Source organism: Caballeronia sp. LZ032 (assembly GCF_031451315.1).
Lineage (GTDB): Bacteria > Pseudomonadota > Gammaproteobacteria > Burkholderiales > Burkholderiaceae > Caballeronia.
The window spans coordinates 1,665,143-1,722,813 of sequence record NZ_JARUXP010000001.1 but is presented as its reverse complement, the minus strand read 5'-3'; the positions used below and the strand labels follow the sequence as shown (position 1 = coordinate 1,722,813).

The 57,671-nt window shown below is 65.1% G+C and carries 50 protein-coding genes, 1 other RNA gene and 1 pseudogene (1 of these 52 cut by a window edge); 42 read left to right on the top strand and 10 right to left on the bottom strand.

The features are described 5' to 3' along the window. The 6 genes from QCE69_RS08035 to trxA form a co-directional block, all read right to left on the bottom strand. Positions 1-1,314 carry the 5' portion of an MATE family efflux transporter gene (locus QCE69_RS08035; RefSeq protein ID WP_309919733.1) on the bottom strand. Its footprint begins 48 nt before the window's first position, so only the first 1,314 of its 1,362 coding nucleotides appear in the window; its start codon is at positions 1,312-1,314; the stop codon falls past the left edge of the window. Positions 1,315-1,354: 40 nt separating this feature from the next. Further along, positions 1,355-3,118, bottom strand: coding sequence for a glycosyltransferase family 39 protein (locus QCE69_RS08030; protein ID WP_309916625.1), 1,764 nt, complete (start codon positions 3,116-3,118; stop codon positions 1,355-1,357). Between the two features lie 262 nt (positions 3,119-3,380). Then, entirely contained in the window at positions 3,381-3,635 is a 255-nt protein-coding gene (locus QCE69_RS08025) for a type B 50S ribosomal protein L31 (protein ID WP_050452857.1), read from the bottom strand. Between the two features lie 148 nt (positions 3,636-3,783). Continuing rightward, complete coding sequence (locus QCE69_RS08020; protein ID WP_309930244.1) at positions 3,784-4,620, bottom strand: zinc-dependent peptidase; 837 nt, start codon at positions 4,618-4,620, stop codon at positions 3,784-3,786. A 121-nt stretch (positions 4,621-4,741) separates the two neighbouring features. Next, a complete protein-coding gene (gene rho / locus QCE69_RS08015) occupies positions 4,742-6,007 on the bottom strand; it encodes a transcription termination factor Rho (protein WP_309808516.1) in 1,266 nt (421 codons plus the stop codon). A 258-nt stretch (positions 6,008-6,265) separates the two neighbouring features. Then, entirely contained in the window at positions 6,266-6,592 is a 327-nt protein-coding gene (trxA, locus tag QCE69_RS08010) for a thioredoxin TrxA (RefSeq protein ID WP_008349330.1), read from the bottom strand. Positions 6,593-6,946: 354 nt separating this feature from the next. On the opposite strand from trxA, the gene ffs reads away from it, so the two are divergent. From ffs to QCE69_RS07960, 10 genes are all read left to right on the top strand, one after another. Beyond that, positions 6,947-7,045: signal recognition particle sRNA small type (ffs, locus tag QCE69_RS08005), an RNA gene on the top strand. 164 nt (positions 7,046-7,209) lie between these two features. Continuing rightward, on the top strand, positions 7,210-9,555 hold the full coding sequence (gene dnaX, locus QCE69_RS08000) for a DNA polymerase III subunit gamma/tau (RefSeq protein ID WP_309930243.1): 2,346 nt from the start codon (positions 7,210-7,212) through the stop codon (positions 9,553-9,555). Between the two features lie 90 nt (positions 9,556-9,645). Further along, complete coding sequence (locus QCE69_RS07995) at positions 9,646-9,972, top strand: YbaB/EbfC family nucleoid-associated protein (protein ID WP_014191628.1); 327 nt, start codon at positions 9,646-9,648, stop codon at positions 9,970-9,972. 41 nt (positions 9,973-10,013) lie between these two features. Next, a complete protein-coding gene (recR, locus tag QCE69_RS07990; RefSeq protein WP_309916617.1) occupies positions 10,014-10,610 on the top strand; it encodes a recombination mediator RecR in 597 nt (198 codons plus the stop codon). A 13-nt stretch (positions 10,611-10,623) separates the two neighbouring features. After that, positions 10,624-10,848, top strand: a complete 225-nt coding sequence (locus QCE69_RS07985) for a DUF1653 domain-containing protein (RefSeq protein ID WP_309808513.1) — start codon at positions 10,624-10,626, stop codon at positions 10,846-10,848. A gap of 32 nt (positions 10,849-10,880) precedes the next feature. Further along, a complete protein-coding gene (locus tag QCE69_RS07980; protein WP_309930234.1) occupies positions 10,881-12,086 on the top strand; it encodes a CaiB/BaiF CoA-transferase family protein in 1,206 nt (401 codons plus the stop codon). Positions 12,087-12,147: 61 nt separating this feature from the next. Continuing rightward, the gene (locus QCE69_RS07975; RefSeq protein ID WP_309930232.1) at positions 12,148-13,185 is read left to right on the top strand and encodes an ABC transporter substrate-binding protein; all 1,038 of its coding nucleotides are present in this window, start codon (positions 12,148-12,150) and stop codon (positions 13,183-13,185) included. A 3-nt stretch (positions 13,186-13,188) separates the two neighbouring features. Beyond that, a complete protein-coding gene (locus QCE69_RS07970; protein ID WP_309808510.1) occupies positions 13,189-14,019 on the top strand; it encodes an ABC transporter ATP-binding protein in 831 nt (276 codons plus the stop codon). 12 nt (positions 14,020-14,031) lie between these two features. Next, complete coding sequence (locus QCE69_RS07965) at positions 14,032-14,856, top strand: ABC transporter permease (RefSeq protein ID WP_309808509.1); 825 nt, start codon at positions 14,032-14,034, stop codon at positions 14,854-14,856. Between the two features lie 287 nt (positions 14,857-15,143). Then, positions 15,144-16,115: a glycosyltransferase family 9 protein gene (locus tag QCE69_RS07960; RefSeq protein WP_309930230.1), complete on the top strand. Its 972-nt coding sequence runs from the start codon at positions 15,144-15,146 to the stop codon at positions 16,113-16,115. A 19-nt stretch (positions 16,116-16,134) separates the two neighbouring features. On the opposite strand, the gene QCE69_RS07955 is transcribed toward QCE69_RS07960, so the two are convergent. Further along, complete coding sequence (locus QCE69_RS07955) at positions 16,135-17,109, bottom strand: NADPH:quinone oxidoreductase family protein (protein ID WP_309916599.1); 975 nt, start codon at positions 17,107-17,109, stop codon at positions 16,135-16,137. A gap of 102 nt (positions 17,110-17,211) precedes the next feature. On the opposite strand from QCE69_RS07955, the gene surE reads away from it, so the two are divergent. The 6 genes from surE to rlmD are packed head-to-tail and all read left to right on the top strand — an operon-like array spanning position 17,212 to position 23,431. Further along, positions 17,212-17,970 carry a 5'/3'-nucleotidase SurE gene (surE, locus tag QCE69_RS07950; protein ID WP_309916596.1) on the top strand — a complete coding sequence of 253 codons (759 nt, stop codon included), beginning with the start codon at positions 17,212-17,214 and terminating at the stop codon, positions 17,968-17,970. Continuing rightward, on the top strand, positions 17,940-19,040 hold the full coding sequence (locus QCE69_RS07945) for a protein-L-isoaspartate(D-aspartate) O-methyltransferase (RefSeq protein ID WP_404987308.1): 1,101 nt from the start codon (positions 17,940-17,942) through the stop codon (positions 19,038-19,040). Before surE ends, QCE69_RS07945 begins: the two co-directional genes overlap by 31 nt. Before the next feature lie 5 nt (positions 19,041-19,045). Then, positions 19,046-20,014: a peptidoglycan DD-metalloendopeptidase family protein gene (locus tag QCE69_RS07940; RefSeq protein ID WP_309931597.1), complete on the top strand. Its 969-nt coding sequence runs from the start codon at positions 19,046-19,048 to the stop codon at positions 20,012-20,014. Positions 20,015-20,026: 12 nt separating this feature from the next. Next, entirely contained in the window at positions 20,027-21,136 is a 1,110-nt protein-coding gene (gene rpoS / locus QCE69_RS07935) for an RNA polymerase sigma factor RpoS (RefSeq protein WP_309916589.1), read from the top strand. Between the two features lie 42 nt (positions 21,137-21,178). After that, entirely contained in the window at positions 21,179-21,955 is a 777-nt protein-coding gene (locus QCE69_RS07930) for a 3'-5' exonuclease (protein WP_309916586.1), read from the top strand. 60 nt (positions 21,956-22,015) lie between these two features. Then, positions 22,016-23,431 carry a 23S rRNA (uracil(1939)-C(5))-methyltransferase RlmD gene (rlmD, locus tag QCE69_RS07925; RefSeq protein ID WP_309930225.1) on the top strand — a complete coding sequence of 472 codons (1,416 nt, stop codon included), beginning with the start codon at positions 22,016-22,018 and terminating at the stop codon, positions 23,429-23,431. An 81-nt stretch (positions 23,432-23,512) separates the two neighbouring features. On the opposite strand, the gene QCE69_RS07920 is transcribed toward rlmD, so the two are convergent. Beyond that, positions 23,513-24,211, bottom strand: a complete 699-nt coding sequence (locus QCE69_RS07920) for a Bax inhibitor-1/YccA family protein (RefSeq protein WP_309808500.1) — start codon at positions 24,209-24,211, stop codon at positions 23,513-23,515. A 343-nt stretch (positions 24,212-24,554) separates the two neighbouring features. Here QCE69_RS07920 and ndk point away from each other — a divergent pair, with 343 nt between their 5' ends. From ndk to QCE69_RS07835, 17 genes are all read left to right on the top strand, one after another. Beyond that, positions 24,555-24,980, top strand: a complete 426-nt coding sequence (ndk, locus tag QCE69_RS07915; RefSeq protein WP_309808499.1) for a nucleoside-diphosphate kinase — start codon at positions 24,555-24,557, stop codon at positions 24,978-24,980. Positions 24,981-25,131: 151 nt separating this feature from the next. Beyond that, on the top strand, positions 25,132-26,271 hold the full coding sequence (rlmN, locus tag QCE69_RS07910) for a 23S rRNA (adenine(2503)-C(2))-methyltransferase RlmN (RefSeq protein WP_309808498.1): 1,140 nt from the start codon (positions 25,132-25,134) through the stop codon (positions 26,269-26,271). Between the two features lie 171 nt (positions 26,272-26,442). Beyond that, positions 26,443-27,558, top strand: a complete 1,116-nt coding sequence (locus tag QCE69_RS07905; protein WP_309930223.1) for a RodZ domain-containing protein — start codon at positions 26,443-26,445, stop codon at positions 27,556-27,558. Between the two features lie 145 nt (positions 27,559-27,703). Then, positions 27,704-29,032 carry a flavodoxin-dependent (E)-4-hydroxy-3-methylbut-2-enyl-diphosphate synthase gene (gene ispG / locus QCE69_RS07900; RefSeq protein ID WP_309916578.1) on the top strand — a complete coding sequence of 443 codons (1,329 nt, stop codon included), beginning with the start codon at positions 27,704-27,706 and terminating at the stop codon, positions 29,030-29,032. Between the two features lie 6 nt (positions 29,033-29,038). After that, positions 29,039-30,388, top strand: a complete 1,350-nt coding sequence (hisS, locus tag QCE69_RS07895; RefSeq protein ID WP_309808494.1) for a histidine--tRNA ligase — start codon at positions 29,039-29,041, stop codon at positions 30,386-30,388. A 115-nt stretch (positions 30,389-30,503) separates the two neighbouring features. After that, positions 30,504-31,133: a tetratricopeptide repeat protein gene (locus QCE69_RS07890; protein WP_309930220.1), complete on the top strand. Its 630-nt coding sequence runs from the start codon at positions 30,504-30,506 to the stop codon at positions 31,131-31,133. A gap of 123 nt (positions 31,134-31,256) precedes the next feature. Beyond that, complete coding sequence (gene bamB, locus QCE69_RS07885) at positions 31,257-32,402, top strand: outer membrane protein assembly factor BamB (protein ID WP_309930218.1); 1,146 nt, start codon at positions 31,257-31,259, stop codon at positions 32,400-32,402. 392 nt (positions 32,403-32,794) lie between these two features. Then, on the top strand, positions 32,795-34,135 hold the full coding sequence (gene der, locus QCE69_RS07880) for a ribosome biogenesis GTPase Der (RefSeq protein WP_309916570.1): 1,341 nt from the start codon (positions 32,795-32,797) through the stop codon (positions 34,133-34,135). 233 nt (positions 34,136-34,368) lie between these two features. Then, complete coding sequence (gene hfq / locus QCE69_RS07875; protein WP_035930711.1) at positions 34,369-34,605, top strand: RNA chaperone Hfq; 237 nt, start codon at positions 34,369-34,371, stop codon at positions 34,603-34,605. An 84-nt stretch (positions 34,606-34,689) separates the two neighbouring features. Next, positions 34,690-36,018, top strand: coding sequence for a GTPase HflX (gene hflX, locus QCE69_RS07870; protein ID WP_309916567.1), 1,329 nt, complete (start codon positions 34,690-34,692; stop codon positions 36,016-36,018). A gap of 59 nt (positions 36,019-36,077) precedes the next feature. Continuing rightward, positions 36,078-37,466: an FtsH protease activity modulator HflK gene (hflK, locus tag QCE69_RS07865; RefSeq protein ID WP_309930215.1), complete on the top strand. Its 1,389-nt coding sequence runs from the start codon at positions 36,078-36,080 to the stop codon at positions 37,464-37,466. A gap of 11 nt (positions 37,467-37,477) precedes the next feature. Continuing rightward, positions 37,478-38,380, top strand: coding sequence for a protease modulator HflC (gene hflC / locus QCE69_RS07860; protein WP_309916561.1), 903 nt, complete (start codon positions 37,478-37,480; stop codon positions 38,378-38,380). Positions 38,381-38,434: 54 nt separating this feature from the next. After that, positions 38,435-38,626 (top strand): DUF2065 domain-containing protein, encoded by a 192-nt coding sequence (locus QCE69_RS07855; RefSeq protein ID WP_309811530.1) that lies wholly within the window; start codon positions 38,435-38,437, stop codon positions 38,624-38,626. A 120-nt stretch (positions 38,627-38,746) separates the two neighbouring features. Next, positions 38,747-39,898: an ATP phosphoribosyltransferase regulatory subunit gene (locus QCE69_RS07850; protein WP_309930214.1), complete on the top strand. Its 1,152-nt coding sequence runs from the start codon at positions 38,747-38,749 to the stop codon at positions 39,896-39,898. Positions 39,899-40,064: 166 nt separating this feature from the next. Continuing rightward, positions 40,065-41,411 carry an adenylosuccinate synthase gene (locus QCE69_RS07845; RefSeq protein WP_309930212.1) on the top strand — a complete coding sequence of 449 codons (1,347 nt, stop codon included), beginning with the start codon at positions 40,065-40,067 and terminating at the stop codon, positions 41,409-41,411. 102 nt (positions 41,412-41,513) lie between these two features. Next, a complete protein-coding gene (locus QCE69_RS07840) occupies positions 41,514-42,074 on the top strand; it encodes a phosphoribosyltransferase (protein ID WP_309808484.1) in 561 nt (186 codons plus the stop codon). 280 nt (positions 42,075-42,354) lie between these two features. Then, positions 42,355-44,247 (top strand): potassium transporter Kup, encoded by a 1,893-nt coding sequence (locus tag QCE69_RS07835; RefSeq protein WP_309916548.1) that lies wholly within the window; start codon positions 42,355-42,357, stop codon positions 44,245-44,247. A gap of 73 nt (positions 44,248-44,320) precedes the next feature. Here QCE69_RS07835 and QCE69_RS07830 read toward each other — a convergent pair whose 3' ends face one another. Further along, positions 44,321-46,660: a Tex family protein gene (locus tag QCE69_RS07830; protein ID WP_309930210.1), complete on the bottom strand. Its 2,340-nt coding sequence runs from the start codon at positions 46,658-46,660 to the stop codon at positions 44,321-44,323. A 328-nt stretch (positions 46,661-46,988) separates the two neighbouring features. Between QCE69_RS07830 and QCE69_RS07825 the strand changes: the two genes are divergently transcribed. The 5 genes from QCE69_RS07825 to QCE69_RS07805 all read left to right on the top strand — a co-directional run bounded on the left by QCE69_RS07825 (position 46,989) and on the right by QCE69_RS07805 (position 51,878). Further along, positions 46,989-47,801, top strand: coding sequence for a colicin transporter (locus tag QCE69_RS07825; protein WP_309930209.1), 813 nt, complete (start codon positions 46,989-46,991; stop codon positions 47,799-47,801). A 113-nt stretch (positions 47,802-47,914) separates the two neighbouring features. After that, entirely contained in the window at positions 47,915-48,100 is a 186-nt protein-coding gene (locus QCE69_RS07820) for a DUF465 domain-containing protein (RefSeq protein ID WP_309811527.1), read from the top strand. A gap of 90 nt (positions 48,101-48,190) precedes the next feature. Next, the gene (locus QCE69_RS07815; RefSeq protein ID WP_309930206.1) at positions 48,191-50,419 is read left to right on the top strand and encodes an ATP-dependent DNA helicase; all 2,229 of its coding nucleotides are present in this window, start codon (positions 48,191-48,193) and stop codon (positions 50,417-50,419) included. A gap of 203 nt (positions 50,420-50,622) precedes the next feature. Further along, entirely contained in the window at positions 50,623-51,588 is a 966-nt protein-coding gene (locus tag QCE69_RS07810; RefSeq protein WP_309930204.1) for a hypothetical protein, read from the top strand. Further along, positions 51,501-51,878, top strand: a complete 378-nt coding sequence (locus QCE69_RS07805) for a hypothetical protein (protein WP_309930202.1) — start codon at positions 51,501-51,503, stop codon at positions 51,876-51,878. The genes QCE69_RS07810 and QCE69_RS07805 overlap by 88 nt, the downstream gene beginning before the upstream one ends. Before the next feature lie 95 nt (positions 51,879-51,973). On the opposite strand, the gene QCE69_RS07800 is transcribed toward QCE69_RS07805, so the two are convergent. Next, a complete protein-coding gene (locus QCE69_RS07800; RefSeq protein ID WP_309916531.1) occupies positions 51,974-52,810 on the bottom strand; it encodes an outer membrane protein assembly factor BamD in 837 nt (278 codons plus the stop codon). Between the two features lie 162 nt (positions 52,811-52,972). Here QCE69_RS07800 and QCE69_RS07795 point away from each other — a divergent pair, with 162 nt between their 5' ends. The 4 genes and pseudogenes from QCE69_RS07795 to QCE69_RS07780 all read left to right on the top strand — a co-directional run. After that, the gene (locus tag QCE69_RS07795) at positions 52,973-54,169 is read left to right on the top strand and encodes an RluA family pseudouridine synthase (RefSeq protein WP_309930201.1); all 1,197 of its coding nucleotides are present in this window, start codon (positions 52,973-52,975) and stop codon (positions 54,167-54,169) included. Continuing rightward, positions 54,166-54,999 (top strand): peptidoglycan editing factor PgeF, encoded by an 834-nt coding sequence (gene pgeF, locus QCE69_RS07790; protein WP_309930198.1) that lies wholly within the window; start codon positions 54,166-54,168, stop codon positions 54,997-54,999. Before QCE69_RS07795 ends, pgeF begins: the two co-directional genes overlap by 4 nt. A gap of 330 nt (positions 55,000-55,329) precedes the next feature. Next, the gene (gene phaC / locus QCE69_RS07785; RefSeq protein WP_309930197.1) at positions 55,330-57,393 is read left to right on the top strand and encodes a class I poly(R)-hydroxyalkanoic acid synthase; all 2,064 of its coding nucleotides are present in this window, start codon (positions 55,330-55,332) and stop codon (positions 57,391-57,393) included. 92 nt (positions 57,394-57,485) lie between these two features. Next, positions 57,486-57,671: pseudogene (locus QCE69_RS07780) on the top strand (acetyl-CoA C-acetyltransferase); the annotation flags it as partial.

Sequence of the window (57,671 nt, the reverse complement as noted above, 5' to 3'; positions counted from 1 at the left end):
GTAGAGAAACAGGCCGATGCCCGCGACGCCCAGGCTCGCCGAGTTGGCGATCCAGAAGCCGCGCGCGCCCTGCAGCCACTCCGGCACGCCGCCGCCGATGTCGAAGCCGAGCAGGTAGCCGCCGCCCAGCCCGATGCCCCACAGCGCGACCGCATAGATCAGCGTCGGCACGAGCGTCACCTTGTAGGCGCGCAGGACGAACGCGGTCGTGACCTGGAGCGCGTCGCACAGGTGATAGAAGAAGATGATCAGCACGAGCGGCATGGCGGCCGCGATGACGTGCGCATCCGGCGTGTAGGCGGCGATGATCAGCGGGCGCGCCGCGACCAGAATCACGCCATAGACCAGCGCCAGCACGCACGCCACGCCGATGCCGTGGCGCGAGATCGAGCGCGCGTCGTCATAGCGGCCGGCGCCGAGCGCCTGCGATACGAGCGTCGACGACGCAATGCCGATCGACAGCGGCGTCATGTACAGCACCGCGCCGAGATTGCCCGCGATCTGGTGGCCGGCGAGCGTGGTCGTGCCGAAGCGTGAGATGAACAGCGCCATGAAGGTGTACGAGGTCACCTCGATGAGATAGGAGAGACCCATCGGAATGCCGAGGCGCAGCAGCGCGAGCTGACGCCGCCAGACCGGCCAGCAGAACTGCGAGAAGATGCCGAACGGGCGGAAGAACTCGAAGCGCACGAGCACCGTCATGCCGACGATCGCCAGCGCCCAGTTGATGAACGTGCTCGCGAGCGCGCAGCCGGGACCGCCGAGCGCCGGCACGCCCGCACCGCCGAAGATGAACCAGCTGTTGAGCGGAAACTTGAGCAGCAGCCCGCCGACTTGCAGGAACATCACGAGGCGCGGCTTGCCGACGGCATTGGTGAGCGAGCTGTAGACGCGAAACGCCAGGCTCGCGGGCAGGCCGAACGACAGGATGCGCAGATAGTCGACCGTGCGGTCGTGCAGCGCGGGCGGCGCTTTCGCGAGCGAGAGCAGCGGTTCGGGGTGATAGAGCAGCACGAAGCCGATCACGGCGAGCGCGGCGGCAAGCCACAGCGCCTGACGCGTCTCCTCGCCGATCTCACTCTCGCGGCCCGCGCCGAAGAGCTGGCCGGCGATCGGCTGCAAGGCCACCAGGATGCCCGTCAGGCCGATATACACGGAGATATAGATCGAGCCGCCGAGGCCGAGCGCGGCGAGATCGGTGGCGGAGAAGCGGCCGACCATCGCGGTGTCGATCACGCCGAACGCGATGATGGCCAACTGGCCGATCAGCACCGGCCACGCCAGCGCGGCGATCCTGCGCACGTCGCTCAGCATGCCGGTCGTGCTGGCCGGGGGCGTCAGCAGGGGCATCGCGTCACTGCTTCCGGCGCAGGCTTCTCGGACGCAGCGGCTTTGGCGGCGGCGGCGTCGGACGCTCGATGCGCACGTACAGGCGGAAGCGCTCGTCCCGGTCGGCGACGCGCCGGCCTTCCCACACCAGCTTCCACTCGAATGCCGACAGCGACGACGGTTCGCCGTAATCCGCGCGGTCCTGGCGCAGGATCACATCGCAATCCTCGTCGAACGCGAAATGCATGCCGCCGAAATAGGCGAAGGTCGCGATCTGCGCGTCGCCGAGACGCACCGGCGAGATACACGTGTAATCCGGCGGCAGATGATCCGCGATCTGCTCCGCGACATCGCGATACGTCCGACTGTAGTTGACCACGGGCAACCACAAAGTCATGAGCAATACCCACATCAGCGTGGTGCCTGCACTGGACAGCACGACACTGCGCCACAGCACCTTCGGATGCCGCGCGAGACGCCAGCGGGCGAGCAGGAACCAGCAGACCGTCACGGCCACGGCGCAGACGAAGGAAAGGAGCTTGAACTCGGGATGGAAGCCGGGCACGAGACGCGCGAGATTGCGGGCCATCGACGCCGGGAAGCCGAAAATGCCGGCCGTCCACACGAGCCAGACCAGCGTGCCGATGACGGTGAAGCTCAACATCGCGAACCAGTCGATGGCATTGATCGCGCCGCGCTTAAGCGTAGGCAGCGCGAAGGTCGCGAGCACCGAGAGCGGCGGCAGCAGCAGCATGAAAAGGCGGTTGGTTTCATGCGCCTGCAGCACGACCAGCACGAGCAACGGTCCGATGATCGAAAGCGGTACGCCCACGTGCGGCGAGCGCCGCATGCCGCCCCAGCTGACGAAGGCCCACAGCGCGAGCGGCCAGGCCGGCCAGGTGAAGAGCGGCAGGTTCTTGATCGCGTAGCCGAAGATGGAACCGGGCGTGCCGGAGAAGAAGGAGAAGCTGTTGCGCCACCACTGGCGCAGCCACCATTCGCCGTCGTCGGGGTAGAAGTGCAGGGCGGGGAGCACCCAGGCAGCGATCAGCAGCACCGCGACCGGCAGGCCGTAGACGATCAGCGGCCGGGCGCGCACCTGCTTGACGATGATCGTCATCGCGAGGGTGCAGAGCAGCAGCGCGAACACCAGTACCGGCGAACTCGACAGCGCCACCACGCCCAGCGCCGCGCCCCATACGAGGCCGCCTTGAACAGGCTTGTCGAGGCTGCGCACGAGGCCGTAGAGCAGCATCGCGGTGCCGGCGAACTGGGCGAGCTGTGCGGTGGTTTCGTGGCCGCGCTCGGCGAGACCGAAGCAGGCGAGCAGGATCAGGAGGGCGCCGTCGGCGAGCGTGCGGCCGTAGTCGCGCGGCTCGGGTTCGCCGCCGAACGCGTATTTGAACGGCTGGGCTTCGTCGCGGCGGCCGAGCAGATAGGCCGAATACCACACGAAGGCGCAGGCGAGACAGAAGAGCAGGCCGGTGACCACGCGCGAGGCGTTGCTCGCGTCGACCCAGGGGCTCAGCAGGCGAATGGCGGACGCGCCGAGCCAGTACATCAGCGGGCCATCGGCGGTGGGCGCCTTGCCGACGAGATTCGGCAGCAGCCAGTCGCGGGCATCGCCGTTGGCCATGGTCCACATCACGCCGAAGCCGGCCGCGTCCTCGTTCTTCCACGGATCGCGCCCGAACAGCCCGAACGACGCATAGACGATGCAGATGGCAAGCAACAGCCAGCGCGGCAGGGCGCTGGTGGCGGAGGCAGTCAGACGAACGACGGATCGCATGCGATAGGCTGTATGGAAAACGGTCCCGGTGGCGGCGCTGGCTTCGGCCGCAGGTGCAGCGGGGCTCGAGCAACCGGCATTGTAGTCGCGCGGCGGCATTACCGGCGCGTCGATGGAATTTGCCGTAACGGGGTGATGCAATCGTGCTGTCCGAGCAAGGACGATGCCGCGCGCAGTGCCGATGCAGACCGGAACACAAAGCGTCCGGCGACAAAAAAGGGCAGCGAGAGCTGCCCTTTTTGCTGAGTCCGTGAAGCCCGACTTACTTCTTGGTGGAGAAGCGTGCGAACTTGTTGTTGAACTTTTCGACGCGGCCGGCCGTGTCCATGATCTTCTGCTGGCCGGTGTAAAACGGATGCGATTCCGACGACACTTCGATCTTCGCGAGCGGGTAGGTCTTGCCTTCGAATTCGGCGGTTTCGCGCGTCTGGATGGTCGAACGGGTCACAAACTTGAAGTCGTTCGACATGTCGATGAACAGGACTTCGCGGTAATTCGGGTGAATGCCTTCTTTCATGGTCTTTCCTGGTATCTGGCGGTAGCCAACCCGCTGCGCTTGTCTGAAAACGCCCTGAAGCGTCCGGCGCGAGTCACTTGCCTAGGGTCGAAAAACGGCGATTATGCCAGAAAATCAGTTGGTTGACACTTCTTCGCGAGGTTTTTCGTCAGGCGCGGGCGGCGTCAAGCGCGCCCGTGCCCGCCGGGTCCTGCCGGTAATAGCGCGCCAGCAGCCGGTAGAGTTCGGGATACTCCGCCTCGAAGGCCCGCGGCGTGACGAACAGCGCCTCGCTGCATACCGCGAAAAATTCGGACGGATGGTCCGCCGCGTAAGGGTCGATCAGCGATTCGCGCTCGAAGCGGCTCCAGCGCCGCTCCGGCACCGCGTCCACGCGCGCGCAGAACTGGTCGTAGGCGTTGTCGAAGATATCGGCGAAGGCGGCGGTGTCGAGCGGCGCATGCCAGCGGCGGAACAGCGGCGGATGGCCGTCGGCTTCGCCCGTCACCATGTCGAGCTTGTGCGCGAACTCGTGGATCACCACGTTGTAGGCGTCCGAGCCATCGACCATCTGCGCGTCTTCCCATGACAGCACGACCGGACCGCCTTCCCAGGCCTCGCCGCTCGCATCGTGCTCGATCTCATGGACCACGCCGTCCTGATCCTCCACCGTCTTGCGGATGACGAACTCGCCCGGATACACGATCACGCCCACCCAGCCGCGATACAGGTCGAGATCGAGATTCAGCACCGGCAGGCAGGCCTGCGCGGCGATGGAGACGATCATCGCGTCGGTCAGTTCGAGATCGTGCGCGGTGGAGAATTCCTTCTGCGCGATGAACAGGCTCGCGGTTTCACGCAGGCGGCCGAGATCCGCGTCGTCCAGATGGTTGAAGCACGGATAGGTGTCGAGCGTGCGTTGCCACAGGGTGTCGTCGATCGCGTACTTGCGCAGCGCGCGCTCGCGGCGTTGTGCGCCGAACCAGCGGGAAAGGAGGTTGGCCATCGGATGAGCGGTTGGCTTCGACAGACCGGATTGTACGGAGTGTACGGAGGCCGGCCGGCGTCGGGCGTAAAAAAACCGCCTGGCGGGCAGGCGGTTTTCTCTGAAGTGCGCAGCGCGTGGATCAACTGCCGCCGCGGCGCATCATGTCGAAGAACTCGGCGTTGTTCTTCGTCTGGCGAATCTTGTCGAGCAGGAATTCCATGGCTTCGACTTCGTCCATGTCGTGGATGAACTTGCGCAGCACCCAGACCTTCTGCAGCAGGTCCGGCTTGATGAGCAGTTCTTCGCGACGCGTGCCCGACTTGTTCAGGTTGATCGACGGATAGACGCGCTTTTCCGCGAGACGGCGCTCGAGGTGCACTTCCATGTTGCCGGTGCCCTTGAACTCTTCGTAGATGACGTCGTCCATGCGGCTGCCGGTCTCGATCAGCGCCGTGCCGATGATGGTCAGCGAACCGCCTTCCTCGATATTGCGCGCCGCACCGAAGAAGCGCTTCGGCCGTTGCAGCGCGTTGGCGTCGACACCGCCCGTCAGCACCTTGCCCGAAGCGGGCACGACGGTGTTGTAGGCGCGCGCGAGACGCGTGATGGAGTCGAGCAGGATCACAACGTCGTGCTTCATCTCGACCAGGCGCTTGGCTTTCTCGATGACCATTTCGGCGACCTGCACGTGACGCGCGGCGGGTTCGTCGAAGGTGGAGGCGATCACTTCGCCCTTCACCGAGCGCTGCATTTCCGTGACTTCTTCAGGACGTTCGTCGATGAGCAGCACGAACAGCACGATGTCCGGATGGTTCTGCTTGATGGCGTGCGCGATGTGCTGGAGCATCACGGTCTTGCCCGACTTCGGCGATGCGACCAGCAGGCCGCGCTGGCCCTTGCCGATCGGCGAGATCATGTCGATGATCCGGCCCGTGACGTTTTCCTCGCCGCGCATTTCGCGTTCGAGCGGCAGCGGCTTGTTCGGGTGCAGCGGCGTGAGGTTCTCGAACATGATCTTATGCTTCGAGGCCTCGGGCGGCTGCCCGTTGACTTTGTCGACCTTCACCAGCGCGAAATACCGCTCGCCGTCCTTCGGCGTGCGCACTTCCCCTTCGATCGTGTCGCCGGTGTGCAGATTGAAACGGCGGATTTGCGACGGGCTGATATAAATATCGTCCGTGCTCGCAAGATAAGAAGTCTCGGGCGAACGCAGGAAGCCGAAGCCGTCGGGCAGCACTTCGAGCGTGCCGTCGCCGAAAATCGTGTCGCCGCCCTTGGCGCGCTTTTTAAGAATTGCGAACATCAATTCCTGCTTGCGCAGGCGGTTCGCATTTTCGATCTCGAGGCCATTGGCCATCTCGATCAGTGCCGATACGTGCTGAGACTTGAGCTCGGATAAATGCATACGGATTTCCCGCCAGGGAGAAGAGGTGCGACGAAAGATTTGGGAGAAGAGGTGAGCGGAACCGCTCGAGACTTAATACTTCTTGAACTCTTGTGATTCTAGCATAGCACACGCCGCTTGAGCCTCGGGTGGGCGTTGGGCGGGGCTTTTCGGCCGATGTTGTCGTGCGACAACATCGGCTTTGCCACGAGCGCGCGCTGGTAAAGGCGCGGGTGGCACGGCGGGCGCTGTGTCAGACCGGGCCCGCCGATGACGCTGTTACAGGTTGCTGTCGAGGAACGCGGTAAGTTGCGACTTCGACAATGCGCCGACCTTTTGCGCGGCGACTGCGCCGTTCTTGAACAGGATCAGCGTGGGGATGCCACGCACGCCGAACTTGACCGGCGTCGACTGATGTTCGTCCACATTGATCTTCGCGATCTGCAGGCGATCGCCGTAATCCTTCGCGACTTCGTCGAGGATCGGGGCAATCATCTTGCACGGACCGCACCACTCGGCCCAGAAATCGAGCAGGACAGGTTTATCGGACTTGACGACATCCTGTTCGAAAGAAGCGTCGCTGATGTGCTTGATTGATTCGCTCATTGTCTGAATACCTCTATTGATTCGAGGCCCGCGTTTGAATGCTCGCCACGATAGATCAAAACTTAAGGAGACCACGTCGCCGCTGAGCGCGACTAAACCGGCTCGCCGTGCGCCGAAACCAAGGGCGAACGGCGGCAAATGTTCCATCAGAGGGCCGCGATGCACCAATGCGTGCCGCCTGTGGATGATTCACTCATCATCTTAGCCTACTTTGCTATCCGTTGCCGGGTGCCGATAGCGATGATCTGAGGGTGAAATCCCCGAGTACAAGAGGCGTTCTGAACATTGCGTCGGCTGCATGCGTTTCGCGTCAAGCCTTCCGGGCGCTCGACGTTGCATGATACAATTCGACGTGACGGGCCTCCTCGCATGGTGGCGTGGTCAACCTGGTCAGGTCGGGAACGAAGCAGCCACAGCCGCTTTCCACCAGTGCCGAGGGTCAGGCTCGTCACCTTCCGCTTTATCTCCCCTCGTTTTCTCATCCCCTCGCGTTTTCAGGCTCTTGCTCGTGCGGCAACGAATGCGGCATTGTCGCGTCTGCGAGCGGCATGCTTGCGCCCGCGCGGGCCCTGTCGGAACGGGCGTTGCGCCAGGTCGTTGCTGATACAATTTCGCGCATGACCTATCAAGTTCTCGCACGCAAATGGCGGCCGAAATCGTTCGAGTCGCTCGTCGGCCAGGAGCACGTCGTCCGTGCGCTCACGCACGCGCTCGACGGCGGCCGCCTGCATCACGCCTATCTCTTCACGGGCACGCGCGGCGTCGGCAAGACGACGCTCTCGCGGATCTTCGCGAAGGCGCTCAACTGCGAAACCGGCGTGACCTCGAAGCCGTGCGGCGTGTGCCGCGCGTGCCGGGAAATCGACGAAGGGCGCTTCGTCGATTATGTGGAAATGGATGCGGCGAGCAATCGCGGCGTCGATGAGATGGCGGCGCTGCTCGAACGCGCCGTGTACGCTCCCGTCGATGCCCGCTTCAAGGTCTACATGATCGACGAAGTGCACATGCTCACGAACCACGCCTTCAACGCCATGTTGAAGACGCTGGAAGAACCGCCTCCGCACGTCAAGTTCATCCTCGCCACCACCGATCCGCAGAAGATTCCGGTCACAGTGCTGTCGCGCTGTCTTCAGTTCAACCTGAAGCAGATGCCAGCCGGGCATATCGTCGGGCATCTGGAGAACATCCTCAAGGAAGAGGGCATCGCGTTCGAGCAGCAGGCGCTGCGGCTGTTGTCGCGCGCGGCGGACGGCAGCATGCGCGATGCACTCTCGCTGACCGATCAGGCCATCGCCTATTCGGCCAACCAGGTGACTGAAGAAGCCGTGCGCGGCATGCTCGGCGCACTGGATCAGAGCTATCTGATCCGTCTGCTCGACGCGCTCGCCGCCGGCGACGGCGCGCTCGTGCTCGACATCGCCGACGAAATGGCGCTGCGCAGCCTGTCGTTCTCCACCGCGCTGCAGGATCTGGCGAGCCTGCTGCATCGCGTGGCGTGGGCGCAGTTCGCGCCGTCGTCGGTGCTGGACGAATGGCCGGAAGCCGCCGACATCCGCCGCTTCGCCGAGATGCTGTCCGCCGAACAGGTGCAGCTCTTCTATCAGATCGCAACAGTAGGCCGCGGCGAAATCGGTCTCGCGCCGGACGAATACGCCGGCTTCACGATGACGCTGCTGCGCATGCTCGCGTTCGAGCCCGCCGGCGGTCCAGGCGGCGGCGGTGTCGCGGTGAGCGCGCCCGCGCCTGCCAGGCCGGTTCGCGGCGCGGCGCTGGCCGGCGCGATGGCCGAGCGCGCGGTCAGCCCGGCGCCGGTTCCGAAGCCTGCGGTGTCTGTCGAGACAAAGGCGGCGGCGCCGGTTGCCGAAGCCGAGGCGCCTGTTGTGGAGTCCCAGCAACCGGCGGTTGAACCGAAGGTAGCCGCGCCGGCCAAGGCGCCGACAGTACAGCCGGAAGCCGCTGAAGCACGCGAAGCGGTGCCGGTTGCGACTGAACCTGAACCCGAAGCGGTGCCCGTCGCCAACAAGCCCATGCCCGAAGCGGCGCGGCAAGCCATTGAGGAAGCGGCGCCTGCTGCCGCTCGCGCCTCGCGCGCCGAACCCGCCGCGCCGCGTGCGGCGGGCGGTGCGAGCGCGGCGCTCGAAGTGCTGCGCAGCGCGGGCATGCGCCTTTCATCGGATCGCGGTACGCGTGGGGCCGCTGCGGCGGAAAATACGCCGAAGCCTGCGCCGAAGGCCGCACCCAAGCCCGCCGTACCCGTGCCGGCTCCCGCCGCGCGCCGCGATGCCGTCGCAGCAACCGGGCAGCCCGCGCAGCCCGAAGCCAAGCCAGAAGCCGCCCCCGCCGGCAAGTCGAAAGTCGTCCCGCCGTGGGAAGACATGCCGTCCGACGACTACCCGCCGCCGGGCTCGGAAGACGAATACTTCATGGCGCCCGACGACGGCTTCGTGCCCGCGTTCGACAGCGGTCCCGACGACCTGCACTTCGGCGGCGAGCCGTCCGTGCGGTCGGCGCCGCAACCGAAGATCGACACGACGCCGCTGCCGCCCGCCGTCCCGCTCGATGCGCTCGGCCTGACGCTCGAGTGGGCCGCGCTCGCCGTCGATCTGCCGCTGAAGGGCGTGGCGTACCAGCTCGCGTTCAACAGCGAACTCACCGCCTGCGACGCCTCATCGCTCACGCTCGCGGTGCCGGTGCAGATGTACACCGACGCCGCGCACGTCGCGAAGCTCAAGGCCGCGCTCGCCGAGAAACTCGGCCGTGCGCTCGAAGTCAACGTCAACGTCGGGCCCGCACGCCGCACCGCCGCCGCGCTCGATGCCGCCGCGCGCGCCCGGCGCCAGCAGGAAGCCGAGCAGGAAATCACGCAGGATCCGTTCGTGCAGTCGCTGATCCGCGATTTTGGCGCGAGCATCGTGCAGGGATCGATCAAGCCGATCGCCGCGACGGGCGCGAATCCGTCTTGACGAAGCATGCCGTGCAGCCGCATTGAATACCGGGCGCCGTGATCGCGCGCGCACCCGTCCGCCACACGTTTTCCAGGAAGGAGCCGAACCATGATGAAGAATCAACTCGCCGGGCTGATGAAACAGGCCCAGCAGATGCAGGAAAACATGAAGAAGATGCAGGACCAGCTCGCGCTGATCGAGGTCGAGGGCCAGTCGGGCGCCGGTCTCGTCAAGGTGACGATGACCTGCAAGAACGACGTCAAGCGCGTCTCGATCGACCCGAGCCTGCTCGCCGACGACAAGGACATGCTCGAAGACCTGGTCGCCGCCGCGTTCAACGACGCCGTGCGCAAGGCCGAGGCCACCACGCAGGAAAAGATGAGCGGCATGACGGCCGGCATGCCCATGCCGCCCGGCTTCAAGCTGCCGTTCTGAACCCGCGCGCCGGACGTCTGGCCGGCGCGTCACGAGGACACATGAAACAACCTTCCGCCCTGGCGGCGCTGGTCGAGGCGCTGCGCGCGCTGCCCGGCGTCGGCCCGAAATCGGCGCAGCGCATGGCGTATCACCTGATGCAGCATGACCGCGCCGGCGCCGAGAAACTCGGCGCGTCGTTGCTGTTCGCGACCGAGCATCTCAAGCACTGCGCGAAGTGCAACACCTTCACCGAAGCCGAGATCTGCGAAGTCTGCAGCGACGAAGAGCGCGACTCCACGTTCCTGTGCGTGGTCGAAACGCCCGCCGACCAGATCATGCTCGAGCAGACCCTCACTTATAAGGGCCTGTATTTCGTGCTGATGGGACGGCTGAGTCCGCTCGACGGCATCGGACCGAAGGAAATCCACTTTGAACGTCTGATCGGCCGCGCGCTCGACGGCATCGTGCAGGAAGTCGTGCTCGCGACCAACTTCACGAACGAAGGCGAGGCCACCGCGCACTATCTCGCGCAGACGCTCAAGGCGCGCGGCCTGAAAGTGACGCGCCTCGCCCGCGGCGTGCCGGTTGGCGGCGAACTCGAATATGTCGATGCGGGCACCATCGCGCGTGCGATGCTCGATCGGCGCTCCGTATGAAGGACCTGATCCGATGACTGAAACCGAAGCCCTCGCGCTCGCCACCCATCGGCATTACAAGGGCGGGCTGTATCGCGTGATCGGCGTCGCGCGGCACTCGGAAACCGAGGAAGCGATGATCGTCTACGAGCATCTGTGGCCGCATGAACGCGGCCTGTGGGTGCGCCCCGCGGCGATGTTCAACGAAACCCTCGCCGACGGCACCCCGCGCTTCAAGCCGCTCGACATGCCGCTCTGAGCCCGCACAAGAACAATCGAAGGAGACACGTCATGAGCACCACGTCCGGACCGCTTGCCGGCGTCAAAGTGCTGGAACTCGGCACGCTGATCGCCGGCCCGTTCGCCGCGCGCTTCATGGGCGAGTTCGGCGCCGAGGTCATCAAGATCGAAGACCCGAACGGCGGCGATCCCTTGCGCAAATGGCGCAAGCTCTATCCGGAAGTCGGCGGCACGTCGCTGTGGTGGGCGGTGCAGGCGCGCAACAAGAAATCCGTCACGGTGAATCTCAAGGCCGAAGAGGGCAAGGAGATCGTGCGGCGGCTCGCGAAGGAAGCCGACGTCGTCATCGAGAACTTCCGTCCCGGCCTGCTGGAAAAGCTCGGGCTCGGCTACGAGACGCTCTCGGCCGAGAACCCGGGGCTCGTGATGGTGCGGCTTTCGGGCTACGGCCAGACCGGCCCTTATCGTGACCGGCCGGGCTTCGGCGCGATCGCCGAATCCACGGGCGGCCTGCGCCACATCACCGGCTATCCGGATCTGCCGCCGCCGCGCATCGGCATTTCGATCGGCGATTCGATCGCGGCGCTGCACGGCGTGATCGGCGCGCTGATGGCGCTGCATCACAAGCAGGTGAACGGCGGCAAGGGGCAGGTCGTCGATGTCGCGCTGTACGAGGCCGTCTTCAACATGATGGAAAGCGTGGTGCCGGAATACGGCGTGTACGGCATGGTGCGCGAGCGCACCGGCGCGTCGCTGCCGGGCATCGTGCCGTCGAATACGTATCCGTGCCGCGACGGCAGCATCGTGATCGGCGGCAACAGCGACCCGATCTTCAAGCGCCTGATGAACGCCATCGAGCGCGCCGATCTCGCCGACGACCCGACGCTCGCCTCGAACGACGGCCGCGTGCCGCGCACGCAGGAAATCGACGCGGCGATTGCCGCATGGCTCTCGACGCGCAGCATCGACGAGGCGCTCGCCGTGCTCAACGCGGCCGAGGTGCCGGCGGGCCGCATCTACAGCGTCGCCGACATGTTCACCGATCCGCAGTACATTGCGCGCCAGATGCTGCAACGCTTTCCGTGGCAGGACGGCCGCGAGATCACGCTGCCGAACGTCACGCCGAAGCTCTCCGAGACGCCGGGCGAAACCCGCTGGCTCGGACCGCAGCTCGGCGAACATACGGATGAAGTCCTGCATACGCTCGGGTATCATGCCGACGATATTGCGCGGCTGCGCGCGGCCAAGGTGATCTGAACCCGGCCTCAACGCGTTCTCGCACGCGAGAGACAACAACAAAGTCCAGGAGACTAGAACGATGAAACGCAGAACCTTCCTCGCGAGCGGCGCGATGCTCGCGGGTGGCGCACTCTCGAACATGCCGCTCGCCTTCGCCCAGGCCAAACCCGAACAGAGCAAGGTGTCGATCGCCGTCGGCGGCAAGAACCTGTTCTACTACCTGCCGCTCACCATCGCCGAGCGTCGCAACTACTTCAAGGACGAAGGGCTCGAAGTCGAAATCTCCGACTTCGCCGGCGGCGCGAAGGCATTGCAGGCGGCGGTCGGCGGCAGCGCGGACGTCGTGTCCGGCGCGTTCGAACACACGCTGTTGCTGCAGGCCAAGAACCAGTATTTCCGCGAATTCGTGCTGCAAGGACGCGCGCCGCAGATCGTGCTCGCCGTCTCGAAGAAGACGATGCCGAACTACAAATCGGTCGCGGACCTGAAGGGCAAGAAGATCGGCGTGACGGCGCCGGGTTCGTCCACCTCGATCATGGCGAGCTTCGTGCTCGCGCAGGCCGGCCTCAAGGCCAGCGACGTCGCGTTCATCGGCGTCGGCGCGGGCGCGGGCGCGATCGCCGCGCTGGAGTCGGGGCAGATCGACGCCATCGCCAACCTCGATCCGGTCATGACCAAGCTCGAACGCGCGGGCGAGATCCGCATCGTCTCGGACACGCGCACGCTCGCGGACACGGTCAAGGTGTTCGGCGGCAACATGCCGGCCGGCTGCCTGTATGCGTCGCAGAGCTTCATCACGAAGAATCCGAACACCACGCAGGCCCTGACCAACGCGATGGTGCGCGCGCTCAAGTGGCTGCAGAGCGCATCGGGCAAGGACCTGATCGCGACGGTGCCGGAAAGCTATCTGCTCGGCGATCGTGCGCTCTATCTCGATTCGTGGCAGCACGTGAAGGAAGCGCTTTCGCCGGACGGCCTGATGCCCGCCGACGGTCCCGCGACCTCGCTCAAGACCCTGCAGGCCTTCGACGAAACCGTGAAGGGCAAGCCGATCGATCTCTCGAAGACCTGGACCAACGACTTCGTCAAGAAGGCGCTTGCCAACGTCAAGGCCTGACCGATGTCCTCGTCTTCCACACCCGCGCTCGAACTGGCCGACGTCACCTGCACGTTCGTGTCGCGCGCGAGCCGCAAGGACCGCTATACCGCGGTCCGCGATACCAGCCTCGCGATCGCGCCGGGCGAATTCGTTTCCGTCGTCGGGCCGACCGGCTGCGGCAAGTCGACCTTGCTGAACGTGTCGGCGGGACTGCTCGCGCCTTCGACGGGCGCCGTGAAGGTGTTCGGCGAGCCGCTCGACGGCATCAACCGGCGCGCGGGCTACATGTTCCAGGCCGACGGCCTGATGCCGTGGCGCTCCGCGCTCGACAACGTGACGGCGGGCCTCGTGTTCCGCGGCATGTCGAAGCGCGACGCCGACGCGCGCGGCGAGGAATGGCTCAAGCGCGTCGGCTTGGGCGGTTTCGGCGACCGTTATCCGCATCAGCTGTCGGGCGGCATGCGCAAGCGCGTCGCGATGGCGCAGACGCTGATCCTCGATCCCGACATCATCCTGATGGACGAACCGTTCTCCGCGCTGGACATCCAGACGCGCCAGCTGATGGAGAACGAGTTGCTCGACCTGTGGGCCGCCAAGCGCAAGGCCGTGCTGTTCATCACGCACGATCTCGACGAAGCGATCTCGATGTCGGACCGCGTCGTCGTGCTGGCGGCGGGGCCGGGGACGCATCCGATCGGCGAGTTCAGGATCGACCTGCCGCGTCCGCGCGATGTCGCCGAGATCCGCTCGCATCCGCGCTTCGTCGAACTGCACGCGCAGATCTGGGGCGTGCTGCGCGAGGAAGTGTTGAAGGGCTACCAGCAGCAGCTGAAGCCCGCCGCCGCCGAATAAGACCAAACGACCATGTGGAACAAGCTGCGCCCGAATCGCGGGAATCTCATCGTGTGGCAGTGGCTGTTGCTGCTTGCCTGCTTCGTGCTCTGGTACGTGCTGACGAGCCCGACGCTCCTGCCGCCTTTCTATTTCGACGACGCCTCCAAGGCCGCGTTCTTCTTCGGCGAGCCGCAGAAGGTGCTGGTGCGCATCTGGGAGTGGTTCACCAGCGGCGAAATCTACGTGCACCTGTGGGTGACGCTGATCGAGACCGTGCTGGCGTTCGTGATCGGCACGGTGTCCGGTCTCGGCGTCGGCTTGTGGCTCGCGCTCGCGCCGCTGACCAGCGCGCTCCTCGATCCCTACATCAAGGCCGCCAACTCGATGCCGCGCGTGATTCTCGCGCCCATCTTCGCGGTGTGGTTCGGCCTGGGCATCTGGTCGAAAGTGGCGCTCGGCGTCACGCTGGTGTTCTTCATCGTCTTCTTCAACGTCTATCAGGGCGTGAAGGAAGTGAGCCCGGTCGTGCTCGCCAACGCCCGCATGCTCGGCGCGAACCGCAAGCAGCTGTTGCGGCACGTCTATCTGCCGAGCGCGACGAGCTGGGTGTTCTCCAGCCTGCATACCTCGGTGGGGCTGGCGTTCGTCGGCTCGGTGGTCGGCGAGTATCTCGGCTCGGCGCGCGGCGTCGGCTATCTGATCCTGCAGGCTGAAGGCACCTTCGACATCAACACGGTGTTCGCCGGCATCCTCGTGCTGACGGCGTTCGCGCTCGTGCTCGACGGCCTCGTCGCGCTGGCCGAGCGGCGCCTCATGAAGTGGCAGCCCAAGAGCGGCGACACGGAAAAACTCTAGGCCGTGATGCCGCGTGTCACATTGGGATGGTCAGATAGCGGCCGCGATGTTGCCGCGGTCGCCCTATCTGCCGACGGGCGCGACAAAACATGTCAGTTTGCCTGGCGCAATTCGGTTATGGTCGTTGAGGGAGACTGAATCGGCGGCGAGGCTGCATACGTCCGGCGCATCGCTGCAAGGTTCGGCTCACTTACCGCGCCATGAAGCGACCCACGCCTGCCGCATTCCTGAGCGCAGCGTGTCATCCGCTGGCGCGGCGTTCACTCACGTGTTTGCGCCCGTCCAGCATGAGATTGCCAGCCGACATCACGGTTGCCGTGGCCTTGCCACAGCCGATCGGAGACAGCCTGATCGGGCTCGTTCTCGTCAATAATCTCGTCCGCAATGGCTATCGTCCGGTGGTGTTCGGCTGGGTCGCAGAGCAACTCGCGGACTGGCTGCCTCATGTAAAGGTCGGACGGGCAGGGACGCAGGCCGAGGCCTGTCCCGCTGTGCATCTCGGCGCATTCGATACGGTCATCGAGCTGCGGCCTACCAGCTACGGTTCCGCGTTGAGCCGCACCGGACGCACACTGTGCCTGTCCGAGCTGCCCGAGTACGGCGGCTCGAAGCACATGGTGGACCGCGTCGTCGATATCGGCGTCAACGTGCTGCAGCTGCGCGACGTCACGCGCTCCAACGGGCTCGTCGTGCCGCCCGGCGTCGTGCGCGGACGGGTCGCGCATCGCGTGGTCATCCATCCCACCGGCAGTCATCCAGAAAAGATGTGGACGCGTCACAAATTCCTGGCGTTGTCACGCGCGCTCTCTCGCCGTCAGTTGCTGCCGAGCTTCTTGGTCGCGCCCGCCGAGCTTGCCGGCTGGGACGACCTTCCGCGCGAAGGCCACGAACTCAACGCGCTCACGCGCCTGGGCGATGTCGCCACGTGGATCGCCGAATCGGGCTGGTTCATCGGCAACGATTCCGGACTCGGGCATCTTGCGTCGGCCATCGGCGTGCCGACGCTCACGTTGTTCATGCGGCGCGGCCTCGCGCGCTCCTGGCGGCCCGGCTGGGGACCGGGCGCGGTGGTGCTGCCGCCCTCGGTGGTACCGTTCGCGGCCCTGAAGGAACGCTTGTGGAAACAGTTGCTGACGGTGCATCGCGTGATGTCGGCCTTCAGCGATCTGCAGGGCGCTCATCTGCGTCCCGCCGATTACCCGCTTTACATGCGGCGTGACGTCGACCGCGCCCACGCGCGCATCCTCCCGGACGCTTAGCGTCTTCGTTCCACCACGCTCACATCTCGATCACGATCTTCCCCGTCACGCGACGGTTCATCATGTCGTCGAGCGCCTGCGGCGTCTGGTCGAGCGTGTAGCGCTTCGTGATGACCGGACGCAGCTTGCCGGTCTTGATCCACTCGATCAATGCGGCGAACTCTTGTTCGGCGAGTGCGTGCTCATGCTTCATGTGATGGCCCCAGAACACGCCGACCACGCTCGCGCCCTTCAGCAATGCAAGGTTGAGCGGCAGCTTCGGAATCTCGCCGTTGGCGAAGCCCACGACGAGATAACGCCCGCGCCAGCCGATGCTGCGAAACGCCGGTTCGGCATACGCGCCGCCGACGGGGTCGAAGATCACATCGGGACCGTTGCCGCCGGTGAGTGTCTTGATGCGTTCACGCAAGTCTTCGTGCGCATAGTCGATGACCTCGTCGGCGCCGTGCTCTCGGCAGAACGCGAGTTTCTCGGCGCTCGACGCCGCCGCGATCACCCGCGCGCCGACCAGCTTGCCGATCTGGATCGCCGCGAGCCCGACGCCGCCCGCCGCGCCGAGGACGAGCAGCGTGTCGCCGGGCTGCAATGCGCCGCGATCGACCAGCGCGTGATACGACGTGCCGTAGGCAAGCATGAACGCGGCGGCGGCGGAAAAATCGAGATTGTCGGGAAGCGCGATCACGTCTGCCGCGTTGACGCGCGCCTGTTCGGCGAACGCGCCATGCGCCGTGTAGGCGGCCACCCGCATGCCCGGCGCGAAGCCGGCGACACCGGCGCCCACTGCACGCACGACGCCCGCAAACTCGGCGCCCGGCGTAAAGGGCAGCGGCGGCTTGAACTGGTACTTGTTCTGGATGATGAGCACGTCGGGGAAGTTCACGCTGGCGGCTTTCACGTCGATGACGAGTTCGCCTGCTTCCGGATGCAGGTCAGGCAGCGTCTCGATGGCGAGCGTGGCGGGCAATCCGTGTTCGTTGCAGCGTACGGCGCGCATGGCATCTCCTCGTTGAAGAGGCTTCAGTGTAGGGCAGGGACGGCGCCTGGAGCGAGTCCGGAGGGCGTCGTCGCGCCAGGGTTCCTCGGTTACAATCGCCGGATGCGAATCCTACTCAGCAACGACGACGGTTATCTGGCGCGCGGCATCAACGTGCTGCACGACGTGTTGCAGCCGCTCGGCGAAGTCACCGTGATGGCGCCGGAGCAGAACTGCAGCGGCTCGTCCAACTCGCTGACGCTGTCGCGGCCCCTGAGCATCCATCAGGCGCCCAACGGTTTCAATTTCGTCAACGGAACGCCCACTGATTCGGTGCATATCGCGCTGACCGGCATGCTCGAGCAGCAGCCGGACCTGGTGGTGTCGGGCATCAACAACGGGCAGAACGTCGGCGAGGACACGCTGTATTCCGGCACGGTCGCCGCCGCCACCGAAGGCTTCATGTTCGGCATTCCGGCCATTGCGTTCTCGCTGGTCGGCCGCGACTGGCTGCATCTCGAAGACGCGGCGCGGGTGGCGGCGGAGATTGTCGCGCATTTTCTCGAGCATCCGATGCCCGGCCATCCGCTGCTCAACGTGAACATCCCGAGCCTGCCGTACGATCAGCTCGGCGAATGGAAGGTCACTCGGCTCGGCAAGCGCCATCCGTCGCAGCCGGTCATCCGCCAGGAAGATCCGCGCGGCAATCCGATCTACTGGATCGGTCCGTCGGGCGACGCGCTCGACGCCAGTGAAGGCACCGATTTCCACGCGGTGGCGAATGGCTTCGTGTCCATCACGCCGCTGCAACTCGATCTCACGCATACGAAACTCCTGGCCGAGACGCGCGAATGGGCGCGTGCCGGGAGCGGCCGCACATGAGCGACGAGCGCGCCAAGCGCTTTCCGCTGGCGCTCGCGGATCTGGTTCGCGAGCCGCGCAAGCCCGCGAGCCGCGCCGCCGATGCGCGTGCGAAACCCGCCGCCACGCCCAAGCCGGCCACGCTCAAGCCCGCCGCACAGCCGAAGCCGGCGCCCGCGCGCACCGCGAACGCGACGATGAAAAACCCCGCGACGGCAGCAGCGTCCGCGAAGCCGGCCACGTCGGTGTTTCCCGCGCGTGGCGGTGCGCCGTCTGCAACGGGCGCGGGGCGGAGCGCGGCGAAGACGCATCCGGCGGCACACACGCACCACGCGGCCCACGCGGCACATGGAGCACACGCGCCGCGCGCATCCGGCCGCGACCTGAACGCCGCGTCGCCGGGCACGAAGAAAGGCGCGCCCAACGTCGCGCTGGCCAGCACGCAGACGCTCACGTCGGAACGGGTGCGGGCGCGCATGGTCGAACGGCTGCGCGCGAACGGCGTGACCGACCCGCGCGTGCTCAACGCGATGGCCGTGGTGCCGCGCCACATGTTCGTCGATCCCGGCCTTGCCGCGCAGGCGTATGAAGACGCCGCGCTGCCCATCGGTCATCACCAGACTATTTCGAAGCCGTCGGTCGTCGCGCGCATGATCGAACTCGTCGCGACCGGACGCAGCCTGAGCAAGGTGCTGGAAATCGGCACGGGCTGCGGCTATCAGGCGGCGGTGCTGTCGCAGGTGGCGGCGGAGGTGTATTCGATCGAGCGCGTGCGTCCGCTGTCCGAGCGTGCCAAGCTCAATCTGCGGCCGCTGCGCGTGCCGAACATCCGGCTGCATTACGGCGACGGCCGGCTGGGACTCGCCGCCGCCGCGCCGTTCGACGCCATCGTGATCGCCTGCGCGGGCCTCGATGTGCCCCAGGCCTTGCTCGATCAACTGGCGGTGGGCGGCAGGCTCGTCGCGCCCGTCGGATCGCAGGCCGCGCAGTCGCAGGTGCTGACGCTCGTCACCCGCGTCTCGGCCACACAATGGCGAGAAGAGCAGCTCGATCGCGTTTTCTTTGTACCCTTAAAATCCGGAGTGATTTGACACCGATGAGTATCTTGCGTGCTTTGCGAGAAGGAACGGCAGACCAACGCGTGAGCGCGGCGCAGCGCGGCGTATGCGTGCTGGCGTTGTCCGTGCTGGCGGCGTGTTCGACACGCATGGACATGGCGCCGGTCGTCGACAAAACGGGCGCGCCCCTCAGCACGACGGCGGCGCAGACGCCGGACAACGGTCCGCCGCCGCCGGGCTTCTACCGTGTGAAGCCGGGCGACACCCTATATCGGATCGCACTCGAAAACGGTCAGAATTATCACGACATCGCGACGTGGAACAACCTGACCAACCCGAACCAGATCGAAGTCGGCCAGCTGGTGCGCGTGGCGCCGCCGGGCGCGAATCTCGCCGCCGCGACGCCGGGTGTAGCGACCGCGCCGATCACCGGCGGCGGCGTGCAGGCCCAGCCGCTCAACGGCGCCAACAGCTATGCCACGACGCCCCAGCCGGGTGCCACGGCGCAGCCGCCGTACTACGGTCCGAATTCGGGCATGGGCGCGGCGCCGGGGGCGGCAGCAGGTACGGCCGCGGGTGCGCTGGCAGGCTCGACGCCGGGCGTTCCGGGCGCCGATGCGGGCGCGACGGCGCCGGCGGGTCAGCCGGCCTTCATCTGGCCGGCGCGGGGCCCGATCCTCAACACGTTCAGCGAGGCGAGCAACAAGGGCTTGAACATCGGCGGCGCGGCGGGCGATCCGGTCAATGCGTCGGCGGATGGCCGGGTGGTGTATTCCGGAAATGGGCTGCGCGGCTACGGCAACCTCATTATCATCAAGCACGATGCAACTTTTCTCACCGCGTATGCACATAACCGCGCTTTGATGGTAAAAGAGGGAGACGCGGTCACTAAAGGGCAGAAAATCGCTGAGATGGGGAACAGCGATTCGGATCGCGTGATGTTGCATTTCGAAGTTCGCCGGCAGGGTAAACCTGTTGACCCACTGAAGTATTTGCCGCCGCAATAGAGCGAAATCATCATGCCAAAAACGAAGCGCCGCCTGCCGCAAGCCGAGACTGAGACGATCAGCCGACCTTTGCAAGTGTCGGTGGAAGACGGTGCTTCGAATACTGACGACGACGCCGACAATGTCGACGTCGAAGTCGACTCAGAATCCGATTCCGAGGAAGAAGGCTCGAGCCGCGGCAAGCGCGGCGAAGAAGCGGCCGAGGGCGCAAACGATTCCGCGCCCGACCCCGACGACTTCCGCTCGCTGATGCAGGCCGAACTCACGGCCGACACCATTCAGCATTATCTGAATCGCATCAGCGTGAAGCCGCTGCTCACCGTGGAAGAAGAGCAGCGCTATTCGCGTCTCGCCAAGGCCGGTGAATTCGACGCGCGGCAAGTCATGATCGAGCGCAACTTGCGGCTCGTCGTGAGTATTGCAAAGGGTTATCTGAATCGCGGCGTGCCGCTGCTCGATCTGATCGAGGAAGGCAATCTGGGTTTGATGCACGCCATCGAGAAATTCGACCCGACACGCGGTTTTCGCTTTTCGACCTATGCCACCTGGTGGATCCGCCAGAGTATCGAACGCGCGATCATGAATCAGGCGCGCACGGTGCGTCTGCCGGTGCACGTGATCCGCGAACTGAACCAGGTGCTGCGCGCGAAACGTCATCTGGAGAGGAATTCGGCCAATTCGAACGATGCGGTCGCGCCGGAACGCCGCGACGCGAGCATCGACGACATCGCCTACCTCACCGGCAAGACGCCCGAGGAAGTCACCGATATCCTCGCGCTCAACGAACACACCGCGTCGCTCGACGCACCGCTCGACCTCGATCCGGGCAGCAGCCTGCTGGACTTGCTGTCGGACGACCAGAGCCAGTCGCCGGATGCCGAAGTGCAGCACCGCGAACTCGAATCGCTGACGCGGCTATGGCTGTCGCGGCTGTCCGACAAGCATCGTCATGTGATAGAAAGGCGCTTCGGGCTCAACCATATCGAGCCCGCGACGCTCGAAGAGCTCGCCGACGAAATGGGCCTGACGCGCGAACGCGTGCGCCAGATCCAGCAAGAGGCGCTCGTGCGGCTCAAGCGCTTTTTCGCTTCCAACGGCGTTCGCAAGGACGCCGTGCTTTAACGCTCAAGGCGGCGTCCAAGGGGCGCCGCGTTCCAGGATTCAATGACACCGATTCTCGTATTCGACATCGAGACGATCCCCGATGTCGACGGCATTCGCCGCCTCGAAGACCTGCCCGACGACCTGTCCGACCGCGAAGTCGCCGAACATGCGTTCGAAGCGCGTCGCGAGCGCGTCGGCAACGACTTCCTGCCGCATCATCTGCAGCGCGTGGCCGCCATCTCCTGCGTGTTTCGCGACGACCACGGCTTTCGCGTGCGCTCGCTCGGCACGACCGACGACGGCGAGGCCGCGCTGATCCAGTCGTTCTATCGCGTGATCGAGAAGTACACGCCGCAGCTCGTGTCGTGGAACGGCGGCGGTTTCGACCTGCCGGTGCTCCATTACCGGGCGCTGGTGCATGGCATCGCGGCGCCGCGTTATTGGGACCTGGGCCAGGACGACCGGGAATTCAAGTTCAACAACTACATCAGCCGCTATCACGCACGGCACACCGACCTGATGGACGTGCTCGCGATGTATCAGGCGCGCGCCAACGCGCCGCTCGACGCGCTCGCGAAGCTGTGTGGTTTCCCCGGCAAGCTCGGCATGGACGGCGGCAAGGTGTGGGATGCGTACTGTGACGGGCAGATCGAGGACATCCGCAACTACTGCGAGACCGACGTCGTCAATACCTACCTGATGTACTGCCGCTTCCAGCTGATGCGCGGCGGCCTGACGGCGGACGAGTATGCGGACGAAATCGGCCTCGTGAAAGCCGCGCTCGCGAAGGAGACGTCGCCGCACTGGCAGGAATATCTGGCGGCGTTTGCGAAGTGAGCGCGCGGCGTTCGTCTACAATCCCGCCTTTGCTCACTCGTTCAGTCAGGAAGTACGCAGGTGTCTGAAACCGCTCGAAAAACTTCGCATCGCCGCCGCGCCGCGCCGGCGAAATCCGTCACCCCCGATCCGAACTTCGTCGCGCCCGAGATCGAGATCGTTTCGCTCGACGCGGAAGCGCGCGGCGTCGGCCGCACCGTGACCGAGGACGGCGAGCCGGGCAAGGTGATCTTTGTCGAAGGCGCGCTGCCGGGCGAACGGGTGAGCTATTCGAGCTACCGCAAGAAGCCCAGCTTCGAGCAGGCGCAGGTGATCAAGGTGTTGCGCGAAAGCGTGATCCGCACGCGGCCGAAATGCACGTTCTTCGGCATCTGCGGCGGCTGCTCGATGCAGCATCTCGATGTGCGCGCGCAGATCGCCGTCAAGCAGCGCGTCCTCGAGGACAATCTCGAACACCTGTCGAAACTGCGCGCGGAAACCATGTTCCGGCCGATCCACGGACCTTCGTGGGGTTATCGCTATCGCGCGCGCCTGACCGTGCGGCACGTCGAGAAGAAGGGCGGCGTGCTGGTCGGTTTCCATGAACGCAAGAGCAGCTATGTCGCCGACATGACGAGCTGCGAAGTGCTGCCGCCGCACGTCTCCGCGATGCTCGTGCCGCTGCGTCACCTGGTGGCGTCGCTGTCGATCCGCGATCGCATGCCGCAGATCGAGCTGGCGGTGGGCACGGATGTCACGGCGCTGGTGCTGCGCATTCTCGAGCCGCTGACCGAGGCCGACGAAGTGCTGCTGCGCACCTTCGCCGACGAGCACGGCGTCCAGTGGTGGCTCCAGCCCAAAGGCCCGGACACGGTGGTGCCGTTCTATCCGCTCGATCAGGAACTGGCGTACACGCTGCCGGAGTTCGCGATCCGCATGCCGTTCAAGCCGACCGACTTCACGCAGGTGAATCACCAGATCAATCGCGTGCTGGTGGCGCGGGCGCTGTCGCTGCTGGCGCCGGCGCGCTCGGACCGGGTGCTCGACCTGTTCTGCGGCATCGGCAATTTCACGCTGCCGCTGGCGCGGGTGTCGCGGGAAGTGGTGGGCATCGAAGGCAGCGAGGCGCTGACCACGCGCGCGCTCGAGAATGCGAAGGCGAATGGCGTCGACGGCCATACTTCGTTCGCGTGCCGCAACCTGTTCGAAGTCACCGCCGAGGACCTGCGCGCGCTCGGCCACTTCGACAAGTTCCTGATCGATCCGCCGCGTGAAGGTGCCCTGGCGGTGTCGAAGGCGCTCGCGGACATCGCGCAGAGCGGCGACGGGCCGTTGCCCAAGCGCATTGTTTATGTGTCGTGCAATCCGGCGACACTCGCGCGCGATGCCGGCCTGCTCGTGCACGAAGGCGGCTACCGGATGAAGGGCGCGGGGGTGGTGAACATGTTCCCGCATACGTCGCACGTCGAATCGATCGCGTTGTTCGAGCGGGACTGATTGAGCGATTCGCTCAGACGTAAAAAAACGGCCTGCGAATTTGAATCGCAGGCCGTTTTTCCTTGTATCGCCGCTAGCCGATCAGTTGCGGTTGCCGCCGAAGATGCCGAGCAGCGCCAGCAGGTTCGTGAACACGTTGTACAGATCGAGATAGATCGCGAGCGTGGCGCTGATGTAGTTGGTCTCGCCGCCGTTCACCACGCGCTGCACGTCGAACAGCATGTACGCCGAGAAGATCACGATGGCGAGCACCGAGATGGTCATCATCAGCGCGGGCAATTGCAGGAACACGTTCGCGAAGGCCGCCAGCAGGATGACGATCACGCCCATGAACAGGAATTTGCCGAGGCCCGAGAAGTCGCGCTTGCTGACCGTGGCGATGGTCGCCATGGCGGCGAAGATCACGCCGGTGCCGCCGAAGGCCATCATGATCAGCTGCGGGCCGTTCGAGAAACCGAGGATGAAGCTCAGCAGGCGCGAGAGCATGAGACCCATGAAGAACGTGAACCCGAGCAGCACCGCGACGCCCACGCCGCTGTTCTTCGTCTTCTCGATGGCGAACATGAAACCGAAGGCGATGGCCAGGAACGCGATGAAGCTCATGGCCGGGCTGGACGCCGCGAACAGCGAGAAGCCCGTTGCGACGCCGACCCAGGCGCCCAGCACGGTCGGCACCATGGAGAGCGCGAGCAGCCAGTACGTGTTGCGCAGCACCCGGTTGCGCGTCTCAACCGAAGTGATGCTGCCGTTGCGGCCGAAGCCGTAGGGGGATTCGTTCATGGTTTCTCCTTGCTCCAATTGTCTGTGATTCGGTTTCCCGCCACATCCGTCATACACCAATGATAAGGTGCGCGGACTTAAACCTGCATTAGGACGCGGCGCTGCGGGCGTGGGGCAGAGGTTGCCATGCCCCTGTTGCAATGCGGCGCTTCGCTCCAATATGGCCCCGCAGCGCAACGATTTCAATAGCCCGGATGGCCAAGGCGGGGCAATGCCGCCGTTCAGGCCGTCCGGGGTTTGATGCTTACGGCGCCGTAAGGTTTCAATCGCAATCATACCTTGCTTCGTGCTACAATTGTCGATTCGTTTTAATTCGTAAACCGTTCATTTTTTGGAGTTTTTCATGGCGATCGAGCGCACCCTGTCGATTATCAAGCCGGACGCAGTGGCAAAGAACGTTATCGGCCAGATCTACAGCCGTTTCGAAAACGCGGGCCTCAAGATCATTGCGTCGCGCATGGTTCATCTGTCGCGCGCCGACGCGGAAAAGTTCTACGCCGTGCACGCTGCACGTCCGTTCTTCAAGGATCTGGTCGAGTTCATGGTTTCGGGCCCGGTCATGATCCAGGCGCTCGAAGGCGAAAACGCCATCGCCAAGAACCGCGACCTGATGGGCGCAACGGACCCGAAGAAGGCCGACAAGGGCACGATCCGCGCTGACTTCGCCGACAGCATCGACGCGAACGCCGTGCACGGTTCGGACGCCGCTGAAACCGCGCGTCAGGAAATCGCCTTCTTCTTCCCGGAAGTGAACGTCTACTCGCGTTAATCGCTGCGTACGTCGCCGCGCCGGTCAAGGGGCGCGGCATCGCGCCGCGACGCACTGAAGTCGTAATACCGCAGGAACTGGCGCGAACGGTCCCGGGCCAAACTTCGAAGAAGCCGCCCGGGCTTCGCAATCTGAAATGGCATATCTCGACATGACGAGCAACACCGTCAACCTTCTCGATCTCGACGCCGCCGGACTCGTCGCCTACTGCGACAGCCTGGGCGAGAAGCCGTTTCGCGCCAAGCAATTGCAGCGCTGGATCCATCAATACGGTGCCGACGACTTCGACGGCATGACGGACCTGGCCAAATCGCTGCGCGAAAAACTCAAGGGCCGCGCCAACATGGCGATGCCCGACATCATTCAAGACCACGTTTCCGCCGACGGCACCCGCAAGTGGCTGATCGACGTCGGCAATGGCAACGCGGTCGAAACCGTGTTCATTCCCGAAGAAACGCGCGGCACGCTGTGCGTGTCGTCGCAGGCGGGCTGCGCGGTCAACTGCCGTTTCTGTTCCACCGGCAAGCAGGGCTTTTCCCGCAACCTCACCACCGGCGAAATCATCGGCCAGCTGCGCATGGCGGAATTCGCGCTGCGCAAGTCGCTCGGCCGTGACGTGGGCGGCCCGGGCAAGGGCGAGCGTGTCGTCACGAACGTCGTGATGATGGGTATGGGCGAGCCGATGCTGAACTACGACGCCGTCGTGCCGGCCATGCGCCTGATGCTCGACGACAACGCCTACGGCCTGTCGCGCCGTCGCGTGACGCTGTCCACCTCGGGCGTCGTGCCGATGATGGACCGGCTCGCGGCCGACCTGCCGGTGGCGCTCGCGGTGTCGCTGCATGCGCCGAACGATCCGCTGCGCGACATGCTGGTCCCGCTGAACAAGAAGTACCCGCTGCGCGAATTGATGGCCGCGTGCCAGCGTTATCTGAAGGTGGCGCCGCGCGATTTCATCACGTTCGAATACTGCATGCTCGACGGCGTCAACGACACCGAAGCGCATGCCCGTGAACTGCTCGCCGTCACGCGCGACGTGCCGTGCAAGTTCAACCTGATCCCCTTCAATCCATTCCCGGAGTCGGGTCTGACGCGTTCGAAGAACGAGCAGATCAAGCGCTTCGCGCAGGTCCTGATGGATGCCGGCGTGGTGACGACGGTGCGCAAGACGCGCGGCGACGACATCGACGCGGCATGCGGCCAGCTCGCGGGCGCGGTGCAGGACCGGACGCGGCTGGCGGAGCGCACGAGCCGGGCGCAGGGCAAGGTCATCGAGGTACGGGCTGTCTGATGTGTCCGATGCGGCGCGAAGCCGGCGCGCCGAAACCGGACGCCGGACCACGCGAAGCCGAACATTTTGTTATAAAGCGGTCTGCCATGACGCCCGGGTTGTATCGTTCACGTATTTCGAAACGCACATCACCGCGGCGCTATATAAAAGAATCGATGCGAGGAATTTGGCATGAGTGAGCCGCAACATCCGACGCCTTTCAGCAGCCATTCCGGCAGTTCGTCCGACGTGCAGCGCAATGATCCGCGCGACGGACAACCCGGAGCGGAAGGCGCGGCATCGAATGCGGGCCAGGCGGGGGCGCTGGACTCCATTCCGGCAGTCGGCGCGCGTCTCGCGCAGCTCAGGCAGGCGAAGGGCTGGTCGATCGATGACGTGTCCGCGCGCCTCAAGGTCTCGACACCGAAACTGCTCGCGCTCGAAGCCGGCGACATCAGCCATTTGCCCGACCGCACCTTCGCGGCGGGCATCGTGCGCAGCTACGCGAAAATCCTTGGCGCCGATCCCGCGCCGTTCACGCAGGCTTTCCGGCGCGACGCCGGCGTGGTCGGGCAAAATCTGAAAGTGCCGGTCTCGGCGGGCGCGGACATGCCGCGCGGCCGCGTCTCGGTGCCGCTGGGCAATTCGACAGGCCGCAAGCGCTCGTGGATGTGGGGCATTCTGGCCGTCCTCGTCGTGCTCGCCGCGCTGGTCACCTGGCATACCGGCGGCGAGTCGAGCAACTGGCTCGCGCGCCTCAAGTCGGCCACGGGCGTCGGCGCCTCGGCGGGCGCGGATTCGGCGGACCATGCGGCATCGTCGTCGGCAGCCACGCCGGACGAAGCCGCCGCCGCCAACACGGGCGAAGCCTCGCTGCCGGAAGTCGCCGCCGCACCCGGCGAGCAGCCGATGCCGCGTCCGCTCGGCACGAACGCGTTGCCGGCGTCGTCGTCGGCGCTGTCAGCGGTGCAGGGCCAGGCCAATCAGGCTGCGTCGGCGCCGAAGACGGCAGCGCCCGCGGCGGTCGTGGCCAGTTCCGCACCGGCGGTGGCCGGCAGCGGCTCGGGCGCGGTCGAACTGAAGGTCAAGGAAGACAGCTGGTTCAGCGTGCGCGGCAAGGACGGGAAGGAGCTGTACTCCGGACTCGTGCGCGCCGGCAACACGCAGCGGGTGCAGGGCGAGCCGCCATTCAAGGTGACCGTCGGCAACGTGAAGGGGGTGGAGTCGCTGTCGGTGGACGACGAGCCCGTCGACGCCAAGCGCTACGCCACCGCGCGCGGCAACGTCGCGCGTCTTTCATTGCCCTGAGCACGCACACGCAACAAAAGCAGGCAACAAGCGCAAGCAACAAACGAAACAGGGGCGTCGCGACGCAAGCCGCGCCGCCCGTTCAAGGTTCCACAGACGTAACCGGATGCCGCAACGGGCGGCAAGGTTTCCAAAGGGTCATGCGATGCAATCCGAAGCTCAATCCCTGATCAGCAGCAAGATCTGTTCGGCCGAACCCGTGTTCGGCGGTCCGTTGCGGCGCCGCGCGTCGCACGCGGTCGACGTGCGCTGGGGCGGCCAGCTGGTCACCATCGGCGGCGATTCGCCGGTGCGCGTGCAGTCGATGACCAATACCGACACCGCCGACGCCATCGGCACCGCGATCCAGATCAAGGAACTCGCGCAGGCGGGTTCGGAGCTGGTCCGCATCACGGTGAATACGCCCGAAGCCGCCGCGGCCGTGCCCCACGTGCGCGACCAGCTGGACCGGATGGGCGTCAGCGTGCCGCTCGTCGGCGACTTTCATTACAACGGCCATCTGCTGCTGCGCGATCATCCCGCGTGCGCGGAAGCGTTGTCGAAATACCGGATCAATCCGGGCAACGTCGGCCAGGGCGCCAAGCGCGACACGCAGTTCGCACAGATGATCGAAGCCGCGATCCAGTACGACAAGCCGGTGCGCATCGGCGTGAACTGGGGCAGCCTCGACCAGGACCTGCTCGCGCGCATGATGGACGAGAACGCCGCGCGCACCACGCCCTGGGAACTCCAGAGCGTGATGTACGAAGCGCTGATCCAGTCGGCCATCGGCTCGGCGGAACGCGCCGTCGAACTGGGCCTCGGCCGCGACAAGATCATCCTGTCGTGCAAGGTGAGCGGCGTGCAGGACCTGATCGCCGTGTATCGTGAACTCGCGCAGCGCTGCAGCTTCGCGCTGCACCTCGGGCTGACCGAGGCGGGCATGGGCTCGAAGGGCATCGTCGCGTCGACGGCGGCGCTGTCGGTGCTGCTGCAGGAAGGCATCGGCGACACCATCCGCATTTCGCTGACGCCCGAGCCGGGCGGCGCGCGCACGGGCGAAGTCGTCGTCGGCCAGGAAATCCTCCAGACCATGGGCCTGCGTTCCTTCACGCCGATGGTCATCGCCTGCCCCGGCTGCGGACGCACCACCAGCACGCTGTTCCAGGAACTCGCGTCGCAGATCCAGAACTACCTGCGCCGCTCGATGCCCGACTGGCGCGAGAAATACGCCGGCGTCGAGAAGATGCACGTCGCGGTGATGGGCTGCATCGTCAACGGGCCGGGCGAATCGAAGCACGCGAACATCGGCATCAGCCTGCCGGGCTCGGGCGAGAATCCGGCGGCGCCCGTCTTCGTCGACGGCGTGAAGGTGAAGACGCTGCGCGGCGAGCGCATCGCCGAGGAATTCCAGCAAATCGTCAGCGACTACGTCGAGCGCACGTATGGCCAGAAGGCCGGCGCGCGCGAAGAGACGTCCACGGCATCACTCTAAAGACAGATGACTGAACAGAAGAAGCGGCTCGAGAAACTGACGGGCGTGAAGGGCATGAACGACATCCTCCCGCAGGATGCCGCGCTGTGGGATTTCTTCGAAACCACCGTCAAGTCGATGCTGCGCGCATACGGCTATCAGAACATCCGCACGCCGATCATCGAGCATACGCAGTTGTTCACGCGCGGTATCGGCGAGGTGACGGACATCGTCGAGAAGGAGATGTACAGCTTCACCGACGCCCTCAACGGCGAGCATCTGACGATGCGCCCGGAAAACACCGCCGCGGTCGTGCGCGCGTCCATCGAGCACAACCTGCTGTACGACGGCCCGAAGCGCCTGTGGTACATCGGCCCGATGTTCCGTCACGAGCGTCCGCAGCGCGGGCGTTATCGGCAGTTCCATCAGGTCGGCGTGGAAGCGCTCGGCTTCGCGGGTCCGGACACGGACGCCGAAATCATCATGATGTGCCAGCGCCTGTGGGACGACCTCGGGCTGACCGGCATCCGCCTCGAGCTCAACTCGCTCGGCCAGGCGGACGAGCGCGCGGCGCATCGCAAGGAACTGATCGCCTATCTCGAACAGCACGTCGACGTCCTCGACGAGGAGGCGAAGCGCCGTCTCTACACGAACCCGCTGCGCGTGCTCGACACGAAGAATCCGGCGTTGCAGGAGATCGCGCAGAACGCGCCGAAGCTCGTCGATTTCCTCGGCGAGGAATCGCGCAAGCATTTCGACGGCGTGCAGCGTCTGCTCAAGGCGAACAACATTCCGTTCACGGTCAATCCGCGTCTCGTGCGCGGTCTCGATTACTACAACCTGACCGTGTTCGAATGGGTCACCGACAAGCTCGGCGCACAGGGCACCGTCGCGGGCGGCGGCCGCTATGACCCGCTGATCGAGCAGCTCGGCGGCAAGCCGACGGCCGCGTGCGGCTGGGCAATGGGCGTCGAGCGCATCCTCGAATTGCTGAAGGAAGAGCAGCTCGTGCCGGAAGACGACGGCACGGACGTGTACGTCGTACATCAGGGCGAACAGGCGGCGGAGCAGGCGTTCATCGTCGCCGAACGTCTGCGCGACACGGGCCTCGACGTGATCCTTCACTGCAGCCCGGACGGCGCGTCCGCGAGCTTCAAGTCGCAGATGAAGAAGGCCGATGCGAGCGGCGCGGCGTTTGCCGTGGTGCTCGGCGAGGACGAACTGGCGCAGGGTCTGATCGGCGTGAAGCCGCTGCGCCGCTCGGGCGCGGAGAGCGCCGACGGTCAAAAGAACGCGCAGGTCAACGTGCCGGCCGAAGACTTGACCGAATACCTAATCAATGCGATGGTTGCAACCGCCGATGACGACGCTGCCTAAATTTTAGGCAAAGTTTGGAGTTGGTCAGCCGTACGCATCCGCCGGGGCGCGCCGCGCCGGCATCGCGCGCGGCACTCGTTGCGGGTCATGAAACGCAGTAAGGATCAGCTGGACGATGAGCTATCACGACGAACAAGAATCGATTGAAAGCGTAAAAGCCTGGTGGGCCAAATGGGGTAACGCCACGACCTGGATCGTGCTTGCGGTGCTCATCGTGGCCGCCGGCTACAACGGCTGGAATTTCTGGCAGCGCCGCCAGGCAGCCGAGGCCTCCGTGCTGTACGACCATCTGCAGCAGGCCGTGAACGGCCCCGACCAGGCGCTGGTCGCACGGATGGCATCGGACATGGAAGACAAGTTCGGCGGCACGGCCTACGCGCAAATGGGCGCGCTCGCGGCGGCGAAGTCGCTGTACGCGGCGGGCAATGCGGCCGGCGCGAAGACCCAGCTGCAATGGGTCATCGACCACGCGAAGGACGACGAGTACAAGCAGATCGCGAAGCTGCGCCTGGCGCTCGTGCTGCTCGACGAGAAGAACTACGACGCCGGCCTGAAGCTGCTCGCGGACGCTCCGCTCGACGCGTTCAAGGGCGTCATCGCGGATCGCCGCGGCGACCTGCTGGCGGCCCAGGGCAAGCGCGACGATGCGCGCGCGTCCTACAAGGTCGCGCTCGACGCGCTGCCCGCGAACGACACGTCCGCGCGTCAGCTGGTCCAGTTCAAGCTCGATGCGCTGGGCGGCTAAGGTTCGCGCCGGTTCGTTCCTCAAGCATCGGCCGCGTGTGCAGGCCGCCGCGTCCGACCGCCGCACGCGCGGCGCGGCGCGCACACCGACCAACCCGATCAACTTTCCACATTGCGTCCACTGATGACTCTTTTGAAACGCTACGCCGTACCGCTCGCCTGCGCGATGACTGTCTTGTTGACCGCTTGTTCGTCGACCAAGGATGAACGCCGCGAACCGGTGCCGCTCGCGGACTTCAAGCCGGTGCTGACCGTCAACCAGGCGTGGAAGGCGAGCGTCGGCAAGGCGGGCCGCTATCTGTTCTCGCCGGTCGCGGTGGGCGACTACGTGTACGCGGCGGGCGCCAACGGTTCGGTCGCGAAGATCGATGCGAAGACCGGTCAGGACGTCTGGCGCATCAAGCTCAAGGACGACCTGTCGGCGGGGGTGGGCAGCGACGGCAACCTGACGGCGGTCGGCGGCCTGAAAGGCCAGGTCGACGTGCTCGGTCCCGACGGCAAGCAGCTGTGGACCGCCACGGCGCCGGGCGAAATCGTGTCGCCGCCGCTGGTCGGCAATGATCTCGTGATCGTGCGCACGATCGACGGCAAGGTGATCGCCTTCAACGCGCAAACCGGCGAGCAGAAGTGGGTGTTCCAGCTGCGCGCCGTGCCGCTCAACCTGCGCGTCGCGGCCGGCATGACCTTCGCGGGCAACCAGGCGGTGCTGGCGGGCTTTCCGGGCGGCACCTTCGCGGCCATCAACCTGCAGACGGGCGACGCCTACTGGCAGGCGCCCGTGTCCTACCCGAAGGGCGTGACCGAAGTCGAGCGCATCAACGACGTGACCGGCGCGCCGGGACTGGTCGGTGCGCAAACCTGCGCGGTGACCTTCCAGGGCCGTATCGGCTGTTTCGATGCCAACTCGGGCCAGCCGGTGTGGGAGAAAAACTTCTCGAGCGACAGCGGCCTCGCGCAGAGCGAGCAGCTGGTCGCGGCGGGCGACGACTGGTCGGTGGTCAACGCCTTCCGCGCGTCGGACGGCTCGCAACTGTGGAAGTCCGACGTGCTGAAGAACCGCAGCGTCAGCGTGCCGTACATCCTGGGCCGCGCGGTCGTGGTGGGGGACTACAAGGGCTTCGTGCACTTCCTGAACACGGACGATGGCACGATGATCGGCCGCGCGTCGACCGACGGCAGCGCGATCACCGCGGCGCCCGTGCTGGCCGGCGAAACGCTCGTGGTGCAGACGCACGACGGCGACATCTACGGTTTCCGTCCGAGCAACTAAGCGCGAGACTTCGTTCCGGCCAACACGCTGTACGCGCGCCGCTCACGCGGCGCGGCAGGCCCGCCACGACGGGCCGCACGAGAAACAAGCGGTGCGCCATGCGCGCACCGCGATACAACCCGCACGCAAGAGCGGGACGACTGCAACGAGGCGCGCGCACCCGCCGCGCGTCCAGCAGCGACGGAGAAAGCCTCCCGAGAGGCGACCGGCATTTATGAACGCCGGAGTTCGGAACGGCCGGCGCGACGTGCGTGCGGCAAGCCGAAACCATGCTAATTTTCGACAGGCGCAGCCACTGCGCGGCGTAGCAACGCAGGGGCACAGAAGCACGCACGACATCTTTTTGCCGCGCGTACCGTGTCCGCCTAGCGTTCAACCTTGAACAACATCAGATGAAACCCGTGATTGCCCTCGTCGGGCGCCCCAATGTGGGGAAATCGACTCTCTTCAACCGGCTCACGCGCTCGCGCGACGCACTCGTCGCCGACCTGCCGGGCCTGACGCGCGACCGCCACTACGGCGAGGGCCGCGTGGGCGGCGAGCGCCCGTACCTCGTGGTCGATACCGGCGGCTTCGAGCCCGTCGCGAAGGACGGCATCCTGCACGAGATGGCGCGCCAGACGCGCCAGGCGGTCGAGGAAGCGGACATCGTGGTGTTCATCGTCGACGGGCGCAACGGGCTCGCGCCGCAGGACAAGGCCATCGCCGATTATCTGCGCAAGACCGGCCGGCCGCTCTTCCTGGTCGTGAACAAGGCCGAGGGCATGAAGTACTCGGCGGTCGCGGCTGATTTCTACGAGCTGGGCCTCGGCGACCCGCGCGCGATTTCGGCGGCGCACGGCGACGGCGTGACCGAGATGATCAACGACGCGCTCGACATCGCCTATGCCGACCAGCCGGAAGAAACCGAAGCGGAGAAGGCGCAGCACGGCGTCAAGATTGCGATCGTCGGGCGTCCGAACGTCGGCAAGTCGACGCTCGTGAATACGCTGATTGGCGAGGAGCGCGTCATTGCCTTCGACATGCCCGGCACGACGCGCGATTCGATCTACGTCGATTTCGAGCGCCAGGGCCGCAAGTACACGCTGATCGACACGGCAGGCCTGCGCCGGCGCGGCAAGGTGTTCGAGGCCATCGAGAAGTTCTCGGTCGTGAAGACCTTGCAATCCATCTCGGATGCGAACGTCGTGATCCTGCTGCTCGATGCGCAGCAGGATATCTCCGAGCAGGACGCGCACATCGCGGGCTTCGTGGTGGAGCAGGGCCGCGCGCTGGTGGTGGGCGTGAACAAGTGGGACGGGCTGGATTCACATGTGCGCGAGCGCACCAAGGCCGACCTGACGCGCAAGCTCAAGTTTCTGGACTTTGCTAAATTCCATTACGTTTCGGCGCTGGAGAAGACCGGCATCGGCGGGCTGCTGAAATCGGTCGACGAAGCCTATGCCGCGGCAATGGCGAAGCTGCCGACACCGAAGCTCACGCGCGCCCTTATCGACGCAGTGGAATTCCAGCAACCGCGCCGGCGCGGCCCGGTCCGTCCCAAGCTGCGCTATGCGCATCAGGGCGGACAGAATCCGCCGATCATCGTCGTGCACGGCAACGCGCTCGACGCGATCACGGATACCTATAAACGTTACCTGGAAGGGCGCTTCCGGGAAACTTTCGGGCTGGTGGGCACTCCACTTCGCATAGAGTTTCGATCAAGTCGAAACCCTTACGCGGACAAGGAGTGAGAACCGCGTGAAAGTCCGGCGTTCCGGCGTCGGCGAAGTGGCTTCAAGGCTGCTGTTGGGGCCGCCGCGAACCCCGTTGAAAGGCCCGCTGCGCGGTGCGCGGCTGGCCTTTTGGCCGACTGGCGCCGAAACGTCAATCAGTGAAAATCAGCTATAGTGTAGCGATTGTCGGCGGATCTCTTTTTCTTCGTCCACAATACTTCCAACCTGCAAAAAAATATACGGAGTTTGCTATGAGCAACAAAGGGCAATTGTTACAAGACCCGTTTTTGAACGCACTGCGTAAAGAGCATGTGCCGGTTTCCATCTATCTGGTGAACGGCATCAAGCTCCAAGGCAACATCGAATCCTTCGACCAGTATGTCGTGTTGCTCCGAAATACGGTCACTCAGATGGTCTACAAGCACGCCATTTCCACGGTCGTGCCGGCCCGCCCGGTGAATTTCCACCCGGACGCCGAAACGTCCTAAACCATGTTGCGACCGGCGCTTAATGCCATTTGAATAGCAATATTAAGCAACTCGCCGGTCGCTTCAAAAATTAAACATATCAATTTGATCAACGCAGCGCTTGTCGGCATCGACTTCGGCAAAATCGATTTCGAAGCCAGTCTTGAAGAACTCAGCCTGCTCGCACAAAGTGCGGGCGCTCATCCCGCCGTCACGCTCACCGGCCGCCGTTCGAGTCCCGATGCCAAGATGTTCATCGGCAGCGGCAAGGTCGAGGAACTGCGTCTGCAGTGCGAAGCGAACGACGTCGAACTCGTCATTTTCAATCACGCCCTCGCGCCCGCGCAGCAACGCAATCTCGAAGTCGCGCTGAACCGCCGCGTGGTGGACCGTACCAGCCTCATTCTCGATATCTTCGCGCAACGCGCCCGCAGCCATGAAGGCAAGCTGCAGGTCGAACTCGCGCAACTCCAGTATTTGTCCACGCGCCTGATTCGCGCCTGGACTCACCTCGAGCGCCAGAAAGGCGGTATCGGCCTGCGCGGCCCCGGCGAAACCCAGCTCGAAACCGACCGCCGCCTGATCGGCGAGCGCATCAAGGCGCTCAAGGCGCGGCTCGAGAAACTGCGTCGCCAGCACGGCACGCAGCGTCGCCAGCGCGTGCGCAACCGGACCATGTCGGTGTCGCTCGTCGGCTATACCAACGCGGGCAAGTCCACGCTCTTCAACGCGCTCACGAAGGCCCAGGCCTACGCCGCCGACCAGCTCTTCGCCACGCTCGACACCACGTCGCGCCGCGTGTATCTCGGCGAGGAAGCGGGGCACGTGGTCGTGTCGGACACGGTCGGCTTCATCCGCGAGTTGCCTCACCAACTGGTCGCGGCGTTCCGCGCGACGCTCGAGGAAACCATTCACGCAGACTTGCTGCTGCATGTCGTCGATGCCTCGAGCGCGGTGCGGCTCGATCAGATCGACCAGGTCAACGAAGTGCTGCGCGGCATCGGCGCGGACGAAATCCGCCAGATTCTCGTCTTCAACAAGATCGACGCCGTGCCGGAGCTTGCGGCCCGCGGCGAGGCGGTCGAAAGGGACGAGTATGGTAATATTTCGCGCGTTTTCTTGAGTGCGCGCACGGGTCAGGGACTCGATGCACTGCGCGCCGCAATCGCGGAAATTGCCGCCGCGGAGACCGGGGAAACGGAAGCGGGCCTTCCCAGTGTGCTCGCGGAATTCCCGGACGCGCAGGAAGAATCCGAAGCGGAATCCGGTGCGAACTTCAAGGCGGCGTCTGAAGCCAGGTCCGCAGCAAAGTCCGAAGCAACGCAATCCACGCAGTCCGGGTCAAACGCCACACACGACACGAACGCGCAGCCCGGCGACCAGCGGCCTGCCGATCAACGTGACGACCACACGGTTCCCGAACACGGACAGTGATCCGCATCGGAATGGAACCGGCCCGGAATCGACCCGGCTGTCTAATGGTGAATCACTGAGTGAACGACTACAACGAGCGGACTAACCGGCAAGCCAACCCTGCCGTCTTTTCGATCAACGATCCGCGCTGGGGGCGGGGCGACGGCAATGGCGTGAAGAACGACACGAAGCGTCCGCAGGACGGCAAGCGTCCGAACGGCAAGGACGACGGTCCGCCCGACCTCGACGAAATGTGGCGCGACTTCAACCGGCGCCTGGCCGGCCTGTTCGGCCGCAAGCCCGGCAACGGCGGCGCGCCGCGCGAGAACGGCCGCGGCAGCAAGATCGGGCTGGGTATCGTCATCGGCGTGCTGATCGCCATCTATCTCGGCAGCGGCGTGTTCGTCGTGCAGGACGGTCATGTCGGCGTCGTGTCGCAGTTCGGCCAGTATCGCCAGACGGTTCAGCAGGGCATTCACTGGCGCCTGCCGTATCCGTTCCAGTCGAACGAAATCGTCGATACCTCGCAGATCCGCTCGGTGGAAGTGGGCCGCGGCACCGCGCTGTCGCAGGGCAACGTGCGCGATGCCTCGCTGCTGACCCGCGACGCGGACATCGTCGACGTGCGCTTTGCCGTGCAGTACCAGATCCGCTCGGCCACCGACTTCCTCTACCGCAATCTCGATCCCGACCAGAGCGTCGTGCAGGCCGCACAGGCGGCGATCCGCGAGATTGCCGGCGGCCTCAGCACCGACGACATGCTCTACAAGGATCGCGAGGCCTTGCGCACGCGGCTGATGGACGCCATCCAGCGTTCGCTCGACGCCTACCGCACCGGCCTGCAGGTCACCGGCGTCGCGGTGCAGAGCGTGCAGGTGCCGCAGCAGGTGCAGTCGGCGTTCGAGGAAGCGTCGCGCGTGCGCCAGGACAACGAACGCGCGCGCGACACCGCGCAAGCCTACGCCGATCAACTCCTGCCGCGCGCGAAGGCCGACGCGGCGAAGATGGTCGACGAAGCCACCGCCTACAGCAATCGCGAAGTCACGCAGGCCCAGGGCGACGCCGAGCGCTTCAAGGAGGTCTACGCCGAATATTCGAAGGCGCCCGCGGTCATCCGCCAACGCATGTACCTGGACACGATGCAGCAGATCTATTCGCGCACCACGAAGGTTTTCGTAGACAGCAAGGCAGGCAACAACGTGGTGTATCTGCCGCTCGACAAGCTCGTTGAAGCGAATCGCCAGCAGGCGAAGGACGCAGCCGACGGCGCCAGCGCCCCGGCTGCGGCCAACGCTGCCGCCGATGGACAGCAGGCGCGCGCGCAGAGCGCAACGCCCGCATCGGCGCCGGCCGCTGCCGCGCCCGGGAGCGTGGCCAGTGCGGCCAGCGGCGCAAGCGCAAGCGCGAGCGACCCGCTGCGCTCGCGCGATGCGTTCCGCTCGCGCAGCCGTTCCGAAGACCTGCAGTAAGGAGCGCGAACATGAACCGAATCATTGCGCTCGTGGTCGCGGTCGTCATCGTGCTGTTCATCGGCTCGTCGATGATCTTTACCGTCGACGAACGGCATGCCGGCGTCGTAGCCGCGCATGGCGAAGGCAATCCGCGCGTCGCGGGCCCGGGCCTGCACTTCAAGCTGCCGCCGCCGTTCCAGACGCTCACGCTGATCGACACGCGCACGCTCACCATCGACGAATCCGGCGCCGACCGCTTCACCACCGCCGACAAGAACGAAGTGATGGTCAACACGGTGATCAAGTACCGTGTCGCCGATCCGCTCAAGCTGTTCGAAAGCAACGAGAAGAACACGCAGACGGCGCAGGAGCGCATCACGGCGCTGGCGCGCACGGCGCTCGCGAGCGGCTTCGCGAAGCGCTCGCTCACCGACGCGCTCGGCAACCAGCAAACCCTGGCCAGCGATGCCCAGAAGAGCGTGGAAGCCGCGGCTGCGGCGTTCGGCGTGCAGCTCGTGGATCTGCAGATGACGCGCATCGACTTTCCGTCGGCGGTGGCGGATTCGGTCTACAAGCGCATGATCGCGGCGCGCCAGCAGGCGGCGGCGAACGAGCGCGCGAAGGGCACGGCGGATGCTGACAAGATCAAGGCGGACGCGGAGCGCGAACAGCAGCAGATTCTCGCCGATGCCTATAGCCAGGCGCAGTCGATCAAGGGCGAAGGAGACAGCAAGGCGGCGGGCATAGCGGCCGACGCCTATGGGCGCGATCCGCAGTTCTACCAGTTCTATCAGAGCCTCGAAGCGTATAAGAAGACGTTCAAGCCGGGCGACGTGATGATCGTCGATCCGAACAGCGACTTCTTCCGCTTCATGAAGAGCCCGACCGGCGGCCTTCCGGACACGTCCGCGCCCGCCACGGCGAAGCGCTGATCCTGCCCGCGCGGCGCGACCGGTTATCCGCGGTCGCGCCGCATCTTCGATTTCCTGGACATGGCCGAGACGTTACTGCTCGCTGTTGCGCTGATGCTCATCATCGAAGGCATGTTTCCCTTCGTGTTTCCGACCGCCTGGCGCGACACGTTTCGCCGCATCGCGGAGCGGCCGGTGAACCACATCCGCATCGGCGGGCTGATCGCGATGGTGCTCGGGCTCATCCTGCTGCTGATCGCCACGTGAAGCACGCGGCGCCACGCCGGCTTTTGACCTGTCTTGTCCTTGATCTTCCGTCCCTGACCGTTGTTGTCCGCAAGCCCGCGCACTGAGCGCAATACCTTGCGTCCCGTAGGAAACGTATCGATGTCCACCTGGTTGCTTCCCGAGAATATTGCCGACGTCCTGCCGTCGGAAGCCCGCAAGATCGAAGAGCTGCGCCGCCGCCTGCTCGACCGGTTCCGCTCGTACGGTTACGAGCTCGTCATGCCGCCGATGCTCGAATACCTCGAATCGCTGCTGACGAGCGGCGGCAGCGACCTGAATCTGCGCACCTTCAAGCTCGTCGATCAATTGTCCGGGCGCACGCTCGGCCTGCGCGCCGACATCACCCCGCAGGTGTCGCGCATCGACGCGCATCTGCTGAACCGGCAGGGCGTCACGCGTCTCTGCTATGCGGGCGTCGTGCTGCACACGCGTCCGCGCGGCCTGCACGCGACCCGCGAGCAGATCCAGATCGGCGCGGAAATCTACGGCCACGCCGGACTGGAAGCGGATCTCGAAATTCAGCAGCTGATGCTCGATTCGCTGCATCTGGCCGGACTGCGCAAGGTGCGGCTGGACCTGTGCCACGCGGGCGTGCTGGCGGCGCTGCTCGAACTGGAGCCGGCAGCGGTATCGCTCGGCGAGGCGCTCTATGACGCGCTGGCCACCAAGGACGTGCCGCGCCTGAACGAGCTCACCGCGCATCTCGGCTCGGTGCCGCGCGACGCTTTGCGGGCGCTGCCTTCGCTGTACGGCGATGCGTCGGTGCTGCAGATTGCGCGGGGCCGCCTGCCGAACCTGCCGGTGATCTCCCGCGCCCTCGACGACCTCGCGTTCCTCGCGAGCCAGGTGGAAGGCGCGGAACTGATGATCGATCTCGCCGACCTGCGCGGCTACGCGTACCACAGCGGCGTGATGTTCTCGGCGTACGTGGATGGCGTGCCGAACGCGGTTGCGCGCGGCGGCCGGTACGACGACGTGGGTCTCGCGTATGGCCGTGCGCGGCCCGCGACGGGTTTCTCGCTCGACCTGCGGGAAGTGGCGCGCATTTCTCCCGTCGATGCCCGCGGCAGTGCGATCCTGGCGCCGTGGAAGCACGACGAACCGCTGCGCGTAGCCATTGCCGCGCTGCGCGACGCGGGCGAGGTGGTGATCCAGGCGCTGCCCGGCCATGAACACGATCTGGACGAATTCGCCTTCGATCGCGTGCTGGTCGAGCGCGACGGCGCGTGGACGGTGGAAGCGCGGTCCTGAAGGTTTGTCCGGAACCGGCGACGAATACAATCGCTTGATCGGCAAGGGTTTTTGGTAGCACATTCCAATGGCGCGTGCGTGAAGGAATCGCGAATCGCATCCCGAAAAACTCGGAACCTTTCGCGAACATAGGTAAAATGCGTTTTTAACCAGCTAACGAATCAACATGTCTGCCAGTGCAGTGAATGTGAACCCGGGGCGCAACGTCGTCGTGGTGGGCACCCAGTGGGGTGATGAGGGCAAGGGCAAGATCGTCGACTGGCTGACGGACCACGCCCAGGGCGTCGTCCGTTTCCAGGGCGGTCATAACGCCGGCCACACGCTCATCATCGGCGGCAAGAAAACCATCTTGCGCCTCATTCCTTCGGGCATCATGCGCGCGGGCACGGCCTGCTACATCGGCAATGGCGTCGTGTTGTCGCCGGAAGCGCTGTTCAAGGAAATCGACGAACTGGAAGCCGCCGGCATCGACGTGTCGAAGCGTCTGTTCATTTCCGAAGCCGCCACGCTCGTCCTCCCGTATCACGTCGCCATCGACCAGGCGCGCGAAGCCAAGCGCGGCGCCGGCAAGATCGGCACGACCGGTCGCGGCATCGGCCCGGCCTACGAAGACAAGGTCGCGCGCCGCGGCCTGCGCGTGCAGGACCTGTTCGACCGCACCGTGTTCGAAGAGCGCCTGCGTGAAGCACTCGACTTCCACAACTTCGTGCTGACGCAGTATCTCGGCGCGAAGGCCGTCGACTTCCAGGAAACCCTCGAGACCATGCTCGGCTACGCCGACCGTCTCGCGCCGATGGTCACCGACGTCTCCCGCCGTCTCTACGACGAGAACCACGCCGGCCGCAACCTGTTGTTCGAAGGCGCGCAAGGCACGCTGCTCGACATCGACCACGGCACTTATCCGTATGTCACGTCGAGCAACTGCGTTGCGGGCGCGGCCACGGCGGGCGCGGGCATCGGGCCGCAGCGCCTGAACTACATCCTGGGCATCACGAAGGCGTATTGCACGCGCGTCGGTTCGGGCCCGTTCCCGAGCGAACTGTACGACGCCGACAACGCCGCGCGCCAGGAACAGGTCGGTCTGACGCTCGCCACCGTCGGCAAGGAATTCGGCTCCGTCACGGGCCGTCCGCGCCGCACCGGCTGGCTGGACGCGGCCGCGCTGCGCCGCTCCATCCAGATCAACGGCATTTCGGGCCTGTGCATCACCAAGCTCGACGTGCTGGACGGACTCGACGAAGTGAAGCTCTGCACGGGCTACACGCTCGACGGCAAGCAGGTCGACATCCTGCCGCGCGGCGCGTCGGAAGTGGCGCGTTGCGAGCCGGTGTACGAAACCTTCGGCGGCTGGAAGGAAAGCACGATCGGCATCACGCAATGGGACAGCCTGCCGGAAAACGCGCGCAAGTACCTGACGCGCGTGCAGGAAGTGGCGGGCGTGCCGATCGACATGGTCTCGACCGGTCCGGACCGCGACGAAACCATCCTGCTGCGTCACCCGTTCAAGGTCTGAGCTCCACGCGAGCTTAGGCTTCCCTGAACGGACGCTGTAAAGAATGTGGCCGCCTCTGCGGCCACATTTTGCATATAACACTTGAATTTGAAGAGCCTCACCATGATCGCGATGACGGATCCGCGCAACGACGACAAGAACCTCTGGGTCGGCTGGGACGAATACCACCGGCTGATCGAACTGCTCGCGCTGAAGGTGCACGAGTCGGGCTGGAAGTTCGACAAGATCCTGTGCCTCGCGCGCGGCGGCTTGCGCGTCGGCGACCAGCTCTCGCGCATCTATGACCTGCCGCTCGCCATTCTCGCGACGAGTTCGTATCGCGAAGCCGCCGGCACGGAGCAGGGCGCGCTCGACATCGCGCAGTACATCACGATGACGCGCGGCGACCTCTCCGGCAATGTGCTGCTGGTCGACGACCTGGTCGATTCGGGCGTTACGCTGGCGCGCGTGCAGGAGCATCTGAAGGAACGCTATCCGGCCATCACGGCGGTGCGCTCGGCGGTGCTGTGGTACAAGGCGTGCTCGAAGGTGAAGCCCGACTATCACGTGCAGTTTCTCGAAACGAACCCGTGGATTCATCAGCCGTTCGAGGAGTGGGACACGGTGCGTCCGCACAATCTGGGTGCGTGGATCAAGCGCGGCCTGCAGAACGGGCGCGAATGACGCTCCGCGCTGCATTCAGTGCCTGATTGCCGCGCATGCATGAAACAACGCCGTTCGTCCGGGCTCGATGCCGGGATGCAACGGCGTTTTGGCATGCGCGCTGGGCCGCAGGCGTCACGAAAGGTCACGCGCGCCCGCGCCAACGCGCACGGGGCACGATGCTAAACTCTCACTCGCGTCTGCGCCGGCGCGCCCAGCGCGGTCAGCCAAGATGTTCCGGCATGCCGCGTTCGATAGAATGGCGTTCGTTTTTTCCGCCCTGGACGGATATCCCGCTTTTATGACCACAACGACTCACGCGCACGAGCATAAACAGTCATTGCCCTCGCTTACGGTCGCGGCCATTGGCATCGTCTTCGGCGACATCGGCACCAGCCCGCTGTATTCACTGAAAGAGGCGTTCAGCCCGTCGCATGGCATCGGCTTGTCCGAGGCCTCCATTCTCGGCGTCATCTCCCTGCTGTTCTGGGCCATCATCATGGTGGTGGCCGTCAAATACGTGCTGTTCGTCATGCGCGCCGACAACAACGGCGAAGGCGGCGTGTTCGCCATGACCACGCTCGCGCTGCGCAGCGTGAAGGAATCCGGCAAGATCTCGGGCGTGCTGATGATGCTCGGCATCTTCGGCGCGTGCATGTTCTATGGCGACGCCGTCATCACGCCGGCCATGTCGGTGATCTCCGCGGTCGAAGGCCTCGAGATCGCCGCGCCCAAGCTGTCGCCCTATGTGCTGCCCATCACCATCGCCATCCTGATCGCGCTGTTCTGGATCCAGCGGCACGGCACGGCGGTGGTCGGCAGGCTGTTCGGCCCGATCATGCTTGTGTGGTTCGTCACGCTCGCCGTGCTCGGCGCGGCGCATATCGTAAAGGAACCGCGCATCATCGCCGCGCTGAATCCCTATTACGCGTTCTCCTTCATGGCGCAGCACGTGCTGCAGGCCTATATCGTCCTCGGCTCGGTCGTGCTCGTGCTGACCGGCGCGGAAGCGCTGTATGCCGACATGGGCCACTTCGGCGCCAAGCCGATCCGCTGCGGCTGGTACATGCTGGTGATGCCGTCGCTGCTGCTCAACTACTTCGGCCAGGGCGCGTTGCTGATGCACGACCCGAAGGCCATCGAAAGCCCGTTCTTCCTGCTCGCACCCGACTGGGCGCTGCTGCCGCTCGTGATCCTCTCCACTGTTGCCACCGTGATCGCTTCGCAGGCGGTCATCTCGGGCGCGTATTCGCTGACGAGCCAGGCCATCCAGCTGGGCTACGTGCCGCGCATGAAGATCCTGCATACGTCCGAACTGGCGATCGGGCAGATCTATATCCCGCTCGTGAACTGGATGCTGCTGTTCATCATCCTGTGCATCGTGGTCGGCTTCAAGAGCTCGGAGAACCTGGCGGCGGCCTACGGCCTCGCCGTCACCGCGACCATGCTGACCACCACCATCCTCGTGTCGGTCGTAATGGTGAACCTGTGGGGCTGGAGCCGCTGGCTGGTCGGCGCGATGATCGCGGTGTTCCTTGCCATCGACATCGGATTCTTCGGCGCGAGCCTGCTGAAGATCGAGCAGGGCGGCTGGCTGCCGCTGTGCATCGGCGGCGCGCTGTTCTTCCTGCTGATGACCTGGTACAAGGGCCGCATGATCGTCAAGGACCGCACGGCCGCCGACGGTATCCCGCTGATGCCTTTCCTCCAGGGTCTGCTCGCGCATCCGCCGCATCGCGTGTCGGGCACGGCCATCTATCTCACCGGCAGCGACTCGCTGGTGCCTGTGAGCCTGCTGCACAATCTGAAGCACAACAAGGTGCTGCACGAGCGCACGCTATTCATGAACTTCCAGACGCGCGACATTCCCTATGTGGACGACGCGCACCGGCTCGAAGTGAAGGACATCGGCGGCGGACTGTTTCTCGTGAAGGCGGCCTATGGCTTCAACGAAACGCCCGATGTGAAGGCGGTGCTCGAACAGATCACGCGCACGCACGCGATGATTTTCGAGCTGATGGACACGTCGTTTTTCATGGCGCGCGAAACCGTGGTGCCGACCGAACTGCCGGGCATGTCGGTGTGGCGCGAGCGGGTGTTCGCGTGGATGCATCAGAACGCCGCGAAGCCTACGGATTTCTTCAGCATTCCGGCGAACCGGGTGGTGGAGTTGGGTACCAAAATCGAAATTTGACGCGGATTCTTTTCGCGTAAGAAAGCAAAAACCCCACGTGCGAACGTGGGGTTTTCGTTTGGCGCCGAAGCCCTCAGCGCTTCAGCTTCGCGAACGCCGCGGCCATCGCGCCTGCCGCCTCCGGCTCGCGACGCTGCTGCGGACGCTGGCCCGAGCGTCGGTCCTGACGATCCTGTCCGCCGCGCGACTGCGCACCCGAACCGCTGCCGGCGGACGCAGACGGGAAATCATCATCGAGACGCATCGTCAGTGAAATGCGCTGGCGTTTCACATCCGTCTCCAGCACCTTCACCTTGACGACCTGACCGGCCTTCACGACCTCGTGCGGATCCTTGATGAACTTCGTGGACATCGACGACACGTGCACGAGGCCATCCTGATGCACGCCGATATCGACGAACGCGCCAAACGCGGCCACGTTCGTCACGACGCCTTCGAGGATCATGCCCGGCACGAGATCGGAGATTTTCTCGATGCCGTCCTTGAAGGTCGCCGTCTTGAACTCGGGGCGCGGATCGCGGCCGGGCTTCTCGAGTTCCGCGAGGATGTCGCGCACGGTGGGCAGGCCGAAGCGCTCATCGACGAACTCGGCCGGCGACAGCCCGGTCAGCGCCTCGCGCTTGCCGAGCACGTCGCCGAGCTGCTTCTTGATCTTGGCGAGCATGCGTTCGACGACCGGATACGCTTCCGGGTGCACCGACGACCGGTCCAGCGGGTTGTCGCCATTGTTGATGCGCAGGAAGCCCGCGGCCTGTTCGAAGGTCTTGTCGCCGAGGCGCGGCACCTTCTTCAGATGCTCGCGCGAAGGGAACGGCCCGTTGGCGTCGCGAAACTCGACGATATTGCGCGCGAGCGTCGCATTGAGTCCCGACACGCGGGCGAGCAGGGCGATGGACGCCGTGTTGGCATCGACGCCGACGGCATTCACGCAGTCCTCGACGACGGCATCGAGCGAGCGCGCCAGTTCACGCTGATTGACGTCGTGCTGATACTGGCCGACGCCGATCGCCTTCGGCTCGATCTTGACGAGTTCCGCGAGCGGATCCTGCAGACGGCGCGCGATGGACACGGCGCCGCGCAGCGAGACATCGAGTTCCGGGAATTCCTTTGCCGCGAGTTCCGACGCCGAATACACCGACGCCCCCGCTTCCGACACCACGATCTTCTGCAACTTGAATTCCGGATGCTTCGCGATCAGTTCGCTCGCGAGCTTGTCGGTTTCGCGCGAGGCCGTGCCGTTGCCGATCGACACCAGTTCGGCCTGCGTCGCTTGCGCGATGCGGGCGAGTTTCGCGAGCGAGCCATCCCAGTCGCGGCGCGGCTCGTGCGGATAAATGGTGTCTGTTGCGAGCAGCTTGCCGGTGCGATCGACGACCGCGACCTTCACGCCCGTGCGCAGGCCCGGATCGAGTCCGATCACGGCCTTCGGGCCCGCCGGCGCGGCCAGCAGCAGATCCTTCAGGTTGCGCGCGAACACGCGGATGGCTTCGTGCTCGGCCTGCTCGCGCAGTTGCGTGAGCAGCTCGGTTTCGATGTGCGGCTGCACCTTCACGCGCCAGCACCAGCGGCAGACGTCCGACAGCCATTTGTCGGCGGCGCGGCCGCGGTTGGCGATGCCCACCTGCTGCGCGATCATCGCCTCGCAAGGATGCGGAACCTGCGCGTCGAGTTCCTCGCCGAGGCCGAGCTTGACGCTCAGCACGCCCGCATTGCGGCCGCGAAACAGCGCGAGCGCGCGGTGCGACGGCACGGTGCGGACCGTCTCGCTGTAATCGTAGTAATCGCGGAACTTCTCGCCTTCCTCGTTCTGCTTGCCGTCGACCACGCTCGACATCACGAGCCCCTGATTGAACAGATGGTCGCGCAGCTTGCCGAGGACGCCGGCCGTCTCGCCGAACTGTTCCGAGAGAATGTCGCGTGCGCCGTCGAGGGCGGCCTTGGTGTCGGCGACGCCTTTTTCGGCATCGACGAATTCTGCGGCTTCGGCTTGCGGGTCGAGTGTCGGATCAGCGAGCAGCGCCTGTGCGAGCGGTTCGAGACCGGCTTCGCGGGCGATCTGCGCGCGCGTGCGGCGCTTCGGCTTGTAGGGCAGGTAGAGATCTTCGAGCACCTGCTTGCTGTCTGCGCCTTCGATGGCGCCGCGCAATTCGTCGCTGAGCTTGCCTTGCTCGTCGATGCTCGACAGGATCGTGGCGCGGCGCTCTTCGAGTTCGCGCAGGTAGATCAGGCGCTCTTCGAGCGTGCGCAGTTGCGTATCGTCGAGATTGCCGGTGACTTCCTTGCGATACCGGGCGATGAACGGGACAGTCGAGCCTTCATCGAGAAGCTGCACGGCGGCGGCGACCTGGCGCGGCTGCACGGTGAGTTCGGTGGCGATGCGCTGTACGATCTTGAGTGCTACGGTTTCCGTCATGTGTCTGCGCTGTTCTCGGGCTCGCCGGCAGGCATCGCGCCGCACGCACGAGCCTGCTGTGAGCGAGGCGCGGCGGGCACGTGACCGCGTGACGAGCCGGTTCGGACCGGGTTGCTGGAGCGGGGCATTTTGCCATAAATGGCAGAGCCCTCCGGCGTGCGGTGATAGAATTTGGGCATCGCCCAAGCCGCTTCGCATCTGATTCCTGATCACGTTGCCGTTCATTCCTTTGCCCACATTACGCTTTTTTCGCGCCGCCCATTCCGGCTCGGCTGCAGGCCACGCCGGCGCAGCTGAAGGCGCACGCGCCGCGTCGACTGCCTCGACCATGACGGTGGTCAGGTTCGCCACGGCAGTCATGCTGTTTGCCGCCTTCGTGCCGGATCATGCGCGTGCGCAGACGCCGAAGCCCATTTCTCCCGATACCGCCGTCAGCACCCGTCCACTCGACGACTCATCCTCCAGCAATTCCAGCGACACGCAAGACCCCGACGCCGTGCTCAAGGCCCAATTCACGCAACGGCAGCAAGCGTTGAACAAGCGCACCGAGGAAAACGACTATCGCTTTGGCGTGAAGCGGCACGACTGCTACAGCAATTTCTTCGTCAACCATTGCCTCGACAATGCGCGCAACGAGATGCGCGAGACGCGCCAGGAGATCCGTCAGGACCAGCTCGCGCTAGACGACGAACAGCGCACCGAGCGCGCCCGCCAGCGCGACCAGCAGACCGCGATCAAGCAGGCGCAGTACGACGCTCAAGCGCCGCAGCGCGCGGCCAACGAACGTGCGAGCCAGCAATCGTTCGATGAGAAGCAGCGCCAGAACGCGCTGGCAGCCGCCCAGCGCCAGGCCGAGGCGCCGCAGCGCGCGGCCAATCAGGCGGCGTACGATCGCAAGCAGGCGGACTACCAGAAGCAACTCGACGATGCGCGCGCACGCGGCGTGCAGGACGCGCAGGACCGGGATCTGAAGGCGCAGCGTTACGAACAGAAGCAGCAGGAAGCCGCGCAGCATCGCGCCGAAGTCGAGGCGCGTCAGAAGGAAGCAGCAAGGAAGCAGCAGGAAAAGGCGCAGCAGGCCGCTGAAGACCAGCAGCGCCAGCAACAACAGCAGCAACAACAGCAGCAGCAGGGCAAGTAGCGCATGCGTGTCCGCGTTGCGGGCACGCGCGAAGCAGATCAAGAAGCGGATGCAAGAGCGGATGAAAGGAGGCGAGCATGCAGCAGCGCTTGAACGCACCCCGACAACCCACCATGGATGCCGCATTGCTGCGCGATCGCATCGCGCAGTTGCAGGAAGAGCATCACAGCCTGGACATCCTGATCGACAAGATGTCGGGCATCGAAGACCTCGAGTTGAGACGCTTGAAGAAGCGCAAGCTCAAGGTGAAGGACACCATTCTCCTGCTGCAATTGCAGCTGGACCCGGACGCGCACTGACGCCGCGCGCCGCCGGCGGCGCATGCCCATGCATGCCGGCGGCGGCGCCTCGCGCACCCGCCGCCGGAACCCCGCAGGATTGAGCACGCCTTGAACGCACCCACACCCTCTCGCGACGACGTCCCCGCGCCGCACGCGCTCACGGACAAGCGCGCCGTCGAACTCGACGCCATCTTCGCGGCGCAGGGACTGCTTGCGCGCGCCATCGACGGTTATCGGCCGCGTGCCTCGCAGATCGAAATGGCGCGCTCGGTCGCCGCCGCCATGGAGGCCTCCGGCCGCGCGATGCCCGAGCCCGCGATGTTCGAGGCGCAGCGCCGCCCCGCGCGCAAGCTCGGACCGTCGGACAAGCCGCATGACCCCGACGCGCCCCCGGCGGAAGACCTGGGCATCGCAACGGCGAAGACGGCCATCGACGGCGGCGAGAACACGCTGATCGTCGAAGCCGGGACGGGCACGGGCAAGACCTATGCGTATCTCGTGCCGGCCATGCTGTGGGGCGGCAAGGTGATCGTCTCGACCGGCACGAAGCACTTGCAGGACCAGCTGTTCCAGCGCGATATCCCCACCGTGCGCGACGCGCTGGCGGTGCCGGTGTCGGTGGCGATGCTGAAGGGCCGCGCAAACTACCTGTGCCACTACTATCTCGAGCGCACGGCCGACAACGGCCGTCTGCCAACGCGTCAGGACACGTCGCATTTGCAGGAGATCGTGCGGTTCGCGAAGATCACGCGCACCGGCGACAAGGCCGAACTCGCGAGCGTGCCGGAGAATTCGCCGGTCTGGCCGATGGTCACCTCCACGCGCGACAACTGTCTCGGCCAGGATTGTCCGCACTACAAGGAATGCTTCGTCATGCAGGCGCGCAAGGAAGCGCAGCAGGCGGATATCGTCGTGGTGAATCACCATCTGTTCTTCGCGGACGTGATGCTGCGCGACACCGGCATGGCCGAACTCCTGCCGATGGCCAACACCATCATCTTCGACGAGGCGCATCAGTTACCGGAAACGGCCACGCTGTTCTTCGGCGACACGCTGTCCACCACGCAGCTGCTCGAACTCGCCCGAGATACGGTCGCCGAAGGTCTCTCGCACGCCCGCGACGCCGCCGACTGGACCAAGCTCGGCGCCGCGCTCGAACGCGCAGCGCGCGACTTGCGGCTGGTGTTCAAGGAAGATTCGGTGCGCCTGTCGCTCGGCCAGTTGCCCGACGGTCATGCGCTGTTCGAGGCGCTCGACACGCTCGAAACGCATCTTGCGGCGTTGGCGGCGGCATTGTCGTCGCATGCGGAGCGCGCCGAATCGCTGCAGGCGCTGGTGCGCCGCGCGCGCGAACTGCAGGACCTGCTGGCCGGCTGGACCACGCCGCCGACCTCGCTCGAACGCGCGGTCGTCGCGGACGAACAGACCGCCGTCGCAGCCGCGAAGGAAGAGCCGAACGAGATGGTGCGCTGGATCGAAGTGTTCTCGCACACGGTGCAGCTGCACGAGACGCCGTTGTCGGTCGCGCCGATTTTCGCCAAGCAGCGCGCGGGCGTGCCGCGCGCGTGGATCTTCACGTCGGCCACGCTCTCGGTGCGCGGCGACTTCACGCATTACGCGGCGCAGATGGGCCTCAACTCGCGCCGCTCGATGACCCTGCCGAGCCCGTTCGACTATCCGTCGCAAGGCTTGTTGTACGTGCCGCGCAATCTGCCGCAGCCGTCGTCGCCGCAGTTCACCGATGCCGTGTTCGAAGCCGCGCTGCCGGTGATCGAGGCGGCGGGCGGCGGCGCGTTCGTGCTGTGTACGACGCTGCGCGCGGTCGACCGCATTGCCACGCGGCTGCGCGAGGTGATCGAGCGCCGTGGCTGGGACAATCCGCTGCTCGTACAGGGCGATGCCAGCCGGACCGAGTTGCTCGACCGCTTCCGCGCCTACGGCAATGCGATCCTGGTCGGCAGCCAGAGCTTCTGGGAAGGCGTGGACGTGCGCGGCGATGCGCTGTCGCTGGTGGTCATCGACAAGCTGCCGTTCGCGCCGCCCGACGATCCCGTGCTCGCGGCCCGGCTGGACGCGCTCTCGAAGAAGGGTTTGAGTCCGTTCGCGGTGCATCAGCTGCCGCAGGCGGTCATCACGCTCAAGCAGGGCGCGGGGCGGCTGATTCGCGCGGAGACCGATCGCGGCGTGCTGATGATCTGCGATACGCGTCTCGTCGAGAAACCGTATGGCCGGCGCATCTGGCAAAGCCTGCCGCCGTTCAAGCGCACGCGTGAACTGGACGTGGTGCGTGAATTTTTCAGCGATGCGGCAAAGTGGAAGACGGAGCTGGCCGAGTAGTGTTTTGAACGGCAGCTATCCCGTCATTGCACTCACGCCGGAGAATGCTGCCTCTGAAGATCTCCATTTCTTGCTGCGTTTGTTTCGCGGAACACGCATTTCCGATCCTTCGATTCGCCGTTTAGACGACCGATTTTCTTTCTTGCAGACCTCGTTGGCCAAGGCATTGTCTGCGGGAATCAGATTCCCGGGAGAGTCGGTCAATGCCATTTGCTTCGGAAAGCGAACTGAGATTGCGCCGTCCTCGCGGCAATCAGGCTCATCCTTCTGCAACGAATTCCTCGACCCATGGCCCGGTAGATCCGGCCTGGGAGAGAGCGTTGCACGACGCGACTTTCGACACCGAAGAGACCGAGGAAAGCGAAACGGAAGAAGCATGTCCGGAAGAATCGGCAGAAGCGTTTCGACGCGACGATCACTTCGATTTTTTAGCGGTCACGCGCGAAGTCGTTCCCAGAATGGCAACGCGAATCGCCGAGAGTCTTTTCAACCGCTATCACCATGCCGCTGCCGCTTTCCAGGACGTCGAAGCGGTCTATCAGGTCGACTGGGATGCGAACTACGGCAGTTACCGGCTCGCGAATCCGACCGCGGGCAATCTGGTGTCGTACGGTGCGCCCGTGCAATGGGTCGATTCCCGCTGGTCACTGGTGTTCGCTTCGGGCGGACGGCACGGCACCGGCTTCAGAAACCTGTGGAGGCGCTATCGGGGAGCGTCGATTCCGCTTGACCGCGTCCACGGGATGCCGATTGCAAGGGCTCGCGAACTGCGAGTGCTGCTGTTCGACGGCGCGGACTGCGCCGAAGCGAGTCTCGCGGTGGCCCGGAGAATGGTGAAGAGCACCACAGCGAGCGATCTGGCGAGGGTCGACAAGGTGCTGCAGATCTTCTGGGGCCGCACGCGGACCGCGGACAGGCAGAACTTCCTCAAGCTGGCCGAGCGCACGCAACAGTACCCGGCACGATTGAACTATTCGCACCTCGACTTCGGGAGCGTACTGACCAAGGCGGACGGCGCGACCAGTCCCTCGACGGTCAGGACGACGCATACGCCTGCGCGCGCGGCCGGGGGACCGCACAGGTGGATGATGCGCTGGAGGAAGTCCAGCTCACCGTTTATGACGAGGGCATCAAGACGCTGGCCGAATCTGTTCCGCCGTCGAGCCTGAAGTCACGGATGTCGCAGGTCTTCACGCACGAGTGGCGTCATGCGATGGCGCATACGTCGACGGACCAGAAGTACGCAGCGATGGTCCCTGGACCAATCGGCATGGACGTCGCCGACCTCGCGCGTCTGCCGCCCGTGGACAAGATAGCCAACGCAGATAACTTTTCGTATGCCGTCTGGCTGCTGCGGTTGTCCGAAACCTGTCCCGCCAGTTACAAGGACTTCGTCTCCCGCCATGACGTCTGGCTGCGTTCGCGCAGTGGCCGCCTCATGTGGAACTTCGTAAGTTAGCCAGCGGCGGCGCATAAACAAAACGGCGCGCGATCATCGATCGCGCGCCGTTTCCGGGAAGCGTGCAGGACCGATGTCCTGCTTTCATGCGCCGCTTACCAGATCTGGTACCACGGCTTGTCGTCCGTGCCCTGACGACGCTTGCCGGTCACGTACGGGCTGTCCGGGAACGTTGCGGCGAGCACGCGCTTGGTGTCGTCGGCGAGTTGCGGCTGATCGAGCTTGCCGTAGGACAGCATCATGATGTGCAGCGCGTCTTCGGTGGCCGGTGCGTTCTTGTACTCGCGAATGGCGAGCTGCGCGCGGTTGATGGCCGCGACATACGCGCCGCGCCGATAGTAATAGTCCGCCGCATGCACCTCGTGCGACGCCAGCGCGTTGACGATATAGCGCATGCGCTGCGCGGCGTCCGGCGCGTACTTGCTTTGCGGGTACTTGTCGACGACCACCTTGAACGCGTCATAGGACTCGCGCAGCGACTTCGGATCGCGCTCGCTCATGTCCTGACCCGAGAAGCGGCCGAACAGGCCCAGGTCGTCGTTGAAGTGGATCATGCCCTTCAGGTAGTAGGCGTACGAGATATCGGGATGATCCGGATGCAGCTTGATGAAGCGGTCGATGGCCTGGTCGGCGTTGGCGGTTTCGCCGTCCTTCCAGTTGCAGTACGCGACGTTGATCTGCGCCTGCTGCGCGAAGTGGCCGAACGGGTCACGGCCTTCGAGCGCCTCGAAGTACTTCGCGCACTTGCCCCAGTCGCTGCCGGAAAGCGCGTCCTGGGCCTCCGTATATAATTTGTTGTTGTTCCACAGCGCGGTTTCGTCGGTCTTCTCCGGCAGGCCGTGACAGGCTGCGACGATCGCGACGCTGGCGGCCAGCGCAAGATACTTGATCGTTTGACGCATCGATTGATGAATGGTGTTGAAGGCTCGCATCAGTGCTTGGTGTTCCTGGCTGATTCTCGCTGTGTCCAGCTGTGTGTCCGGCGCCGCCGCTCGCGCAATGTCTCGCGGTTTTCGCGTGCGGCGTTTGCGTGGATCCTTACGCGCGTTTCCATGCGCGGTTTTCTACGGCAAGTCCTGCCGAATCTTGTTCAAATGACCCGCTCAAGTACCCGTCGTACCAAAGACCGACTCAAAGATTATAGCCCAAGCGCCACCGGCGACGACGCAGCGCAGCCCGATGCAAACCCTGACGCACCCCGCGCAACGGGCACGACAGGCACGACGGGCGCGGACGCAGAACCGCCGCGCGTCGCGCACGTGCCCGACGAACTCGCCGGCGACCGCCTCGACAAGGTGCTCGCGAAACTCTTTCCGGAATTCTCGCGCAGCCGGCTGCAGGGGTGGATCGAAGAAGGGCGCGTGCAGGTCGACGGCGCCGGTGCGAAAGTGCGCCAGCCCGTGCCGCTCGGCGCGACCATCACGCTCGTGCCGGACCTCCTGCCCGAACAACTCGCGTTCACGCCCGAACCGGTGCCGCTCGATGTCGTCTACGAAGACGAGTCGCTCGTGGTCATCAACAAGCCCGCCGGCATGGTCGTGCACCCGGCTGCGGGCAACTGGAGCGGCACGCTGCTGAACGGTCTGCTGCATCGCTATGGCGCGGCGGCGGCCGGCTTGCCGCGCGCGGGCATCGTGCATCGGCTGGACAAGGAAACCTCGGGACTGATGGTGGTCGCGCGCACGCTCGAAGCGCAGACCGACCTCGTGCGTCAGTTGCAGGCGCGCACGGTGAAGCGCCGATACGTGGCCTTCGTGTGGGGCAACATGCGCGACGAAGGCACGATCGACGCGCCGATCGGCCGCGACCCGCGCGAACGCAAGCGCATGGCGGTCGTGCAGAGCGCCGCGGGCAAGCCGGCGCGCACGCACTTCAAGACCATCCAGCGAACCCTGTGGCACAACCAGCCGGTGAGCGCGATCCATTGCGATCTCGAAACCGGCCGCACGCATCAGATCCGCGTGCATTGCGCGGCTGCGGGTCATCCGCTGCTGGGCGATCCGCTGTACGGGCACGTGCGCGGCAAGCGTTCCGTCACGCCGCTGCCGGACGGCTTCGCCCGTCAGGCGCTGCATGCGTGGCGCCTCGGCCTGATTCATCCGGCGACCGGCAAGCCGGTGCACTGGCGCGCCGATGTGCCCGAGGACATGGAGACGCTCTCCGCCGCGCTCGGCTTCGGGGAGGACGAGGAGATCGACTCCGACGAGGATCCGGAGTTCGCGCAAGTCTATGTCATCGGCGAAGACGACGAAGACTGGGACGACGACGATTACGAGGACGACGAAGCATGAAGCATCACGTTGCCGCACTGGATCACGGCGCTTGTCTGTGGCCGCAATGGAAGGTGTCGCCGCGCGTGCGCGCGTTCGTCACGACGCGCGCGGGCGGTGTGAGCGCCGCGCCGTTCGACGACGGCTCCGGCGCGGGCGGCCTCAACCTGGGCTTCTCGACGGGCGACGCGCCCGAGGCCGTCGCGGAGAACCGGCGCCGCGCGCTGGCGCTGACGCCTTCGCGGCACGCCGCATGGCTCGAGCAGATCCACGGCGCGCAGGTCGAGGACGCGCATGCGGTGGTCGACCGCCTCGTGTTCGGCGAACGCTCGCGCGCGGATGCGAGCGTGACGGATCGCGCGGGCGTCGTGTGCGTCGTGATGACGGCGGACTGCCTGCCGGTGCTGTTCTGCGACGACGCGGGCCGCGCGGTCGGCGCGGCGCATGCGGGCTGGCGTGGTCTGGCGGGCGGCGTCATCGAACGGACGGCTGAACGCGTGGCGACGCTCGCGGGCGTGTCGCCTGCCGGGCTGCATGCGTATCTCGGGCCGGCGATCGGACCCTCGGCGTTCGAGGTGGGCGAAGACGTGCTTGAGGCGTTCGCCGGCGCGGCGCCGGCCGCCCGGCGCGACGCCACCACGGCCGCCTTCCGGCCCGCGGGCGGTGCGCCGGCCAAGTACTTCGCGGACATCTATGCACTGGCGCGGCAGCGGCTCGCGGAACTGGGCGTCGATGACGCGCGCATCGACGGCGGCACGCATTGCACGGTGACGGAGCAGAGGCGCTTTTATTCGTATCGGCGGGATCGGGTAACGGGACGCATGGCGGCGATGATCTGGCTGAACGACTGAGGCCTGTTACTCCCGCCAGACCTGTCTCCCAGCCTGCCACGCGAACGTTTCCCGGGCGTGACGAAACCCCTTGTGAATACAATATTTCGGATGGGGGAAAACGATAATTAAAAATTTATCGCACTGCGGCAAAATCGGGACGAAGCATTGACATGCCCGATAGCCTGGAGCAAGAATGTTCCCGGAATTCAATCAATCGGGCACGGCGTAGCAAGGCGGTTTCTTGCGGCGCGCATAGGGCGCATCAACACTTGCGCGCTGGTCGAGGAAAGCCCGGCGATGCCTGCATCAGCAATCCAGTCTTGCGAGACTCACAGGTCAATGGCGGGTATGGCTTCCAAAACATCTTCCTCATCTTCCCGCTCCCGTACCGCCGACAGCACTTCGGCTCAAGCATCGGCCGAATCGACTGGCGTACAGCAGGCGTTCGATCAATGGCTGAACGCCTGGCGTACCGTTGCCGATCCCGCGCAGTGGGCGAAGCTGACTCAGCAGACGAATGCCGCACCTGATGCGGCCGGGGCGGGAGCCGCTGCGGAGGCCTCGCCGTTCGCGGCGTTCGGCGCCTTCGCCAATGCATTCCCGAATGCATTTCCCAATGCGTTCCCCGGTGGCTTCCCACAAGGTTTTCCGGCCGCATTCCAGGGCGCATTTCCGGCGCCGGGCGCGATGCCGCAGATGCCCGACTTTACGAAGATGAACGGCATGGCCGAGTTCGCCAAACTGGCGAGCAGCATGCCGGGCTTCGGCGCCGCGATGCAGGGCTTGCCGACACTGCCGAAGATCCCCACCGCGGCGATTCCACCCGAGCGTCTCCAGCAGCTGCAAAGCAACTATTCGCGCGATGCGTCCGAACTGCTCCGGCAGGCAGGCGAACAGCACATCGACCCGGGCGCGCTGAAGGACCGCCGCTTCACGGATACCTCGTGGCAGACCACGCCCGCGTATGCGTTCACCGCCGCGTGGTACCTGCTGAACGCGCGCTATCTGCAAGAACTCGCGGATGCCGTGCAGAGCGACCCGAAGACCCGCGAGCGCATTCGTTTCACCGTGCAGCAATGGGCCGCGGCAGCATCGCCGAGCAACTATTTCGCGCTGAATCCCGATGCGCAAAAGACGCTCATCGAGAGCAAGGGCGAGAGCCTGCGCCAGGGCATGCTGAACCTGCTCGCCGACATGCAGCGCGGCAAGATCTCGCAATCGGACGAATCGGGTTTCGCGGTCGGCAAGAACATTGCGTCGACCGAAGGATCGGTCGTGTACGAGAACGAACTCGTACAGCTGATCCAGTACAAGCCGCGCGCCCCGAAGGTCTATGCGCGGCCGCTGCTGATCGTGCCGCCGTGCATCAACAAGTTCTACATCCTCGATCTCTCGCCCGAAAGCTCGCTCGTGCGCTATGCGCTCGATGAAGGCCATCAGGTGTTCATCCTGTCGTGGCGCAACGCGGACCAGTCGATCGCGCACAAGACCTGGGACGACTATGTCGAACAGGGCGTGCTCGAGACCATCGGCGTCGTGCAGACGATCACCGGCGAGGAACAGATCAATACGCTCGGCTTCTGCATCGGCGGGACCATTCTCGCCACCGCGCTCGCGGTGGCCTCGGCCCGTGGCGAGGAGCCGGCGGCCTCGATGACGCTGCTCACCTCGATGCTCGACTTCTCCGACACGGGCGTGCTGGATGTGTTCGTCGACGAGTCGCACGTGCGCTTGCGCGAGCAGGCGATCGGCGGCAGGAACGGCGCGCCGGCGGGGCTGATGCGCGGCGTCGAGTTCGCCAACACGTTCTCGTATCTGCGCCCGAACGATCTGGTGTGGAACTACGTCGTCGATAACTATCTCAAAGGACGCACGCCCCAGGCGTTCGACCTGCTGTTCTGGAACAGCGACTCGACCAACCTGCCCGGGCCGATGTGCGTCTGGTACCTGCGCAACACGTATCTCGAAAACGCGCTGAAGGAACCGAATGCGTTGACGGTATGCGGCGAGAAGATCGATCTCTCGCGGCTCGCGTTGCCCACGTTTATCTACGGCTCCCGCGAGGATCACATCGTGCCGTGGAAGTCGGCGTATGCTTCGACGCCCATTCTCAGCGGTCCGCGGACCTTCGTGCTGGGCGCGTCGGGACATATTGCGGGCGTGATCAATCCGCCGTCGAAGAACAAGCGCAGCTTCTGGATGGTCGACGGCGACACCGGTGCGCTGCCCGAATCCGCGGACGCCTGGTTCGACGCCGCGGCGGAGCATCCCGGCAGCTGGTGGCCCACGTGGTCCGCCTGGCTCGCGGCGAACGCGGGCGAGCAGGTCAAGCCGGCGGCGGCGCAGGGTTCGAAGGCGTACCCGGTGATCGAGGCCGCCCCGGGCCGCTACGTGCTGGAGCGCGATGCCTGAGTGTGAGTTCTGAGTGGCGCGCCGTGGCGCTCATGGGCGCGCGGATCATGCCCGGGCCAATGCATTAACAATCGATGCCAAAGGAAACTGAAATGACTGACGTAGTGTTCGTATCGGCCGCGCGTACGGCGGTGGGCAAATTCGGCGGCTCGCTCGCGAAGATCGCGGCGCCGGAACTCGGCGCAACGGTCATCAAGGCCGTGCTCGAACGCGCAGGCGTGAAGCCGGATCAGGTGAGCGAAGTCATTCTCGGCCAGGTGCTGGCCGCGGGCTCGGGA

What these genes read in the sequence shown, in the direction of transcription:
- QCE69_RS08030 (WP_309916625.1), bottom strand. Translation starts at nt 3,118, where the DNA reads ATGCGATCCGTCGTTCGTCTGACTGCCTCCGCCACCAGCGCCCTGCCG.
- QCE69_RS08025 (WP_050452857.1), bottom strand. Translation starts at nt 3,635, where the DNA reads ATGAAAGAAGGCATTCACCCGAATTACCGCGAAGTCCTGTTCATCGAC.
- QCE69_RS08020 (WP_309930244.1), bottom strand. Translation starts at nt 4,620, where the DNA reads ATGGCCAACCTCCTTTCCCGCTGGTTCGGCGCACAACGCCGCGAGCGC.
- rho (WP_309808516.1), bottom strand. Translation starts at nt 6,007, where the DNA reads ATGCATTTATCCGAGCTCAAGTCTCAGCACGTATCGGCACTGATCGAG.
- trxA (WP_008349330.1), bottom strand. Translation starts at nt 6,592, where the DNA reads ATGAGCGAATCAATCAAGCACATCAGCGACGCTTCTTTCGAACAGGAT.
- dnaX (WP_309930243.1), top strand. Translation starts at nt 7,210, where the DNA reads ATGACCTATCAAGTTCTCGCACGCAAATGGCGGCCGAAATCGTTCGAG.
- QCE69_RS07995 (WP_014191628.1), top strand. Translation starts at nt 9,646, where the DNA reads ATGATGAAGAATCAACTCGCCGGGCTGATGAAACAGGCCCAGCAGATG.
- recR (WP_309916617.1), top strand. Translation starts at nt 10,014, where the DNA reads ATGAAACAACCTTCCGCCCTGGCGGCGCTGGTCGAGGCGCTGCGCGCG.
- QCE69_RS07985 (WP_309808513.1), top strand. Translation starts at nt 10,624, where the DNA reads ATGACTGAAACCGAAGCCCTCGCGCTCGCCACCCATCGGCATTACAAG.
- QCE69_RS07980 (WP_309930234.1), top strand. Translation starts at nt 10,881, where the DNA reads ATGAGCACCACGTCCGGACCGCTTGCCGGCGTCAAAGTGCTGGAACTC.
- QCE69_RS07975 (WP_309930232.1), top strand. Translation starts at nt 12,148, where the DNA reads ATGAAACGCAGAACCTTCCTCGCGAGCGGCGCGATGCTCGCGGGTGGC.
- QCE69_RS07970 (WP_309808510.1), top strand. Translation starts at nt 13,189, where the DNA reads ATGTCCTCGTCTTCCACACCCGCGCTCGAACTGGCCGACGTCACCTGC.
- QCE69_RS07965 (WP_309808509.1), top strand. Translation starts at nt 14,032, where the DNA reads ATGTGGAACAAGCTGCGCCCGAATCGCGGGAATCTCATCGTGTGGCAG.
- QCE69_RS07960 (WP_309930230.1), top strand. Translation starts at nt 15,144, where the DNA reads ATGAGATTGCCAGCCGACATCACGGTTGCCGTGGCCTTGCCACAGCCG.
- QCE69_RS07955 (WP_309916599.1), bottom strand. Translation starts at nt 17,109, where the DNA reads ATGCGCGCCGTACGCTGCAACGAACACGGATTGCCCGCCACGCTCGCC.
- surE (WP_309916596.1), top strand. Translation starts at nt 17,212, where the DNA reads ATGCGAATCCTACTCAGCAACGACGACGGTTATCTGGCGCGCGGCATC.
- QCE69_RS07945 (WP_404987308.1), top strand. Translation starts at nt 17,940, where the DNA reads ATGGGCGCGTGCCGGGAGCGGCCGCACATGAGCGACGAGCGCGCCAAG.
- QCE69_RS07940 (WP_309931597.1), top strand. Translation starts at nt 19,046, where the DNA reads ATGAGTATCTTGCGTGCTTTGCGAGAAGGAACGGCAGACCAACGCGTG.
- rpoS (WP_309916589.1), top strand. Translation starts at nt 20,027, where the DNA reads ATGCCAAAAACGAAGCGCCGCCTGCCGCAAGCCGAGACTGAGACGATC.
- QCE69_RS07930 (WP_309916586.1), top strand. Translation starts at nt 21,179, where the DNA reads ATGACACCGATTCTCGTATTCGACATCGAGACGATCCCCGATGTCGAC.
- QCE69_RS07920 (WP_309808500.1), bottom strand. Translation starts at nt 24,211, where the DNA reads ATGAACGAATCCCCCTACGGCTTCGGCCGCAACGGCAGCATCACTTCG.
- ndk (WP_309808499.1), top strand. Translation starts at nt 24,555, where the DNA reads ATGGCGATCGAGCGCACCCTGTCGATTATCAAGCCGGACGCAGTGGCA.
- rlmN (WP_309808498.1), top strand. Translation starts at nt 25,132, where the DNA reads ATGACGAGCAACACCGTCAACCTTCTCGATCTCGACGCCGCCGGACTC.
- QCE69_RS07905 (WP_309930223.1), top strand. Translation starts at nt 26,443, where the DNA reads ATGAGTGAGCCGCAACATCCGACGCCTTTCAGCAGCCATTCCGGCAGT.
- ispG (WP_309916578.1), top strand. Translation starts at nt 27,704, where the DNA reads ATGCAATCCGAAGCTCAATCCCTGATCAGCAGCAAGATCTGTTCGGCC.
- hisS (WP_309808494.1), top strand. Translation starts at nt 29,039, where the DNA reads ATGACTGAACAGAAGAAGCGGCTCGAGAAACTGACGGGCGTGAAGGGC.
- QCE69_RS07890 (WP_309930220.1), top strand. Translation starts at nt 30,504, where the DNA reads ATGAGCTATCACGACGAACAAGAATCGATTGAAAGCGTAAAAGCCTGG.
- bamB (WP_309930218.1), top strand. Translation starts at nt 31,257, where the DNA reads ATGACTCTTTTGAAACGCTACGCCGTACCGCTCGCCTGCGCGATGACT.
- der (WP_309916570.1), top strand. Translation starts at nt 32,795, where the DNA reads ATGAAACCCGTGATTGCCCTCGTCGGGCGCCCCAATGTGGGGAAATCG.
- hfq (WP_035930711.1), top strand. Translation starts at nt 34,369, where the DNA reads ATGAGCAACAAAGGGCAATTGTTACAAGACCCGTTTTTGAACGCACTG.
- hflC (WP_309916561.1), top strand. Translation starts at nt 37,478, where the DNA reads ATGAACCGAATCATTGCGCTCGTGGTCGCGGTCGTCATCGTGCTGTTC.
- QCE69_RS07850 (WP_309930214.1), top strand. Translation starts at nt 38,747, where the DNA reads ATGTCCACCTGGTTGCTTCCCGAGAATATTGCCGACGTCCTGCCGTCG.
- QCE69_RS07845 (WP_309930212.1), top strand. Translation starts at nt 40,065, where the DNA reads ATGTCTGCCAGTGCAGTGAATGTGAACCCGGGGCGCAACGTCGTCGTG.
- QCE69_RS07840 (WP_309808484.1), top strand. Translation starts at nt 41,514, where the DNA reads ATGATCGCGATGACGGATCCGCGCAACGACGACAAGAACCTCTGGGTC.
- QCE69_RS07835 (WP_309916548.1), top strand. Translation starts at nt 42,355, where the DNA reads ATGACCACAACGACTCACGCGCACGAGCATAAACAGTCATTGCCCTCG.
- QCE69_RS07830 (WP_309930210.1), bottom strand. Translation starts at nt 46,660, where the DNA reads ATGACGGAAACCGTAGCACTCAAGATCGTACAGCGCATCGCCACCGAA.
- QCE69_RS07825 (WP_309930209.1), top strand. Translation starts at nt 46,989, where the DNA reads ATGACGGTGGTCAGGTTCGCCACGGCAGTCATGCTGTTTGCCGCCTTC.
- QCE69_RS07820 (WP_309811527.1), top strand. Translation starts at nt 47,915, where the DNA reads ATGGATGCCGCATTGCTGCGCGATCGCATCGCGCAGTTGCAGGAAGAG.
- QCE69_RS07810 (WP_309930204.1), top strand. Translation starts at nt 50,623, where the DNA reads ATGCCATTTGCTTCGGAAAGCGAACTGAGATTGCGCCGTCCTCGCGGC.
- QCE69_RS07800 (WP_309916531.1), bottom strand. Translation starts at nt 52,810, where the DNA reads ATGCGAGCCTTCAACACCATTCATCAATCGATGCGTCAAACGATCAAG.
- QCE69_RS07795 (WP_309930201.1), top strand. Translation starts at nt 52,973, where the DNA reads ATGACCCGCTCAAGTACCCGTCGTACCAAAGACCGACTCAAAGATTAT.
- pgeF (WP_309930198.1), top strand. Translation starts at nt 54,166, where the DNA reads ATGAAGCATCACGTTGCCGCACTGGATCACGGCGCTTGTCTGTGGCCG.
- phaC (WP_309930197.1), top strand. Translation starts at nt 55,330, where the DNA reads ATGGCTTCCAAAACATCTTCCTCATCTTCCCGCTCCCGTACCGCCGAC.